Below are 41,942 nucleotides of genomic sequence, written 5' to 3'. Positions count from 1 at the left end.
AGCTTGTCGAGACCTGTCAGGGGGTCTCGACAAGCTCGACCACCGGAGGACTACGTCGCCAGGCGTTGGCGGCGGGTCTCGTAGAGGATCACCGTCGCCGCGTTCGCCGCGTTGAGGGAGCTGGCCGAGCCCGTCATCGGGATGCTGAGGGTCACGTCGGCGGCGTCGCGCCAGGCCTGGGTGAGTCCAGCCGTCTCGCTGCCGACCAGGAGCAGGACCGGCTGGGTGAGGTCGAAGGCGGACACGTCGGCGTCGCCGTGCTCGTCCGTGGCCGCGACGACGATCGGCAGTCCCGCGGCGCGGCGCTCGTCGACCCACGCCATGACCTCCGCAGAGGACGGCGCCCGCACCACCGGCGTCGCGAAGAACGAGCCCGTGGTGGCCCGTACCGACTTGGGGTCGTAGGCGTCGGCGGCGTGCCCGGTGGTGATCACGCCGTCCGCCCCGAACGCGTCGGCCGACCGGATGATCGCGCCGATGTTGCCCGGCTGCGTGGGCCGGTCGAACACGACCCCGAGGAAGTCCGGGCCGGTCTCGATGCGGTCCAGGGTGTCCGGACGCATGCCGACGACGGCGAGCAGCTCGGCCTCGTCCTTCTCGGCGAGCTCGGCCAGCAGGTCAGGCGCCATCTTCACGTGCTCCACGTGCGGGTGGGCCGCGAGCACGCCCCGGGCCCACTGCGAGAGGTGGCGCTCGGCGTCGTACAGGAGGGAGTGGATCTCCCAGCCGTGCTCCACGGCCATGGTGATGGGCCGCACGCCCTGCACGATGAACTCGGCGGCCCGATGCCGCTTGTTGCGGTTGGTGAGCAGCGTCTGGAGCTGCTGGAAGCGTGCGTTGCGCGAGGAGATCCGGATGGCCACGCCCCCATCCAAACACCCCGGGCGGGCGGGCGCCGTCAGCGCTTCAGCACCTTTGCCATCGCGGCGTGCGCCGGCTCCGAGCCGAAGAGCTTGGCCGAGGTCGCGACGGCGTCGTCCACGTGGGCGTCGAAGCGGGCCAGCGCGTCCGCGTTGAGCAGCTCCTTGGTGGCCGCCAGCCCCTGCGGGTCGCCCGCGGCCAGTCCGGCGAGCACCGCCGTGACCTCCGCGTCGAGGTCGTCGAGCGGGACGGTGCGGGTCACCAGGCCCCAGGCCGCGGCGTCGGCGGCCGTGAACGGCGCGCCCGTGAGGAACGTGCGCGACGCTGCACGCGGCGTCATCCGCGGCAGCACCGCCAGCGAGATGACGGCGGGCGCGAGCGCGAGCCGGGCCTCGGTGAAGGCGTAGGTGATGCTGTCGGCGCTGATGGCGACGTCGCACGCGGCGACAAGGCCGATCCCGCCGGCCCGCACCGGCCCGTGCACGCGCGCCACGACGGGCTTGGGCAGGGCGAGGAGCGCCCGCAGCACCTCGGCGAGCCGCCGAGCAGACCGGGTCATGCCGTCGGCCAGGGCCTCGGTGAGGTCCGCCCCGGAGCAGAACGCCGGCCCGTCGGCGGCCAGGACGACGGCGCGGACGTCGTCGTCCGCGGCACGGTCCAGCGCGGCCTGGAGCTGGTCGAGCACGGCGTACGAGAGCGCGTTGCGGCGGTCCGGGTTGTCGAGCGTGATCCGGGCATACGGGGCGGACGGGGCGTCGGGCAGGTCGAGCTCTACGACGTCGTAGGCGACCTGACTCTGGCTGGGCATCGGAAGTCCTCCGGGTGGGGCCTGGCGCTGCGAGGTTAATGGTGGTTAACCTCAGTGACATGCCTAACATGCATACCTCACCAGAGAACCCGGGGCACACCAAGCTCCGGGACGCGGTACGGAACTTCGCCGACCGCGAGATCGCGCCCCACATCGCCCGATGGGACAGGGAGAGTCGCCTGCCCGTCGAGGTGGTGCACCAGATGGGGGAGCTGGGCCTGTTCGGCCTGACCGCCCCGGAGGAGTACGGAGGGTCCGACCTCGGGCTCACCGGCCTCAGCATCGCCGTCGAGGAGATCGGCCGCGTGGACCAGTCCGTCGGCATCACGCTCGGGGCCGGCGTCGGCCTCGGGGTCGGCGCCCTGCTCAGCTATGGGACCCAGGAGCAGAAGGACACCTGGCTGCGCGACCTCGTCGCGGGCCGCCGCCTCGGCGCGTTCGGCCTCACCGAACCCGGCGCGGGCAGCGACGCCAACGCCATGGAGACCACCGCTGAGGTCGTCGACGGCCAGTGGGTCATCAACGGCGCCAAGCAGTTCATCACCAACTCCGGGACGCCGATCACCAGCATCTGCACGGTCGCGGCCCGCACCGGCACCCTGCCCAACGGCCGCCCCGAGCTCAGCGCCATCATCGTGCCCACCGACACCCCGGGGTTCGTCGTCGAGCCCCTGCACGACAAGATGAGCTGGCGCTCCTGCGACACCCACGCCCTGCGGTTCGAGGACGTGCGCGTCCCCGAGGCGAACCTGCTGGGCGTGCGGGGCAACGGCTTCAAGCAGCTCATGATCTGCCTCAACACGGGCCGGGTCGCCGTCGCGGCGCTGGCCACCGGCTGCATCCAGGCCATGCTGGACCTCACGGTGGAGCACGCCGGCGTGCGCCCCACCTTCGGCGGCCCGATCGGCCGCAAGCAGGGCGTCGCGTTCCAGATCGCCGACGTCGAGGTGATGCTCCAGGCCAGCCGGGCGCTCACCTACCGGGCCGCCGCGCTGAAGGACGACGGCGCGCCGCTCGACGAGTTCCGGCGGGCGTCGTCCGTCGCCAAGCTGTACGCCACGGAGTCCGCCGTGACGGCTACGCGTATCGCGGCGCAGGTGTTCGGCGGGTACGGCGTCATGGAGGACGGCCCGATCGCCCGCTTCTACCGCGACGCCAAGGTCCTGGAGATAGGCGAGGGCACCTCAGAACTCCAGAGAATGCTGATCGCAAGGGGCTTGGGCCTCCCAGTCGAGTGAGCTGAGTGCTGGGTATCTGTTGGCTCGAACCGTTTCGAAGCCGCAAATACCCAGCACTCAACTGTCGGGGAGGAGAGAGGCGCGGGCCATGCTCGTCAGGAGAGTTCGCATTGCTTCGCGGCCTATGCGGGCGCTGTGCGGGGTCGAGTTGAGGAGGCCGAACGCGGCCTGCACCGCCGCGCGCGCCTGTTCCGCCGACAGGTCGGGGCGCAGCGGCCGCAGCGCGTCGCACCACACCTCGACGTAGGCGAGCTGGCGCTTGCGGACCTGAGCGCGGGTGTCGGCGCCGAGCGCGCCCCACTCCCGCTCCTGCACGACGATCAGCGCCGGGTTGTCGAGCGCGAAGTCGGCGTGCCGCGCGATCAGCGCCTCCAGCGCGGCCGCGGCCGCTTCGGCGGTGAGTGCGGCCGGGCCTGCTTCCGGTCGTCCGACGGCGGCGCGCGCACCGCCGTCGGACAGCAGCTCCCGGGCGCCCGCGAGGAGCTGGTCGGAGGCGTGCAGCAGACACTGCCCGAGGATGTCCTCCTTGCCCGCGAAGTGCTTGTACAGGGCGGGGCCGGAGACGCCGACGGCGGCGCCGATGTCTCCCATGGAGACGCCGTGGAAGCCACGGTCGGCGAACAGGTCGGCGGCCGTGCTCAGGATCTGCTGCCTGCGCGGGGTCACGGGGAGCAGTCTAGGAGCGGCGGCAACCGGCCTACTTGATCCCCGTGCTCGCGATCCCCTGGACGAACGTCCGCTGGAAGACGAGGAACACCACGAGCAGCGGCACCGCGTGCGCTCAGCGCGCCAGGGCCGCCGGCACCGGTGCTGCCGGTACCAAGGCCGCCGGCAGCAGCGCCGCGTGCGCGGCGAGCAGCTCGTCGGTCATTTCGCGGATCTGCTCCAGGGTGCAGTGCGCGGAGGTGAGCGGGTCCATCGCGACGGCGTGGTGCACGTGCTCGACGTCGCCGGTCAGCGCCGCGCGGACGGCGAGCGTCTGCACGTTGGTGTTCGTGCGGTTGATCGCCGCGAGCTGCGGCGGCAGGTCGCCGAACGACGTCGGCTGCACGCCGTTGGCGTCGACCAGGCAAGCCACCTCGACGCAGGCGTCGTCAGGCAGGTTGGTGATGACCCGCCCTGCGTTGGGCACGTTGCCGTACACGACCGCCGGCACGCCTGTGACCACGGCGTTCACGATGGAGGCCCCGTACTCGACGGACGGGCTCAGGTTCGCCTTGAGCCGCTCGAGCTGCTCGTCGACGTCGCCCTGCTCGTCGTGCGCGGCGCAGATCTCGTAGTAGTCCCAGCGCTCCGGGATGTACTCGAGGACGGTCGCGGCGTCCTTGCGGAAGTACGGCACGTACTCCGACGCGTGGTGGCTGGACTCCGTCTCGAAGTAGCCGAAGTGGTTCATCAGCGAGGTGCGTACCTGCTCGTTGCCGCCCTCGTAGTTGCTGGCCGCGAGGGCCGCCTCGGAGTGGTCGCCGTCGTCGGACAGCAGGTCGGACGCCGCGCGGGCGCGCAGGTGGCGCTCCTTCATCACCTCGCGCAGGCGCGGGTAGAGGTCTTCGGTGCCGTGCCGGAAGTCGACGATCCACGCCTGGTGGTTGATCCCGGCGCAGCGGAAGGACACCTCGTCGTACGGCACGCCCAGCGTGCGCGCGAGCATCCAGGTGGTGCCCTGCACGCTGTGGCACAGGCCCACGGTGCGTAGTCCCAGTGCGTTGAGGTACGCGGTGGCCATGGCCATCGGGTTGGCGTAGTTGATGAACTGGGCGTCCGGGCACACCTCGAGGGCATCGGCGGCGATGGCCTGGTAGGCGGGCACGGAACGCAGGAACCGGAAGACGCCGCCCGGGCCGACGGTATCCCCGACCGGCTGGTCGACGCCGTAGCGCCGCGGGATCTCGACGTCGTGCCGGTAGGACTCCACGCCGCCCACCTGGAACGTGATGATCACGAAGTCGGCGTCGCGCAGGGCTTCGCGCCGGTCGGTGGTCTGCTCGACGACCGTGGGCAGGCCGTGGTGGGCCACGAGCTCCCGGGTGGCCGTCGCCACCCGGTCGAGGCGGCCGGCGTCGAGGTCCATGAGGCTGAGGGTTGCGCCGCGCAGCGCCGGGAAGCTGAGCAGGTCGCCGATGAGGCGGAACGGGAAGACGAAGCCGCCAGCTCCGATGATGGTGATCTTCGGGGAATGAGCCATGCTGCGACGCTAGGTCAGAGGATGGCGGTCATACCTCCGGCTGCGTGCCCCGACTCTCCGGAATCCTCCGGCCTGCGCTCCGGCCGTGCTGGGCCCTATGCTCCCGCTCATGGCTCTCGCGGACGACGAGGTGGAGCTGAACGAACCCGCCCTGTGGGTGCAGCGGGGTACGCCGCCGGTGATGATGCGGCCGCACCGGCACGACGACCTGGAGCTCAACCTGGTGCACGGTGGCCGGCTCGAGTACCTCTTCGGCGGCTCGTTCCTGCGGGTGGAGGCGGGCGAGGTGGCGCTGTTCTGGGGCGGGACCCCGCACCAGCTCGTGGAGCCCGGCGCAACGCCCACCGACGTGTCGTGGGTGCACATCCCGCTCACCGAGGTGCTGAGCTGGGCGCTGCCCACCGAGCAGATGGCGGTCCTGCTGCGGGCGCGGCCCGTCGTCGTGCCGACGGCGGCCCTGGTGCGGGACGTCGCCGCCCTCTTCGAGAGCTGGCACCACGACGTCCTGGACAGCGGGTACGGCACCGTCGTCATGCTCGAGGCCCAGGCGTTCGTGCGGCGGGTCCTGGCCCGGGCGGCGCAGGACGAACCGGAGGGCCCGAGGCCGCCGTACGAGCCGGACCCGCAGGCCGGGGCGGCCGGGCGCGCCGCGGCGATGGCCCAGTTCGTGGCCGAGCACTACCGTTCGCCGATCACCGCTGCCGACGTGGCCCGCGCCGTCCACCTGAGCCCCAGCCATGCGATGACGCTCTTCAAGCGGGTCGTCGGCACGACGGTGGGCACGTACATCGCGCGGTGCCGCGTCGCGGAGGCGCAGCGGCTGCTCATCACCTCGAACCGCACCACCGCCGAGATCGCGCATGCGTCCGGGTTCACCGCGCAGAGCAGCTTCTACGACACCTTCCGTGAGGTGTGCGGCACCGCTCCGGGCGCCTACCGCCGCACCTTCCGCTAAGTCTGCGAGGCTGGAGATTCACGACCGGACGAAGGAGCCCGAGATGTCCTACGACCTTCCCGCCGTCTCCCCGCGGCCCCAGGCGGCGCCGCAGACGGCCTACCTCGTCGCCAGCGGCGACCTGCGCGAGTCGGCGAACCAGGCGGGCTGGCCCACCCAGGCCGCCATGGAGGCCGACGTCACCGCGGCGTTCGCCGAGCTCGGCTGGACGGTCGTGCGCGCGAACGACGTCGACCCCGCCACGGGGCACGGGTTCATCAGCTCGCAGCGGATGGGGCTCGAGGTCTTCCGCTCGGTCCCGCCCACCGCGCCGCTCATCGTGGCCGAGGCGGTCTGGCAGTACAGCCACCACGTGCTCGCGGGGCTGCGCACCCACGAGGGCCCGATCCTCACTGTCGCGAACTTCGTGGGGGACTGGCCCGGCCTGGTGGGGCTGCTCGGCCTCAACGCCGGCCTGACCAAGATGGGCAAGCCCTACTCGACGATCTGGAGCGTGGACTTCACCGACGCGTGGTTCCGCGACGGCATCCGGCAGTGGCTGGAGACGGGCGCGATCGTGCACGACGCCTCGCACGTGACCGACTCGCCGGCGCTGCCCGCGGGCCCCGAGGCCGACCTCGGGCGCGCCCTGGCCGACCAGCTCCTGCGGGACAAGGCGATCATCGGCGTCTTCGACGAGGGCTGCATGGGCATGTACAACGCGATCATCGACGACGAGCTGCTGAACCCGATCGGCATCTACAAGGAGCGCCTGTCCCAGTCCGCGCTGTGGGCCGAGATGCAGCGCGTGCCGGACGCCGAGGCGGCCGCCGTCCAGGCCTGGCTGGAGGACGCCGGCATGACGTTCCGCCTGGGGCAGGACGAGGCCACCGAGCTCACCGCCGCGCAGCTGTGGTGGCAGCACAAGATGTACGTCGCGGCGCTGCGCATCGCCGACGACTTCGGGCTGGACGCCGTCGGCATCCAGTACCAGCAGGGGCTGAAGGACCTCAGCCCCGCCTCCGACCTGGCCGAGGGCCTGCTGAACAACGTGGACCGGCCCCCGGTCACCGCGCGCGACGGCGAGCGCGTGCTGTGGGACGGCAAGGCGCTGCCGCATTTCAACGAGGCCGACGAGGGCGTCGCCGTCGACGCGCTGACCACCAACCGCCTGTGGACCGCTATGGGCCTGGACCCGGCCACCACCCTGCACGACGTGCGCTGGGGCGAGGAGTACGACGGCGAGTTCGTGTGGGTGTTCGAGATCTCGGGCTCGGTGCCGCCGTCGCACCTGGAGGGCGGCTACGCGGGCGCACAGGGGTGGCGGCAGAACCCGGTGTACTTCCCGCTCGGCGGCTCCACGATCAAGGGCGTCTCCAAGGCGGGCGAGATCGTCTGGTCCCGGGTCTACATCGCCGGCGGCCGGCTGCACGTCGACCTGGGGCGCGCCTCCGCCGTCGCCCTGCCCCCGGAGGAGACGGAGCGCCGGTGGCAGGCGACCAACCCGGAGTGGCCGATCATGCACGCGGTGCTGCACGGGATCTCGCGCGACCAGTTCATGGCCCGGCACAGGGCCAACCACCTCAGCGTGGCCTACGCGCCCGACGCCGCGACCGCCGACGACGCGCTGATCGCCAAGGCCGCGTTCTTCGAGGCGCTAGGCGTCGAGGTGCACGTCTGCGGGGAGGTGGCGGCGCTCGCCGGGGGTTAACGATCATTAACCAGCGGGCTATGCTGCGGCACATGGCCACCGACACGGGCGTTGGAACGGATCTACGCACCCTCACCGCGCAGCTGCGCGACCGGCTGGCGCGCGTCCGCGAGGGCGGCTCGCCCGCCGCACGCGAGAAGCACACGGCGCGCGGCAAGCTCCTCGCGCGCGACCGGGTGGACCGCCTGCTCGACCCGGGGTCCGCGTTCCTGGAGATCGGGGCGCTGGCCGCCTACGACATGTACGGGGGGCAGTGGGCGGTGCCCAGCGCGGGCATCGTCACCGGCATCGGGCGGGTCGCGGGGCGCGAGTGCGTGATCGTCGCCAACGACGCCACCGTCAAGGGCGGCACCTACTACCCGATCACGGTGAAGAAGCACCTGCGCGCCCAGCAGGTCGCCGCCGAGAACCACCTGCCGTGCGTCTACCTCGTGGACTCCGGGGGCGCGTACCTGCCGATGCAGGACGAGGTGTTCCCCGACCGCGAGCACTTCGGGCGCATTTTCTACAACCAGGCGAACCTGTCCGCACGCGGCATCCCGCAGGTCGCCGCCGTCATGGGCTCCTGCACCGCGGGCGGCGCGTACGTGCCGGCGATGAGCGACGAGGCGGTCATCGTGCGCGACGAGGGCACGATCTTCCTCGGCGGGCCGCCCCTCGTGCAGGCCGCCACGGGCGAGATCGTGACGGCCGAGGAGCTCGGCGGCGGCCTGGTGCACACGACGACGTCGGGCGTCGCGGACCACCTGGCCGACGACGACGCGCACGCCCTGCGCATCGTCCGCGAGATCGTCGGCACCACCCGGGCCGCCGCGCCGAGCCTGGACCGAGCGGCGCCCGAGGAACCCGAGCTCGACCCCGACGGCCTCTACGACGTCCCCTCGGACCCCCGCACGCCCTACGACGTGCGCGACGTGATCCGGCGGATCGTCGACGGCTCCCAGCTCACGGAGTTCAAGGCCCGGTACGGCGAGACGCTGGTCTGCGCCTTCGCCAGGATCGACGGCTACCAGGTCGGCATCGTGGCGAACAACGGGATCCTGTTCTCGGAGTCGGCGCTCAAGGGCGCGCACTTCGTGCAGCTCTGCGACCAGCGGCGCATCCCGCTGGTGTTCCTGCAGAACATCGCCGGGTTCATGGTCGGCAAGGAGTACGAGCACCGCGGCATCGCCAAGGACGGCGCCAAGCTGGTCACCGCCGTGGCCTGCACCTCGGTGCCGCGGTTCACGGTGGTGCTCGGCGGCTCGTTCGGCGCCGGCAACTACGGCATGAGCGGCCGCGCCTACGACCCCCGGTTCCTCTGGATGTGGCCGGGCGCCCGCATCTCCGTCATGGGCGGGGAGCAGGCGGCGTCGGTCCTCGCGACCGTCCGCCGGGACCTCGCGCCCGAAGACGTCGAGGCGTTCAAGGACCCCATCCGCGCCCAGTACGAGGCCCAGGGCAACCCCTACTACGCCACGGCCCGCCTCTGGGACGACGGCGTGATCGACCCCGCCGACACCCGCCGCGTCCTCGCCCTCGGCCTGGCCGCCGCGGCGAACGCCCCGATCGCCGAGCCGTCCTACGGCATCTTCCGGATGTGATCACGATGCCCACGATCCACACCCTCCTGATCGCCAACCGCGGCGAGATCGCCCTGCGGATCATCCGCACCGCCCGCCGCCTCGGCCTGCGCACCGTCGCCGTCTACTCGGACGCCGACGCCGGTGCACCCCACACCCGAGCCGCCGACGTCGCCGTCCGCATCGGCCCGACGCCGGCCGCCGACTCCTACCTCTCGATCCCCGCGCTGCTCGCGGCCGCGAAGGAGACCGGCGCCGACGCCGTCCACCCCGGCTACGGGTTCTTGTCCGAGCAGGCCGAGTTCGCCCGCGCCGTCATCGGCGCAGGGCTGACCTGGGTGGGGCCGCCGCCCGACGCGATGGACGCCATGGGCCGCAAGGACACGGCGCGCAAGATCGCCGAGACGGCGGGCGTGCCGGTGCTCTCGCAGGTTGAGCTTGTCGAAACCTCACCGGTGGTTGAGCCTGTCGAAACCGGGGTCTCGACAAGCTCGACCAGCGAGGGAGGCTCGACCAGCGGGGCGGGCTCGACGAGCGGAAGGTTTCCCCTCCTCGTCAAGGCCGCCGCGGGGGGCGGCGGCAAGGGCATGCGGATCGTGCGCGAGCAGGCCGAGCTCGGCCCAGCGTTGGCCGCCGCGCGCCGCGAGGCCGCCGCCGCGTTCGGCGACGACACGGTGCTGCTGGAGCGCTACGTCGAGCGCGGCCGGCACGTCGAGGTGCAGATCCTCGCCGACGAGCACGGCAACGTGCTGCACCTGCACGAGCGCGACTGCTCCGCCCAGCGCCGCCACCAGAAGGTCCTGGAAGAGGCCCCGGCGCCCGAACTCGACCCTGCGCTGCGCGAGCACCTGCACGCCTGGGCGGTGAGCCTCGCCCGCGAGGTCGGCTACACCGGCGTCGGGACGGCGGAGTTCTTGGTCGAAGTCCGTTCGGGGGTTGAGGACGCCCCGCGGGCTGGGTCTGCCGAAACCGAGGTCTCGACAGGCTCGACCAACGAAGGGAGCGGCCCGACCAGCGTCGGCGCCTGGTTCCTCGAGATGAACACCCGCCTCCAGGTCGAGCACCCCGTCACCGAGGAGGTCGTCCGGGTGCGCGGCGAGCGGATCGACCTCGTCGAGCAGCAGCTCCTCGTCGCGGCCGGCCACGAGCTGACCTTCGCACAGGACGACGTCGCCGTCGTCGGCCACGCGATCGAGGCGCGAATCTACGCCGAGGACGCGTTCGGCGGGTTCCTGCCGCAGGCCGGGACCGCGACGAGGGTTCGCTGGCCCGGCCCGGGGGTCTCGACAGGCTCGACCAGCGAAGGCCCGGGGGTCTCTGCAGGCTCGACCAGCGTGGTCCGGGTCGAGGCCGGCATCGAGGACGGGACCGTCGTCCCCGCCGCCTACGACCCCATGATCGGCAAGGTCATCGCCCACGGCGCCGACCGCGAGGCCGCCCGGCGCGCGCTCGTCGACGCGCTCGACGCGACGGCGATCGGCGGCCTGGTCACCAACACCGGGTTCGTGCGGGCGCTCGCGGACTCGGACGCGTTCCGGGACGGCGAGGTGCACACCGCGTGGCTGGACACCCACGAGCTGCCGCAGCCGGACCCCGGCCCCGCGCTCGTCGCGGCCGCCTGGTCGATCGCGGCCACAGCGGCGCACGACGGCGGCGACGGCTGGCGCCTCGGCGGCCCGCCCGCCGACACCTGGGTCGAGCTGGACGACACGGTGCTCCGGGTGAGCACCGCCCGGGGCGAGGTGCGCCGCGAAGGCGAGCCGCCGACGTCGTGCCGCGCGGTGGGCGAACCGGCGGGCGACCCAGCGGGCGTCGTGCTCCTCGCGCTGGACGGCGTGACCGCGTGGTTCGCCGTCGAGGTGCGGCCGCGGTCCGTGGAGGTGAGCACCCGCGGGCACACGTTCCGGTTCGTCCGCCCGAGCGCGTCGAGCGTCGCGGCGGCCGAGCTGTCCGACGGCGTCGTGCTCGCCGTGATGCCCGGGTCCCTGGCCCGGGTCGAGGTGCGGGACGGCGACGTGGTGACCGCCGGGCAGTCGCTCGGCGTGCTGGAGGCGATGAAGATGGAGGTGGCGCTCGTGGCGCCGTCGGACGGTGTGGTGCGGGTGCGCGCGGCGGCAGGGGAACAGGTGACTGCGCGGCAGGTGCTCTTCGAGATCGAGCAGACCCCCGACGAGCAGGAGGCGACGCATGGCTGAGCAGCTCCGCCACCCTCAGGTGGTGCCCGACCCGGGCCTGCCCGGCCGCGTCACCATCTACGAGGTGGGCCCGCGCGACGGGCTGCAGAACGAGGATGCGATAGTCCCGACCGCGGTCAAGGTCGACCTGGTCGAGCGCCTGCTCGACGCCGGCCTGCCGTACGTGGAGGCCACGAGCCTCGTGCACCCGCGCTGGGTGCCGCAGCTCGCCGACGCCGAGGAGGTGCTGGCCGCCCTGGTGCGACGCCTCGGCGACCGGGCCCGCGACCTGCCGGTGCTCGTGCCGAACGAGCGCGGCCTGGAGCGCGCCTACGACCTGGGGCTGCGGCACATCGCCGTCTTCGCCAGCGCCACCGACTCCTTCGCGCGCCGCAACCTGAACCGGTCCCTGGACGAGCAGTACGCGATGTTCGAGCCGGTCATGACCCGGGCACGCGCGGCCGGGATGCGGGTGCGGGCATACGTGTCGATGTGCTTCGGCGACCCGTGGGAGGGCGACGTCCCGCTGGACCAGGTGGTCGCGGCGGGCAAGCGGCTCATGGACCTTGGGGCGGAGCAGCTCTCGCTCGGGGACACGACAGGCGTCGGGACGCCGGGGCACGTCGTCGCGCTCCTGGACGCCCTGAACGACGCCGGCCTACCCGACGACGTGCTCGCCCTGCACGCCCACGACACCTACGGGCAGGCCCTCGGCAACGTGGCCGCCGCACTACGGCACGGGGTGACGACGTTCGACACGTCGGCGGGCGGGCTCGGCGGGTGCCCGTACGCGGAGTCGGCCACAGGGAACCTCGCCACGGAGGACCTGCTCTGGATGCTCGACGGGCTCGGGATCACGACCGGCGTCTCCATGCCACGCCTCGTGGAGACCGGGACCTGGCTGGAGGGGCACCTGGGGCGCCCGTCGCCGAGCCGGGTGCTGCAGGCGCTGCGGCCCTAGACCTGTTCCTGGGTGGGCGCGTCCGCCGTCAGCCGGTGCAGCAGGGCCAGCGCCGCCTCGACCGGGCGCGTGGTGCGGGGCCGGGTGACGGACTGGAGCGAGAAGCCCAGCGGGGTGTCCAGGGGGCGGGTCACGGCGCCCCGCGTGGGGCGCAGCACGAAGGTGGGGGCTACGGCGACGCCCAGCCCGGCGGCGACGAACCGCGAGACGAGCCCCATGTCCGGGCTCTCGACGACGACGGTCCGGCGCAGCCCGCGCGCGGCCAGCACCCGCTCGATGACCACCCGGTGGCCGAACCCAGGCGGGCCGTCGATGAACGGCTCGGCGACCAGCTCGTCGAGCGAGAGCATGTCGCGTCGCGCCAGCTCGTGGGTCTCGGGGACCACCGCCACGAACTCGTCCACCAGGATCTCGCGCGTGCGCAGGCCCTTGAGGTCGGCGAGCGGGAGCCCGGTGATCGCGAGGTCGAGGCGGCCGGCGCGGACGTCGTCGGCCAGGCCGGTGGAGCCGGTGGGGGAGGCCACCACGCTCAGGGCGACGCCCGGATAGAGCTCGTGGAACCGCCCGGCGAACGCGGGGGCGTCGACCACGTCGGAGTTGGCGAAGACGCCGAGGCGCAGCCGGCCCCGCAGGCCGCGCTCGGCCGCGGTCACGACGTCGAAGACGCGGTCAACGGACTCGATGGCGGCGCGCGCCTCGGGCAGGAGGGCGCGCCCGGCGTCGGACAGCTCGACGCGGCGGGTCGAGCGCACGAAGAGCGTGGCGCGTACCTCGCGCTCCAGCGTCCGCACGCCCGCCGACACCGCCGACTGGACGGTCTGCAGCCGGTGGGCGGCGCGCGTGAAGCTGCCCTCCTCCGCGACGGCGATGAAGTACTCGAGGTGCCGGGTGTCCACGGGGACATTGTCGCAGATCTATCGCGATCAGAGATGAATCGGATCACAATGATTCGCTTGTCCTGGTCAATCCGCCGGCGCAGACTGCTGGGGTGACGAATACGCACACCAGCTCCGCCGTTGCTCCCGCCGTCCCAGGTACCCGCACGCCGGCCGGACCGCGCCGCCACGGCGCCGGGTTCTGGGTCACCGGACTGACGTTCCTGCTGCTCATGGCCTTCTCGACGGTGCCGACCCCGCTCTACACGCTCTACGTGGCCCGCGACGGGTACGGCCCGTTCACGGTCACGGTGATCTTCGCGGCGTACGCGGTGGGCGTCGTCGCCAGCCTGTTCTTCGTCGGGCACCTGAGCGACCGGGTCGGCCGCCGTCCGCTGATCCTGCTCGCGGCGGCGCTGGAGATCCTGGCCGCCGTCGGCTTCCTGGTCCGGGACGACCTGGCCGGCCTGCTCGTGGCCCGCCTGGTCTCGGGCGTCGGGATCGGCGCGCTGACCGCCACGGCCACCGCCTACCTCGCGGAGCTGGACGGCGGCCGGTCCCGTCCGGCGCCGGGGCGAGCCGCCGTCGTCGCGACGGTGGCGAACCTGGGCGGGCTCGGCCTCGGGCCGGTTCTGTCCGGGCTGCTCGCGGCGCCGTCCGCCCACCCGCTGGTGCTGCCGTACGCGGTGTTCGGCGTGGTGCTGGTGGTGCTGCTGGCCGCCACGCTGTTCGTGCCCGAGACCGTGCTGCACCGCCCGGGCCTGCTGCCCTACCGGCCGCAGCGGGTGGCGATCGGCAGCGAGCTGCGCGGCCGGTTCGCGGCCAGTGCCGTCGGCGCGTTCACCGCGTTCGCCGTGTTCGGCCTGTTCAGCTCGGTGGCGGCGTCGTTCGTCCGCGAGGAGCTGGGGCAGCCGTCCCTGATCGTGGCGGGCGCCGTCGCGGCGACGCCGTTCCTGGCGGGCGCGCTCGGCCAGTCCCTCGTGGCCTCGATCGCGCAGCGGGTCCAGCTCGGGGCGGCGGCGGTCCTGATCGTCGCCGGGCCGGCCGCGCTGTTCGGCGGCGTCGTGCTGGCCTCGACCTGGCTCTTCGTGGCCGGCGGCCTGCTGGCCGGCGGTGGCGCGGGGCTGCTGTTCAAGGCGGCCCTGGGCCGGACGGCGGCCATGGTGCCGCCGGGGGAGCGCGCGGAGGCGCTGGCGCTCGTCTTCCTCGTCGCCTACGCGGGCCTGGTGGTCCCGGTGCTCGCGGTCGGCGTCGGCCTCGTGTACCTGCCGGCCCCGGCGGTGCTCGGCGTCTTCGTGGTGCTGGTGGCGCTCGCCGGCGGGTGGGCGGCGTCGGCGATGCGGCGCGCCTGATCGGGTACGTGACCAGGCCGGATGTGACGTGCGCGACGCGGGGGTTCGCACGCGCACGATCGAGCGTAGGGTCTTGGGCGTGACTCTGAAGATCGGTTACAAGGCGTCCGCCGAGCAGTTCGGGCCGCGCGAGCTGGTTGAGCTCGCAGTACGCGCCGAGGAGGTGGGACTGGACAGCGCCATGGTCTCCGACCACTTCCTGCCGTGGCGGCACGAGGGGGGCCACGCGCCGTCGGCCCTCGCCTGGCTCGCCGCCGCGGGGGAGCGCACCTCCCGGATCCAGCTCGGCACGAGCGTGCTGACCCCCACCTTCCGCTACAACCCCGCGGTCATCGCGCAGACCTTCGCGAGCCTCGCGCTGCTGACTTCAGGCCGCGTGATCCTCGGCGTCGGGACGGGCGAGGCCCTGAACGAGATCGCGGTCTCCGGCCGCGAGTGGCCCGAGTTCAAGGAGCGGTTCGCGCGCCTGCGCGAGGCCGTGGACCTCATGCGGGCCCTCTGGACCGAGGACTCCGTGGACTTCAAGGGCGACTACTTCCAGCTGGTGGGCGCCCAGATCTACGACCGGCCGGAGAACCCGGTGCCGGTCTACATCGCGGCGGGCGGCCCGCTCGTGGCGCGGTACGCCGGGCGCGCGGGCGACGGCTTCATCTGCACGTCCGGCAAGGGCATGGACCTGTACACGGAGAAGCTGATCCCGGCCGTCGCCGAGGGCGCCGCCAAGGCCGAGCGGGACGTCGCGGCGGTCGACAAGATGATCGAGATCAAGATCTCGTATGACCGCGACGCCGCCACCGCGCTGGAGAACACCCGGTTCTGGGCGCCCCTGTCGCTCACGCCCGAGCAGAAGCACAGCGTCACCTCGGCCACCGAGATGGAGCAGCTGGCCGACGAGCTGCCGATCGAGCAGGTCGCCAAGCGCTGGATCGTCGCGTCCGACCCGGAGCAGGCGGTCGAGCTGATCAAGCCCTATGTCGACGCCGGCCTGAACCACCTGGTGGTGCACGGCCCCGGCCACGACCAGGAGCGGTTCCTCACCCAGTTCAGCGAGGACGTGCTGCCGCGGCTCAAGGCACTGTGACCCCTCACGGCCGCACGAGCCCCGTCTCGTAGGCCAGGATCACCAGCGCCGCCCGGTCCCGCGCGCCGAGCTTGGCCAGCAGCCGGCTCACGTAGGTGCGTGCGGTGGCCGGGCTGAGGTAGAGCTCGCGGGCGATCTCGTCGTTCGTCAGCCCACGGCCGAGCTGCTGCAGCACCTCGCGCTCGCGCTCGGTGAGCCCGGCCAGCCGGTCGTCGCCGGACCGGGGCGCCGGGCCTGCCGCGACCGCCCGCAGCACGGTGGCCGTCACCCCCGGGTCGAGCAGCGCCTCGCCCGCCGCGACCACGCGGACGGCGCGGCGCAGCTCGGCCGGGGCGACGTCCTTGAGCAGGTAGCCGGAGGCCCCGGACCGGATGGCCTCGAAGACGTGCTCGTCCTCGTCGAACGTGGTCAGGATCAGCACCCTGGTACCCGCCAGCGCGGGGTCGGCGACGATCTCCCGGGTGGCGGCCAGCCCGTCCAGGCGCGGCATCCGGACGTCCATGAGCACGACGTCGGGCCGCAGCTCCCGCACCCGGGACACCCCCGACCGGCCGTCGGCCGCCTCGCCGACGACGGCGATGTCCCCCTCGCTCTCCGCCAGCGCGCGCAGCCCCGCGCGCACGAGCTCCTGGTCGTCCACCAGCACGATGCGGATCATGGGCGTCAGCCGTCCAGCCGCAGGGGCAGGTCGGCGACCACGCGGAACCCGCCGCCGGGCGCGGCGCCCGCGGTGAGGGCGCCGCCGAGCAGGGCCACGCGCTCGCGCATCCCCGAGATCCCGGAGCCGGGGACGAGGTCCGGGCCGGCGCCCCGGCCGTCGTCGGACACCCTCAGGACGAGGCGGCCGTCGGTGACCCGCACGGAGACGGCGACGCGCGTGGCGGCGGCGTGCCGCAGCACGTTGGTCAGCGACTCCTGCACTATCCGGTAGGCGGCGGCGTCGATGGCGCCGTCGAGCAGCCCGGGCGGTACGTCGAGGTCGACGTCGACGGCGAGCCCCGCCGCGCGCGCCGGGTTCGCCAGGGCGTCGACGCCCGCCAGGCCCGTCGGCGCGGGGCCGTCCACCGGGCCGCGCAGCACCCGGACCGTCGAGCGCAGCTCGTGCAGCGTGCCCGACGTCGCCTCGCGCACGTGCTCCAGCGCGCCCCGGGCCGCGTCGTCGTCCCTGCCGACCGCCTCGGCGGCCACGCCGGAGTGCAGGGCGATCACCGACAGGTTGTGCCCGATGACGTCGTGCAGGTCCCGGGCGATGCGCAGGCGCTCGGCCTGCAGCCGCTGCTCGGCGGCGTGGGCCTCGTGCACCCGCGCCTCTCTCGACAGGCGTACCGCCACGCCGAGCGCGACGGCCGCAGCGACCAGGGCCACGTTCGTGACCAGGTCGTACGGCGTCAGGTGCTCCTCGGGGGTGTTGCCCACCGTCCGGTAGTACGTCGAGACCGCGACCAGCACGGCGCCCCCGCCGATGGCCCACCCGGTGTGCCGCAGCTCCGCCGCCGAGTAGATCGCCGCGACCGCGGGCAGCGCCATGCCGATGGGCGCGAACTGGAAGGTGTAGTAGACGAACACGCCCAGCACCGTGACCACGAGCACGGTCCGAGGCGCCCGGCGCCGCATAAGGACCAGCGCCCCGAAGCCCGCCGCGAACAGGTACGCCCCCGGGCCGGCGTGCCGCACGGCCTCGGGGTCCGCGGCGATGACGACGGCGACCACCAGCGCCATGACGAGCGCCAGGACGACGTCGGTGACGCGCGGGTCGACGGTGCGCGGGACGGCGCTGGGCTCGGACACATCGCAACCCTACGGATGGTGCGGCCCTGCGGCATCAGCCCCGAGCCGTCCGGGCGCAAAGTCAGGGTTCGTGTCGCCCGCAGGCGACACCAGGAGACGATCCAGGGCCGATGTGGGACGGCGGCCCCGGCGGGCACCGTCGAGGCATGACCTCACCACAGCTCCCGGCCCAGCCGTCGCCGCCCGCGCCCACCGCGCCCCTCGTCCCGTGGGGGGTCGTCGCCGGCCTGGCCGCGCTGGCCCTGCTCTGGCCCCTGACCGGCCTCACCGGCGTGCTCGGCGACGGCGCGCCCCGGGCGTTCGCCGTCCTCGGCATCACCGCCGCCGTGTGGATCGGGGTGGTCGGCCTCGGCCGCGTGCCCCGGCCCGTGCTCACCCTCACGCTCACCGGCGTCGCCTACGGGCTCGTCACGGCCGCGCTCGGGCTGCTGGTCCCCGCGCTCGGCGGCTTCGGGCCCGGGGCGGGCGGACCGGCGTGGGCGGTCATCCCGGTGCTGCTCACCGACGCGTTCTGGGGCGCGCTCGCGGGCCTGGCCGCGGCCGGCGTGCAGCGGCTGCGCGGGGACGCGCGATGAGGCGGGGCAGCGTCCGGGGCTCGCGGCCCGCCGTCGCCGGCGCCCTCGTCGCAGGCCTGGCCGCCCTCGCCCTCGCCGGCTGCGCTCTCGTCCCCGGCTCGGTCACCCCGGTGGACGAGGCGGAGTTCACGAACGAGCTCGCCATCCCGCCGCTGGCGCCGTCGCGCGTCGTGGACGGCACCCGCGTCTTCTCGCTGACCGCGCAGGAGGGCGTCACCGAGTTTCGGCCCGGCGTCGAGACCAAGACGTGGGGCTACAACGGCTCCTACCTCGGGCCCACGCTGCGCGCCGAGCGCGGCGAGCGGGTGGCCGTCGAGGTCACCAACGACCTGGACGAGCCGACCAGCGTGCACTGGCACGGCATGCACCTGCCCGCCGCGATGGACGGCGGCCCGCACCAGGAGGTCGCCCCCGGCGCCACGTGGCGCCCCACCTGGCAGATCGACCAGCCCGCCGCCACCCTCTGGTACCACCCGCACCCGCACGGCGCCACGGAGAAGCACGTCTACCGCGGCCTGGCCGGTATGTTCCTCCTGGACGACGACGCCTCCCGCACCGCCGACCTGCCGCACGACTACGGCGTCGACGACGTCCCGGTGATCGTGCAGGACAAGATCTTCGAGGACGACGGCCAGCTTGAGCTCAAGGACAACGGCAGCGAGCCCGGCACGCTCGGCTCGACCGTCCTGACCAACGGCACCGTGGGCGCGTACCAGGAGGTCACGACCGAGCGCGTGCGGCTGCGGCTGCTCAACGGCTCGACCGCGCGGACCTACCAGCTCGGGTTCGAGGACCGGGACATGGAGCTCGTCGCGACCGACGGGGGCCTGCTCGACGCGCCGGTGACGCTCGAGCAGGTGCGCCTCGCGCCCGGCGAGCGCGCCGAGGTCGTCGTCGAGGTCGAGCCGGGCGAGACCACGCGCCTGCGCTCGTTCGAGGCCGACCTGGGGGGCATCGTCGTCCCGTTCGCGATGGGCGGCAACGACGCGTTCGACGTGCTGGAGCTGCGGGCCGCGGACGAGCTCGCGCCGTCGCCCGACCCGGCCTGGGCGCCGTCGGCCCACGCCGCGCAGGACGCGCTGCACGAGGACGACGCGGCCGTGACCCGCACGTTCGAGCTCGACGACCGCCGGATCAACGGCAAGAGCATGGACATGGGGCGCATCGACGAGGTCGTCACCGAGGGCGCGACCGAGATCTGGGAGGTGCACAGCATCGTGCCGATGCCGCACAGCTTCCACGTGCACGACGTGCAGTTCCGCATCCTGTCGGTCGACGGCGACGCGCCGCCGCCCGAGCTGGCCGGGTCCAAGGACACCGTGTACCTCGAGCCGAACCGCACCTATCGGCTGCTCATGCGGTTCGACGACTACGCGAACCCCGACGTGCCCTACATGTTCCACTGCCACATGCTGCTGCACGAGGACGAGGGGATGATGGGGCAGTTCGTGGTCGTCGAGCCGGGGCAGCAGGCGGGAACCGTACCCGGAACCGCGCCGGGGGGCGGGGCGGACGACGCGCACGAGGGGATGGACGCGGACGGCCACGCAGGCCACCACTGAACCTGTGGCACGCTCACGGGGTGACCCTCTCGCTTCCCCACCGCATCACGCACGTCCTGCTCGACCTCGACGGCACCCTCACCGACTCCGCGCCCGGCATCATCGGGTCGCTGCGCACCGGATTCGCAGACGCCGGGTTCGCGGTCCCGTCCGACGAGGTCCTGCGGACCTTCGTCGGCCCGCCCCTCGGGACGAGCCTGGCCGGGATCGGCCAGTCCGCCGCCGACGCCGCCGCCACCATCGCCGCCTACCGTCGGGACTTCGAGGTGCGCGGCATGTTCGACAACTCGGTGTTCGACGGCGTCCCGGAGGCGCTCGCCGAGCTGCGCGCGGCGGGGCTGACGCTCCTGGTCGCCACCGCCAAGCCCGAGCTCTACGCGCGGAAGATCGTCGAGCACTTCGGGCTCGACGGCTACCTCGCCGGCGGGCTCGACGGCGTCCACGGCGCGGGCGACTACGAGGCCGGCGAGTCCGAGGGCAAGGAGGTGGTGGTGGAGCGCGCGCTGGCGCACGCCGTCGCGCTCGGCGCCGACCCCGGCCAGGTCGTCATGGTGGGCGACCGCGAGCACGACGTGCACGCCGCCGCCCACCACGGCATCCCGACCGTTGGCGTGACCTGGGGCTACGCCGCGCCCGGCGAGCTGGAGGCCGCCGGCGCCGTCGCGACGGCGACGACGCCGGCGGAGCTGCGCAAGCTGCTCACGAGCTGACGGCGGCGAGCAGAGAGCGATAGTGATGACGCACGACGCATGGACCGTCGCCCCTGAGCCGTTCGACTCGCCCGACGCCGTCGCGCTCTGGCGCGAGTGCTACACCAACATGAGCGACAGCTGGTACCTGCTCAAGGAGAACCGCCGCACCGACCCCGACGAGCTGGAGCGCGAGATCGCCGCGGACCGAGGCACGGACTTCGTGCCGCCCGAAGGCGCGCTCGTGATTGCCCGCCACGAGGGCGCGGCGGCGGGAATGGCCGGCGTCCGCCTGCTCGATGACTCGCGAGCCGAGCTGAAGCGGGTATTCCTGCGCCCGGAGTTTCGTGGCCGGGGCGGCGCAGAGCTCATCGTCCGCGCGGCCGAGGACGAAGCCCGGCGGCTCGGGGCGCGCCGCATGGTCCTGGAGACCCGGTCCGACTTCGTCGCGGCCCGCGCACTGTACGAACGCCTCGGCTACGACGAGATCGAGCCGTACACGTTCACGCCTTACTCGGAGCACTGGTACGGCAAGGAGCTCTAAGACGCCGCTCGGCTACGCGCGCCGGGTTGCCCGTCACACCGTCTGGAGCTCGGCGTCGAACATGTCCCGGAGACGCTGGTCGAGAACCATGAACCGGACGTCCTTCGGGCTGGCGTCCGGGTGCGCGGCGAGCCAGGCGCGGCAGGAGGCGACGGCGATACGGGCGACGTCGGCCATCGGCCAGCCGTAGGCGCCCGCGCTCACCGCCGGGAAAGCGACGGACCACACGTCGAGCTCGGCGGCGACGTCGAGCGACCGGCCGAAGCAGGAGGCGAGGAGTGCGGGATCGTCCTGGCCGCGGTGCAGGTTCGGCCCGACCGTGTGGATCACCCAGGAGGCCGGCAGGTCGAACGCCGGTGTGGCGACTGCGTCGCCGACCGCCAGGCCGTCGCGGTGGGTGGTGTTGCGCAGGCGCCGGCACGCCTCGAGCAGGCGCGGTCCGGCGGCGGCGTGGATGGCGCCGTCGACCCCGCCGCCACCCAGGAGGGTGGAGTTCGCGGCGTTGACGACGGCGTCGACCTCGACGTGGGTGAGGTCGCCGATCTCGACGGACACGCTCATGCGTCTGCTCCCCGTGTGGCTCCGGTGCGTTCCATCCATTTGAACCCGTCGTCGACCGGACGCCAGCCGAACTGCTCGTAGAGGCCGTGGGCGTCGGCCGTGGCGAGGAGCGTGCGGCGCAGGCCCAGCGGCTCGATGTCGGCGACCACGCCCGCGACGAGCAGCTTGCCGATGCCCTGCCCGCGCAGGTCCGGGTCGACGACGACGTCGGCGAGCCAGGCGAACGTCACGCCGTCGGTCACGACGCGCGCGAACGCTACCTGAGCGCCCGTGTCGCGGCGGTAGACGCCGTAGGGCCGGGAGCCCGCGATGGCGGCGTCCATCACCTGCCGCGGGCGGTCCTTGGCCCAGTAGGTGTGCCGGGTGATGAGCTCGTGCACGCGGTCGCCGTCGATGCGGGTGGGGTCGGTGGAGAACTCGTAGGGCGCGTCGTTCATGGTCCGGAGTCAATCACTGGTCACTGACACCGGCCGAGGAAAAAAAGGGCGGGAATAGGATCGCGAGATGTTTCCCCAGGTCGAGCCATATGGATCCGGCACCCTTGAGACAGCCGGCGCGTCGTTGTACTGGGAGCAGTCCGGGAACCCAGCAGGCAGGGCCGCGCTCTACCTGCACGGTGGGCCAGGCAGCGGCCTGGGTGGTTGGTGGTACCGGTCTTTGTTCGATCCGTCCGTCTATCGGGTCGTGGGCCTGGACCAACGAGGGTGCGGTCGCAGCCGTCCGCTTGCTGTCGACTCGCTGGACTCGCTCGACGGGAACACGACGCAGCGGCTGATCCTCGACATCGAGGCGCTGCGCGAGCATCTCGGGATCGAGCGGTGGCTCGTGACCGGTGTGTCGTGGGGCTCGACCCTGGGCCTGGCTTACGCGGAGGCGCACCCGGAGCGGGTCGATGGTCTCGTGCTGCTCGCGGTGACCAGTACGAGCCGGGAGGAGATCGACTGGGTCACCGACGGCGTCGGGCGGCTGTTCCCGGAGGTGTGGACGCGGCTGGTCGCCACCGCACGACCGCTGCCTGACGAGCGGTTCGTGGAGGCTGTAGCCCGCCGGCTGCGGAGCGAGGATCCCGCGACCCGGGAGCTTGCTGCGGCCGTCTGGGAGGAGTGGGAGTCGACGCACGTCTCCCTCGGCCCGGGGTACGAGCCGGGTCCGTTGGTGGTCGATCGGAACAAGGCAACACTGGTGACGCACTACTGGGCGAACGACGCGTTTCTCGGCCCGACCGGGATCCTCGATGGCATCGGGGCGCTGCGGGAGGTGCCCTCGGTGCTCATCCACGGTCGCCGCGATGTGAGCGCTCCGGTCGTGACGCCGTGGCGGCTGCACCAGGCGATGCCCGCGAGTCGCCTGCACGTCGTCGAGGACGAGGGGCACGTCGGAGGACGGATGTGGGAGCTTATGACGGAAGCGATCACGGAGTTCGGGCTGCGCTGAGCTTTGATGGCGCGCGAGCACCCGCGGGTGGCGGCGCTCGCATCTTCTTCTGCGGACAGCAGATGATCGGCCGGGTGTCAGCGGCGGCGGCTAGAGTCGAACAAACGTCCGCAGTAATGGGGGCGTATCGATAGGTTGTGGGTGTGGAGGAGGTGATGGGCATGGACGCTGGGCAGGACGATGCGGGCATGGACCGCGGGACGCGCGAGGGTCTGGCCGTCGATGACTCGGCCGTGGACGACCTGGCGGTGGACGACCTGGCCATGGGCCAAGCGGTGGGTGAGCGGGTGCGAGGTCGGGTGGTGGTGCGGGACGGGATGCTGGTGCATCTGGTGCCGGACGACGTGATGCCTCCGGGCGCACCGTTCGAGGGCGAGCCGTTCGACGACGCCTGGTACCGGGGTACGGTCCGGGGCTGGGAGACGGACGACTCGGCAGGGCCGGGGCACGGGCCGGAGCACGGCTCAGACACGGGCGTGGCGTCAGGCCCGGCCTCTGCACCGGACACCGCGGCGGACTGGCTGCCGGACGTCCCGCCGGACTGGCCGCCGGACGCTGTGCCGGTGTTCCTGTGGCCGCAGGAGATCCTGCGACAGGCGTTGCGGGATGTCCCCGGTCCGCGGCTGGCACGGGTGGTGGCCGAGGCGATCGACCTGGCCGGCGACCTCGACCCCGACCCCGACCACGGCGTCGTCGCGGGTTCGGGTGTGTCGGGTTCGGGTGTGCTGGCTGACCTGTCGGACGACACGCTGGGGGACGTGATGGTCGCGTGCGGCCGGTTGCAGTCCTGGGCGGCGGGTGTGCAGGCGAGGGTGGTGGCCGAGCGTGCCGGGCGGGAGAGTCACCCGTTGGCGCACAACTCGCTGGTCGGGCAGGTCACCGGTGAGCTCGTGGTGACCGAGCCCGAGGCGAGCGAGGTCGTGGTCCGGGCCGAGTCGGGCACCCTGCACCCCACCGTCATCCAGGCCCTGCTCGCGGGCCGGATCGACGTGCGTAAGGCACACACGCTGCTGCGCTCCGCCACGCAGCTGACGGTGGCCGAACGCGCCGAAGCGATCCAGAAGTTCCTGCCCCGGGCACCGCGACACACGTGGAAGTGGCTGCAGAACAAGATGCTCGCGTTCGCGAAGAACCGGCACGGCGCCGCCGCCACCGCCAAGGCCGAGACGGCCCGGCGCAGCGTGCAGGTCGACCGGGCGCACAACGACATGGGCTGGCTCTCGGCGTACCTGCCCGCGACCGACGCCGCGGCGGTCTGGGGCGTGGTCGACGACATGGCCCACCAGCTGCGCCACGTCACCGGCGAGGACCGCACCCTCGGGCAGCTGCGCGCCGACTCCCTGACCGGCATCATCACCGGCCGCCTCCTACCCGCCGACCGCTTCACCGACCCCGAACCCGACACGGACCCCGCAGCGGAGCCGGCGGACACCGAGCCGGCTGGTGCCGAGTCGGCTGGTGCCGAGCAGTCCAGCGGCGCGGAAGCGTCTGAGGCCGCGGAGGCCGCGGAGGCCTCTGAGGGCGCGGACGTGCCGGTGTGCACGTGTGGCGGCCGGGCACCTGTCCAGCAGGTTGTGGTGCAGAAAGTGGTGCAGGAGGTCGTGCGGCCGGTCCGGATCACGCCGACCCGCCCCGTCATCCGGGTCACGATCCCCGCCACCGCGCTCCTCGGCCTGGACGACGCCCCCGGACACCTGGACGGGTACGGCCCCATCCCCGCCGACACCGCCACGGCCATCGCCCAGGACGCGACCTGGCAACGACTCCTGACCGACCCCGTCACCGGGATCCTGACCGACTACTCCACCACCACCTACCAACCCGGCAAGACCCTGCGCGCCGCCGTCGAGGCCCGCGACGAGCACTGCATGTTCGGATGGTGCGACATCCCGGCCAGCCGATGCGACCTCGACCACATCCACCCCTTCGACCACGACAAGACCAACCACGACAAGACCAACCACGACAACGCGAGCACGGACGGGACCCGGGACGGTCAACGTGGGCAGACCAACGCCCGCAACCTCCACGCGCTGTGCCGCAAGCATCACTTGCTCAAAACCCACGCTGGCTGGGGCGTCATCCGCGACCCCGACACCGGGGTGACGACGTGGACCGCTCCCACAGGCAGGACGCACGTCCGGCCGCCGACCGCGCTGGACACCCACGTCGAGATCGACGAGATCGATCCCGACACCAGCAACGACCTCACCCTCCACGCCCTCACCGGCCGACACCTGCCCCGCCCCTACCAGACCACCGAACCCGGAGCCATGCCCAGCACCCCCGACGAACCCACCGACCAGCCCACCGACACGAACGACCCCGACGCCCCACCCTTCTGACAGGGCCGATCTGACAGGGCCGATCCGACAGGGCCGGCATCCGTGTCAGCGCGTCCGCGTCGCATCGGCAACCGGCACAACGCAGACCCGCTGACGCGCCCGAAGAGTCGGTTGACGTCGACCGCCTGGGCATTTGCCTGGAGCATCCACGGCCACGGCCAAACGTCGATGCCGTCGTCGTCGAGACCGACGCGGTGCCCCGCCCGCCTGCCTGGTGCTCGCGGGACGCTCGTCGAGCCCGGGCTTGGACCGGTGTTCCATCGGCCACCGACCGCCGACTGCCGACCAGCCGATCAACTTGACCCTGGCGCTGGTCACGTCCACCAAGCGGAGGGATCACGCCGAGGCGCTGGGCCGCCGCGATCGACCAGGCGTCGTGCGCCTACCCGGCGTACCGGCGGCAGAACTCCCGCAGCGGACCGGCCGGGATCACGTCCAGCAGCTCGCGGTAGCGTCCGGCGGCGTCGTCGGTCCGGCCGGTGCGCCGGGCGAGGTCGGCCAGGACGAGGCTCGCGTCGCGGGCGGCGTACGGCGGACCGTCCGCGACCAGGTCTTCGAGCTCGTGCTCGATGACGCTGAGGTCGTCGCCGTCGCGCATCGCGAGCCGGCCGAGCACGACGAGGCGTGCCACGCGCGTCGCCGGGGACGGCCAGACCCGCAGCAGCGCGTCGTAGAGCTGGGCCAGGCGGGACCAGTCCGTGCCGGCCGCGTCGCGGGCCGAGGCGTGGACGCCGGAGATCGCCGCCTCCAGCGCGAAGCGGCCTGGCCCGCCAGACGCGCCCGGCCCGCCGCGCGTCTCCCCGCGCGCGATCGCCGCCGTGGCGTCGTCCAGGCCGGCGGACAGCAGTCGCTGGTCCCAGGCCGAGCGGTCCACCTCGTCGAGGGGCAGCGCCACGCCGTCGCGCACCCGGCCGGGGCGCCGGGCCAGGCCGAGGCGGCACACGGCGCGCAGGCCGATCACCTCGGGATCGTCCGGGTACTGGGCGACCAGCGCCTCGGCGAGCGTCAGCGCGTCGCGGGCGGGGTCCTCCGTGGCGTCGGCGGGCTCCAGGCCGTCCCGCTGGCCCACGGTGAACAGGCCGGCCACGCACGCGAGCACGACGGGCAGCCGTGCTCCGCGGGCCGCGGCGTCCGGCACGGCGAACTCGCCGCGCGCCCTGGCCAGCGCGGACTTCGCCCGGGTGAGCCGCGCGGCCGCTGTCGCCTCAGCGACGCCGAGGTGCCCCGCGATCTGGCGGATCGTGAGACCGCAGACCACCCGCATCGCGAGGACCAGCTGCGCGCCGGGCGCTATGGCGTCGTCGCAGGCGACGAAGAGCAGGGCGAGGCGGTCGTCGAGGTCGTCGCCCGGCTCGGTCGGCACGTCCACGGCGGCCACCTCCGGACGCGCGAGCTGGGGCTGGATCCGGGCGAACACCGCCTGATGCCGCACAGTGTCGAGCCAGGTCCGGCGCCCGACCTGGACGCACCAGCCGACCAGGTCGTCGATCACGCCGTCCGGCTGCGCCGCGGCGCGCGCGAACGCCTCCGCGGCGTACTCCTCACCGCTGTCCAGGCTGCGCGTGGTCACGGCGAGCGACCGCACCACCTGGGGCCAGGCGGTGCGGAACGCCGCGGGGTCGATCGGCATTCAGGAGTCGAAGCTGATGACCTTGCGCCACTCGATCGCGTTGCCGCTGGGCACGAGCGCCGCGAGCTTGCGCGCTGTGGCCTCGTCGCACTCGACCTGGTAGAACCCGGTGATCACTTCGTTGGTGTCGGTGAACGGCGCGTCGGTGTAGACCGGCTCGGCGCTGTCGTCGCCGACCGCGACCCACCCGCCGTACTTGGCGTTCTGCAGGGCGGCGGCACCGGTGAGCTTGGCGCCCAGGTCGGTGACGGCCTCCTGGAAGCGCCCGTGGGCGGCCAAGCTCATGTCCTCGGTGCGGTCCTGCCCCTTCAGGTTCTCCGGAAGGTAGGCGTCCGAGTCCCAGTCGTTCTCGCGGATCAGGAATACCCAGGTGTCAGCCATGTCGAGCTCCTCTTTCGGGAATGTTGACACGCCTTGGACGGGCGAGCGCCTCCAGAATCGACAGCTTCCACCACACTACTTTTCGCGAGTGCTCGCGCGTCAGCCGATCACCGCTACCGGCGCCGCGATCGGGGTGCCCGACCCGTCCCGGCGCTCGTCCACCTCGGGCAGGTCGACCGGCTGGCCGCCGGCGCCCAGCGCACGCGGGGGCGTGGCGCCGACCCAGGCCAGGATGAGGCCGTCCTCACCCTTCAGGAGCCGCTGCGACCGCACGCCGCCGGTCGCGCGGCCCTTGCCCGGGTACAGCGCGAACGGGGTCACCTTGCCCGCGCCCGGCTCGATCCCCGGGAGCGCGTCACCCGCACCGGCGATGGTCACCACCGTGGCGTCGGCCCCGGCCGGTACCGCACCGAAGAACACCACCTTCCGGTCCGCGCCGAGCTTGATGCCCGCCATGCCGCCGGCCGCCCGGCCCTGCGGTCGGACGGCGGAGGCGGGGAAGTGCAGCAGCGACGAGTCGTCGGCCACGAAGACCAGCTCGTCGTCGTCCGACACGACGGCGGCGCCCACCACGGCGTCGCCGTCCTTCAGCGCGATGACCGGCCACTCGTCGCCCTTGGCCGGGGCGTCGGACGGCGCCACGCGCTTGACGATGCCCTGTGCCGTGCCGACGGCGACGGTCGGAGCGTCGGCACCGAGCCCCGTGACCGTCTGCACGGTCTCGCCGTGCTCCAGCTCCACGAGCTCGCTGACCGGGATGCCGCCGGACAGCGACGGCGCGCCGTCGGTCGGCGGCAGCGAGGGCAGGTCCAGCACGGAGACGCGCAGCATGCGGCCGGCCGACGTCACCAGGCCCACCTGGCCGCGGGTCGTCGCGACGGCGTCGCCGCGCAGGGCGTCGTGCGCGGCGCGGTTGCCGTCGCGCGCCACGGGGGCGTCGTCCGGGAGGCGCGCCAGCAGGCCGGTCGCGGACAGCACCACCCGGGTGGGCAGGTCCTTGATCTGCAGGTCGATCGGCTCGACGCCCTTCTTGCGCCCGTTCGACGGCGCGACGGCGACCGAGCCGACGGACCCGCCGGCGGCGTCGAGCAGGACGGTGCGACGGGGCGTGCCGTACGTCCTGGCGACCTCGCCCATCTCGGTGCTGACGAGGCGGCGCAGCAGCTTCTCGTCGCCCAGGATCTGCTCCAGCTCGGCGATCTCGCGGCGCAGCTCCTCGGCCTCCTTCTCCAGCTCGATGCGGGAGAACTTGGTCAGGCGGCGCAGCTGCAGGTCCAGGATGTAGGACGCCTGCGGCTCGGACAGGTCGAAGACCTCGCGCAGGCGGTCGCGGGCGATGCCGGCGTCGTCGGACGAGCGGATGACCTGGATCACCTCGTCGATGTCGACGATCGCGATGAGCAGGCCGTCGACCAGGTGCAGGCGCTCGAGGCGCTTGTCCAGGCGGTGCTGCGACCGGCGCCGCACCACGAGGATGCGGTGCTCCACCCACACGCGCAGCATCTCGACCAGGCCGAGGGTGCGCGGCTGGCCGTCGACCAGCGCCACGTTGTTGACGCCGAACGAGTCCTCCAGCGGCGTCACGCGGTACAGCTGCTCCAGGACGGCGTCCGGGTCGAAGCCCGTCTTGACCTCGATGACCAGGCGCAGCCCGTGCGTGCGGTCGGTGAGGTCCTGCACGTTGGTGACGCCCTGGATGCGCTTGGCCTTGACGCCGTCGGCGATCTTCTCGATCACCTTCTCCGGGCCGACGAGGTACGGCAGCTCGGTGACGACTATGCCCTTGCGGCGCGGGGTCACGTTCTCGATCCGCGCGGTCGCCCGGGTGCGGAAGCTGCCGCGGCCGGTGCGGTACGCGTCGCGCACGCCCTCCAGCCCCACGATCTTGCCGCCCGTGGGCAGGTCCGGCCCCGGGACGAACCGCTGCAGGTCCTCCAGCGTGGCCTCGGGGTTCTTGATCAGGTGCTGCGCCGCGGAGACGACCTCGACGAGGTTGTGCGGCGCCATGTTCGTGGCCATGCCGACCGCGATGCCGGACGCGCCGTTGACCAGCAGGTTCGGGATCGCCGAGGGCAGCACCTCGGGCTGGGTCAGCTTGTTGTCGTAGTTCGGGACGAAGTCCACGACGTTCTCGTCGAGACCCGTCGTCATCGCCATCGACGACGCCGCGAGGCGGGCCTCGGTGTACCGGGGGGCGGCGGGGCCGTCGTCGAGCGAGCCGAAGTTGCCGTGGCCGTCCACGAGCGGCAGCCGCAGCGAGAAGTCCTGCGCCAGGCGCACCAGCGCGTCGTAGATGGGGGCGTCACCGTGCGGGTGCAGCTTTCCCATGACCTCGCCCACCACGCGCGACGACTTCACGTGCGCGCGGTCGGGGCGCAGCCCCATGTCCGACATCATGTAGAGGATCCGGCGCTGCACCGGCTTGAGGCCGTCGCGCGCGTCCGGGAGGGCCCGCGAGTAGATGACGGAGTACGCGTACTCGAGGAACGAGGCCTCCATCTCCGAGGCGACGTCGATGTCCACGACCTTCTCGTGGATCTCGCTCTCGTCGAGCGGCTGCGACGGCTTGCGCGCCATGGTTCGTGGAGCTCCTGGATTCTGGGGCGGATCGGACAGGCAAACCGTACCCCGCGCCACCCACACTCCGGTGGCACCCCGCTGGCGTCGCACCCGGACGTCGCGCGAGGCCACCGGGTGAGCGCCGGGTGAGAGCATGTGCACTTTTCGCGGCTCACCTGGCACTATTCGGGTATGCCCGAAATGCCATTGCTCAGCAGGTCAACCACCCTGCCGGGATGGCTGGTCCGCGTCGGGCTCGCTTACGGCGTCGTCGGGCTCAGCGTGGTGCCCGTGCTGGTGCTCGGCGCGCTGGTGACCTGGTGGATGCAGTCCTGGCAGTGCGCCCAGCAGGAGTGGGGCTGCCTCGAGGAGGGCATCACCATGTGGGCCGGCCTGGCGATACTCGCCGCCGTCCTGCACGTGGTCGTCGCGATGCGGGTCGGGCTCGGCGTGGTGCACGGCCTGGTGGTCGTCGCCGTCGCCGCGGTGTCCGCGAACGTGGCGCCCGCGCTGGGCGGGTGGCTCCTGCTCGCGGCGGGGCCGGCGGTGGCGGCCATCCTCACGGCGTCCGGCCCGAACCGCCGTCAGCGGCTGGTGCTGGTGGGCTTCGCGGTGATGCTGCTCGTCGGCATGGTCCTGATCCGCTGAGTGCTGGTCCGCTGACCCCCGGACGGGACCTTGTCGTTAGCCTTGGTCCCGTGGACCAGCCAGAACGGGCCGACCGACCGGTAGGCACGGTGCGCCTGCCCAGCTCGACCGAGTACCCGGTCGAGTGGGAGGCCGACGTGGTGCTGCGCGACGGGTCCACCACCCACGTGCGCCCCATCCGGCCCGAGGACGCCGACGCGCTCCAGCGCTTTCAGATGGCCCAGTCGGAGCGCTCCACCTACCTGCGGTTCTTCGCGGCGCTGCAGCGCATCCCGGACCGCCTGCTCACCCAGTTCGTCACCGTGGACCACGTGCGGCGGGCGGCGCTGGTCGCGGTCCGGCCGGGCCCGGGCGGCGAGGACGGCGGCGAGGACATCGTAGGCGTCGCGCGCTACGACGTGATCGACGACCGGCCCGGCCGCCGCACCGCCGAGGTCGCGTTCAACATCGCCGACGCGCTGCAGGGCCAGGGCCTCGGGTCCGTCCTGCTGGAGCACATCGCCGCCGCCGCGCGCGAGCGGGGCGTGCACCGGTTCATCGCCGAGGTGCTGCCCCAGAACCGGGCGATGCTCGGCGTGTTCCGGGAGGCGGGCTACGCCGTCGAGCAGCACCTGGACGACGGCGTCGTCACCGTCTCCGTCGACCTCGACCCGACCGACCGGTCCCGCGAGGTGATGGCCGACCGCGAGCACCGCACCGAGGCCCGTTCCATGCAGGGGCTGCTCTCGGCGAGGCGGGTGCTCCTGGTCGGCCCGGAGCAGGGCGGCACGGTCGACGAGCTGCTGGCCGCCCGCGTCCGCGAGGCCCACGCGGCGGACCCCGGCGACACTGAGCTGGTCGTGCTGGGCACAGACGTGACCTGGGCCGACGTCGGCAGGGGTGGAGTGGGCGGGGAAGGGACAGCCGGGGAGGGGACAGCCGGGGACAGGACAGCCGGGGTGGACCTGGCCGTCGTCGCCGCCCCGCCCGACGACGTGATCGACACGGTCCGACGCCTGCGCGGCACGGGCGCGCGCGGCGTCGTCGTGCTGTCGGCTGGGTGGGCCGAGGCAGGGCCCGACGGCGTCGCCCGCCGCCGCGAGCTGCTGCGCACCGCGCACGCCGAGGGCATGCGGGTGGTCGGCCCGGCGAGCTACGGCCTGCTCACCAACGTCCCGGGCGCGAGCCTGCGCGCGAGCCTCGCGCTGACGGCTCCCAAGCCCGGCCGGGTCGGCTTGTTCAGCCAGAGCTCGCCGGTCGCGGTCACGGCCGCCGAGACGGTCAAGCGCCGCGGGCTCGGCCTGTCGACGCTCGTGTCGGCGGGACACCGGGCGGACGTCTCGGGCAACGACGTCATGCAGTACTGGCAGGACGACCCGCACACCGACGTCGCCTGCCTGTACCTGGAGACGCTCGGCAACCCCCGCAAGTTCTCGCGCATCGCCCGCCGCCTGGCGCAGGTCAAGCCCGTGGTCGTGGTCGTGGCGGGCCGCCACGGGAGCGTGGTGCCGCCCGGGCACGCGGTCCGCGCCACGCGCGCGCCGCGGCGGATGCTCGACGAGGTGCTGCGGCAGTCCGGCGTCATCCGCGCGGAGAACACGCACCAGCTCATGGACGTCGCGCAGGTGCTGGCGCACCAGCCGCTCCCGACCGGCGGCCGCGTGGGCATCCTCGCGAGCTCGCCGTCGCTCGCGGTGCTCGTGGCCGACGCCGTCGCCGCGGCGGGCCTGACAGTCGTCGGGCCGCCGGAGCCGCTGTCCGCGGACGCGCCCGACGACGAGATCGCCGCCGCCGTCGACGCCCTCTACGCGCCCGGCGCCTGCGACGCCGTGGTGGTGGTCTCCGTGCCCGTCGTGCTGCCGCGCACCGACGCGATAGCCCGGGCCGTGACCGAGGCCGCCGCCCGGACCGGCCGCACCACCGTCGTCAGCGCACTCGGCCTGCACGGCATGCCCGACGAGCTGGCGTCCGGCGGCGTCCGCATCCCCGCCTTCTCCACGCCGGAGGACGCCGTGTGGGCCCTCGGCGAGGTGGTGCGCTACGCGCAGTGGCGCACCCAGGACCACGGCACGCCGGTCCGACCGATACTCCGGCGGGGGTTCTCCGACGGCGCCGCGCGGGCCCAGGCCCGCACGCTCGTCGAGTCGCTGCTCGGCTCGCTGCCCAGCGACGCCCCCGACGGCCTGGTCCTGGACCAGGCGGCCGCCACCGAGCTCCTGGCCTGCTACGGCCTGACCCTGTGGGGGTCGCGGACCGTGCGCTCGGCGGCCGAGGCGGTGGCCGCCGCCGAGGAGCTGGGCTGGCCGGTGGCGCTCAAGATCGCCGCGCCCGCCCTGCGCCACCGGGCCGACCTGGGCGGCGTGCGCCTCGACATCGCCGACGCCGAGGACCTGACCGAGGACGCCGAGCGGATGCTCACCTCGGCGTCGGCCCTGCTGCCGGCGCCCGACCCCGTGCTGGAGGTGCAGGCCATGGCGCCGACCGGGGTGGCGTGCGTGGTGCGGTCGGTGGAGGACGAGCTGTTCGGGCCCGTGGTGTCGTTCGGGCTCGCGGGCGACGCCGTCGACCTGCTCGACGACGTGACCCACGGCGTCCCGCCGCTGACCGACGTCGACGTGGCGCGCATGGTGCGCGGCGTGCGCGCGGCGCCGCGGCTGTTCGGGTACCAGGGCGCGCCCGCCGCCGACGTCGCCGCGCTGGAGGACGTGCTGGCGCGCGTGTCGGTCATGGCGGAGGACCTGCCGGAGCTCGCGTCCCTGGAGCTGTACCCGGTCGCGGTCGCGGAGCACGGCGCCTCCGTGCTGCACGCGGCGATCCGGCTGCGGCCCGCCGAGCGCCGGACGGACGCCCCGCGCCGGGCACTGCCGGGCTAACGGCGAAGGGCCCTCTCGTGGGATGATTCCCTCCGTGCCCCATGCCCCTACCGATGCCCGTGATGACCTGACCGCCCACCTGCACCGGGCCGGCTACTACCCGGAGCTCGTCGCGGACGTGCTCGATGTGGCGCTGGCCGACGAGGAGGTGGTGGCCCACCTCGTGCAGGCGGAGACCACCTTCGACTCGGAGGTGCGCCGGCACCTCACCGTCCTGGTGCTGACGCCGACCCGCCTGGTCACCGCCCACGTGGACGACCACTCGGGCGAGGACCCGGCCCGCCCCGGCTCGGCGGCCGCCACCACCGAGGTGGTGCCCGTGCGCGAGATCCGCTCCGTGGCGCTCACCCACGTGATCGCGGACCCGGAGCGGTACCCGCGCACCGGCGCGACCCGCGAGGTCACGCTCGCGGTGGGCTGGGGCGCGGTGTCCCGCGTCGACCTGGAGCCCGCCACCTGCGTCGACCCGGGCTGCACGGCGGACCACGGCCTGACCGGCCAGCTCACGCCCGACGACGTGGTGGTCCGCGTCTCCGGCGAGGCAGAGGGGAACGACGCCGTCCGCGCCGCCGTCGACTTCGCCCGCGCCCTGTCCCGGGCCACGTCCGCGCCGAAGTGACGGCGGCGAACCTCCCCGACCCACTGGTCGCGCCGTCCTACGACACGACGAGCCTGGCCGCGGTCATGCCCGCCGCGGCGGGCGCCCTGGGCCACGACCTCACCACCGCCACGGGCCTCACCGCGGCGGGCTGCCGCGCCGCCCTGGACCTGCCCGACGCCGACCGCGTGGTCGTCGTCCTGGTGGACGGGCTCGGCATCCGCAACCTCGCCGAGCGCGGGGGCCACGCGCCGTTCCTGCGCGGGCTGCTGCGCGAGCGGGACGAGCGGGCCGCGACCCTCACCTCCAGCTTTCCGTCCACGACGGCCGCGGGCCTGAGCATCTTCGGCACGGGCACCACCCCGGGCCGCACGGGGATGCTCGGCTACACCCAGCGCAACCCGGAGACGGGCCGGCTGGCGTCCCTGGTGCAGTGGAAGGAGCTCGGCGACCCCGCAGACCTGCAGCGCGAGCCGACGGTCTTCGAGGCGCTGGTGGCAGCCGGCATCCAGGTCACGGCCCCCGGCCCGCGGAAGTTCGCCGGGTCCGGCATGACCCAGGCGGCCCTGCGCGGCCCCACCTACGTCGCCGCCGAGACGTTCGAGCAGCGCGTGGACGCCACGGTCGCCGCGCTGCGCCGGCCGGGCGCGCCGCAGCGCCTCGTCTACCTGTACCAGGGCGAGGTCGACAAGACCGGGCACGGCTTCGGCTGGGACTCCTGGCAGTGGGGCGACGCCCTGGAGTCGACCGACCGCGAGCTGCGCCGCCTGCTGCGCGGCGTCCCGCGCGGCACGCTCGTGGTCGTCACGGCGGACCACGGCCAGATCAAGGCCGACCTGACCACCCAGTGGGACGTCGCCACCGACCCCGAGCTGAAGCCCGGCGTCGCGATGGTCGGCGGCGAGCCGCGCGCCGTGCACGTCTACGTGGCCGACGGCGTCGACCCGGACGACGTCGCCCGGCGGTGGGCCGGACGCCTGGGCGACCACGCCCTTGTCCTGAGCCGGGAGCAGGCGGTCGCGGACGGGTGGTTCGGGCCGGTCGCCGAGCACGTGCTGCCCGCGATCGGCGACGTGGTGGTCGCCATGACCGGCGCCGCCACCGTCGTCGACTCGCGGGTGCACTCCGCGGACGCCCGGGCGCTGCCCGGCGTGCACGGCTCCCTGACCCCCCACGAGATGCTCGTGCCCCTGCTGACCGCCGTCGCCTGAGCCCCTGAGGAAAGAACCATGGCCGAGCTCGTCTTCTTCTCCGGGACCATGGACTCCGGAAAGTCCACCCTCGCGCTCCAGACCGACCACAACTACCGCGCCCGCGGGCGCGAGGGGCTCATCTTCAGCCGGGGCGACCGGGCGGGCCAGTCCCGGGTCTCCAGCCGCCTGGGGCTCGAGGTGGCGGCCCACGAGGTCACCGACACCACCGACTTCTGGGCCGAGATCAGCGGCCGGCGCGCCACCGGCGAAGCCGTGGACTACCTCGTGTGCGACGAGGCGCAGTTCTACTCGCCCGAGCAGGTGGAGCAGCTCGCGCGGCTCGTCGACGAGATGGAGATCGACATCTTCGCGTTCGGCATCACCACCGACTTCCGCACCCGGCTGTTCCCCGGCTCGGCCCGCCTCATCGAGCTCGCCGACCGCATCGAGGTGCTCCAGGTGCAGTCCCTGTGCTGGTGCGGGGCGCGCGCCACGCTCAACGCGCGCACCGTCGACGGCGTCATGGTCACCGAGGGCGAGCAGGTGGTGATCGGCGACGTCGGCGAGCGTGAGACGCCGGCCGAGGTCGCCTACGAGGTGCTGTGCCGCCGGCACCACATGCGGCGCATGACAGCGCTGACCGCGCGGCGGCGGTCCGCCCACGAGTCGCTCTGGGCCTGACGGCGTCGCGCTCTCCGGTTGACCAGGGCCACCCGGCGGCGGAGTGTGAGTAGGGACGGCAGCGCCGTCCGGATGCTGCCTCGAAGACAGGGAGTCCGTCATGTACGTACGCACCAGTGAAGTCAGAGGAGATCCCGCCAAGATCGACGACGGGCTGAGGCTCGTTCGCGAGGAGGTCTTCCCGGCCGTCACCACGATGGACGGCTGTGCCGGCATGTCGTTGCTCGTCGACCGGGAGACCGGCCGTTGCATCGCCACGACGTCGTGGCAGACCGAGGACGCGATGCGGATGAGCGCCGACACCGTGCGACCGCTGCGCGACCGCGCAGAGATGGCTCTGGGCAGCACCAGCGGCAGCGAGGTCCACCAGTGGGAGGTCGCCGTCGTCCACCGCGACCACGCCGCGCCCGACGGCGCCCACGCCCGCCTCACCTGGCTGAGCGGCGACCAGGCCATCGTCGATCGCGGCATCGACCTCTACCGGATGGTCATCCTGCCGCAGATCCAGGCGATGGACGGATTCTGCAGCGCCAGCCTGATGGTCGACCGTGCGGCCGGCCGGATCGTCGGCACGGCTGCCTTCGACACCCGCGAGTCCCTCGAGGCGAGCCGTGGCGCCGCAGCCAACATCCGCACCGGCATCGTCCGTGAGCTCGGCGCCACGATCGACGACGTCGAGGAGCTGGAGATCGCGTTCGCGCACCTCCACGTGCCCGAGATGGCCTGACGCGGTCACGGCCAGGCGCCGATACCGGGCGACTACCCGGTATCGGCGCTAGATCTCCGGGCGCGAGCCGAACACGATCTCGTCCCAGCTCGGTACCTGCGCGCGCGACTTGCGGCCGCGCTTGGCCGCCGGGCGTTTCGCGGGCTCGGCCGGCGGTTTCTCCGGCTCGGGTCTCGGCGCGGGGTTGTCGGTGGGCTTGGCCGTCGCCGGCTGCACGGCGGCGGGCTCGGCCTCCGCCTCCGGCTTCTGCTCCGCGTCGGCCTGGCGCCCCGCGTCCGCCGTCGGGCCCGGGATCTCCCACTGGCTCGGTCCCTCCCACTCCAGGTCGGCGGGGGAGTCCGGCACCAAGACCTGCGGCATCTTCGGGCGCGACCCGCCCCGCCGCGCGCCGATGTCGACGACGGCGGCGGACGGCTCCGCAGCGGGCTCCGGCGCGGGCTCCGGGGGTCCGTCGCGGCCGTCCAGGTCGTCGAGCTCCAGCAGGTCCGGCGGCTCGGCGTCCGGGGTGGGGCGCCGGGCGGGCCGCTGGCCGCGCCGTTCCGACAGGTTGTCGAGCAGCAGGTCCGTGTCGTCCGGCTCGTGCGGCCGCGGACGTGACGGGTGCTGGTTGCCGCGGTGTGGCGGCAGGGTCGACACCCCGGCCAGCGCCGGGCCGCCGTCGTCCTCCGGGAGGCCGAGCCAGCGGGCCTCGTCGTCGAGCGCCGTCACGAAGCCGCCGCGCGGCTCCAGGGACCAGCGGGCGGCGCGCGGCTTCTCGGCGGCGGTGAACTCAACCTGCACGATCCACGGGTGGGCGCCCTCCCGGGTGGCTGTCCACCGGGCGTCGTCGGGCCGGACGCCGCGCGAGCGCAGCCGCTCGTCGGCGATCTCGCCCAGCGTGGTGGAGCCGTCGTCGTCCGTCAGGACGGCCTTGGCCCGGACCCGGGAGATCGCGTGCTCGCGCTCGGAGATGACCGGGTACTCGAAGCGCCGCACGTGCTCGATCGGCAGGCCCGAGGCCTCGGCGAGCGCCTCGCACGTCTCGCCGGCCCGCAGGCGCTCCTGGATCTCGCGGGGGCGCAGCGCCGAGGCTTCCTGGGCCCGGATCGACTCCACGCGGGGCCGGTCTCCACGGATGGCGGCACGCAGGGCATCGGTGATGGGCAGGGTGCTCTGGGCGCCGTCGCGCGCGACAAGGACGAGTCGTTCACCGTCCTCGTGCAGCCTCACCAGCTCCAGCTCGTCCATGCCAGTCCTCCCGGGGTAGTCCTGTGGGGCGAGCCTGCCACCGCGGGGCGGTCACGCGGCGCAGGCGCGTCGGTGTGCCGCGGGATAGTGGCCGGCGGGCGCTTGCGGCAGGATGGGTGCGTGATCTCACCCGCTCTGCCCGAGCTGCCCGACGGCGTCACCGTCACCGCCCTCCGCGACCTCGCCGTCCGTCTCGCGACGGCAGCCGGTGCTCTGGTACGCGAGGGCAGACCGGAGCGCGTGGTGGTCGCGGCCACCAAGTCGAGCGACGTGGACCCGGTCACGGTCATGGACCGCGCCTCGGAGGACCTGCTGCGCGAGATGATCGCCGCCGAGCGGCCCGACGACGCGATCCTGGGCGAGGAGGGCGACGACGTCGCCGGCACCAGCGGCCTCACCTGGGTCCTGGACCCGATCGACGGCACGGTGAACTACCTGTACGGGGTGGCGTCGTGGGCCGTGTCGGTGGCCGTGGTGGCCGGCCCGCCCGAGCCCGCCTCGTGGACCGTGCTGGCCGGCTGCGTGCACAGCGTCGCGGACGGGCGCACGTGGTCGGCCGGGCTCGGCGAGGGCGCCACGCGCGACGGCGCGCCGGTCCGGCTGGGCGCCGCGGCGTCGCTGGGCACCTCGCTGGTCGGCACGGGCTTCGGGTACGACGCCGGACGCCGGGCCCACCAGGCCCAGGTGCTCACCCAGGTGCTGCCGAAGATCCGGGACATCCGGCGGCTCGGGTCCGCTGCGATCGACCTGTGCCTGCTCGCGGACGGCTCGATCGACCTGTACTACGAGCGCGGCCTGAACCCGTGGGACATGGCGGCGGGTGCGGTGGTGGCCACCGAGGCGGGCGCCGTGGTGACCGGCCTGCGGGGCGGTCCGGCGGGCGCCGACATGACGGTGGCGGGCCCGGACGGGCTCGTCGCGCAGCTCGTCGAGATCCTCGAGGCCGCGGACGCGGACGGCGCGGGAACCGACGAGATCGGGTGATCTTTTTTCTGACAACGCGCTGGGAGAGCTCTCCCGCCCGATAGGGGTCCAAAGGCAATTGACGGGGCGTTGATGCAGGTCAAAGCCTACGTGACCGGGGTTACACCTGCAGATGTAGCGCGCCTGACAGAAATGGTGCACAATCCGTGGGCCGACTCGGGAACAAAACCGGGGTCGTGTGCATTATCTGCGCGTACACCCGTAACGGACGCCGTTCGACGGCGCGTGCGGTGACCCGGCCGGGGCGGCGTCGAACCCCTGGACGACCCGAAACCTTCCGGCGCGACCACCTACCGACGGAGAACACCACATGGCAACTGACTACGACGCCCCACGCAAGACCGATGAGGATGTCGAGCAGGATTCGATTCAGGAGCTGCAGGCACGTCGTTCTGACAAGTCCTCGGGCGTTGTGGACGAGGACGAGACCGAAGCGGCCGAGGGCTTCGAGCTCCCGGGCGCGGACCTGTCCGGCGAGGAGCTCGCAGTACGCGTGCTGCCGCGTCAGGCGGACGAGTTCACGTGCTCGAGCTGCTTCCTGGTGCACCACCGCAGCCAGCTGGCCTACGAGAAGGCCGGCCAGATGATCTGCACGGAGTGCGCCGCCTGATCCACCAGGCCTTCGGCACTGACGACACGACCGGGCTGTCATGCGAGTGCGTGGCAGCCTTCGTCGTGTCCGGGGTCAGGCCGTCAGCTCAGTTCCGCAGAGCCTGCACCAGCAGCTCCGGGCGGCGCGTGGAGACGAGCCAGTAGGGGGTGGGGTCGGCCGGGTCGTCGAGCGCGACCCGGACCCCGGTCCGTGCCCACGCGCGCAGGCACACGTAGGCCCGCGCGTCGAGCCCCGGGCCCAGCTCGTGCCGCATGGCGGCGACGTCGAGCGCCTCGGCGGAGCCGAGCAGCGTGACCGGCACGCGGGCGCTCCCGGCCCGCAGGACGCCGTCGGACACCTCCACGACGGGGGAGGTCGCCGCCAGGGCGACCGCCGACCCCACGCACACCAGCAGGCCGGTGGCGACCGCAGCCGCCGCGTGCACCGGCCACAGCGCTATCGCCGCGATGGCGCCCAGACCGACCGTGCCGAGCCAGCCACCGGGACCGGGCAGAAGACGCTCGTGGAAGGTGAGGGTGGTCGCCGTCATGGGGACATCATCCCAGCCGTGAGCACTGCCCCGACGCGCACTCCGGCGCTCTTGCGGCGTGGCGCGCCGAGGTGGCGTACTCTTCCGGCGTGCCCACCCCTGTGCCCACCGACGACGGCAGCACGGTCGACGTGCTCGTCAGGCTCCTCGACGACGTCCCCGCCCCCTCCTACGCGCACCCCGGCGACGCCGGCGCCGACCTGGTGACCCGGGTCGACGTCGAGATCCCGCCCCAGGGCAGGGTGGTAGTGCCCACCGGGGTCTCGATAGCGCTGCCGGACGGCTACGCGGCGTTCGTGCACCCGCGGTCGGGCCTGGCGGCGAAGCACGGCGTGACGATAGTGAACGCGCCGGGCACGGTGGACGCGGGCTACCGCGGCGAGATCAAGGTGATCCTGCTCAACACCGACGCCGCCGAGGCAGTGAAGCTGGTACGTGGCGACCGGGTGGCGCAGCTCGTGATCCAGAAGGTCGAGCGGGCCCGGTTCCTGGCCGCCGAGACCCTGCCGGGCTCGCACCGCGGCGACGGCGGCTTCGGCTCCAGCGGCGGTTTCGCGGGGCGCTGAACGTTTGGTGCGGGCTCCGCGCCGGACGGGTCTAGGCTGTAAGTAACGAGTGGATAACGCTGCCGCGCTGCGCCATCGCGCACGCGCGGACCGAGGAACTACGAAGGAGCGTGGCTGTGGGTCTGTTCAGCCGACGAGGCACGGCGAATGAGCCCGCCCCGGTGGAGTGGGCGTCGGTGGAGGCCGAGCAGCGGAAGCGGCCGCACGGGCCCTTCGACCGGTCGCAGGTGGGCGAGATGGGCCCGCGCGTCGACCTCGGCGCCATCTGGCTGCCGGTGATGCCGGGCCTCGAGCTCCGCATGGAGATCGAGAAGAAGACGCAGAAGGTGACCGGGGTGACGGCCGCGCTCGAGGGGTCGAACCTCCAGATCCAGGCCTTCGCCGCACCGCGCACCGACGGCATCTGGGACGAGATCCGGCACGAGATCGCGCAGTCCGTGAGCGGGCAGGGCGGGATCGTGGACGACGTGCCCGGCGTGTTCGGGCGCGAGCTGCTGGTTCGCATGCCGGTGAAGGGCCCGGACGGGCAGTCCGGTCAGCGGCCGGCCCGGTTCATCGGGGTGGACGGCCCGCGCTGGTTCATCCGCGGCGTGCTCGCGGGCAAGGCGGCGCTCGACGCCGAGGCGGCCAAGGCGCTGGAGTCCGTGTTCGCGAACATCGTCGTGGTCCGCGACCAGAGCCCGCGCCCGCCGCGCGACCTGCTGCCCCTGGCGCTGCCGAAGTCGGCACGCAAGGATGGTGCTCAGGCCCCGGCAGCCGCCGTCGGCCCCGAGGACGCCGTCCCGCAGGTTCCGGACCTGGGCCCGCTGCGCCGCGGCCCCGAGATCACCCAGATCGGCTGACGAGGTGAACCGCTGATGTCGCTGCGTTCGGTGCTCGCGTCCCGCATAGCGCACACGCTGGCGTCCAACGAACAGGTCGAGGACATCGAGGAGCGCGCCGACGCCTCCCGGAACGCGGGCTGCGCGGCCGTCGCGTCGGTGCCGATCCGCAGCCGCGGCAAGATCGCCGGCGTGCTGCGCTCGGTGGTGCTGCGGCCCCGCGAGGGCGTGCCCACGCTGGAGGCGGAGCTGTTCGACGGCTCCGGCGCCCTGGACCTCGTGTGGCTCGGGCGGCGGACCATCGACGGCATCGAGCCCGGCCGCCGCATCCGCGTCGAGGGCATGGTGTGCGACGCCGACGGGCGTCGCACCATGTTCAACCCGCGCTACGAGCTGCGGCCGCGGCCGGGTGAGTGAGCGGGTGGATCAGCACCCCGGCGAGCACGGCACAATGAGCCTATGAGCGAACCAGCACGTCCCGACGTGCCCCCGCAGTCCGAGCAGCAGTCCGACCAGGCCCCCGCGCGCGGCATGCGCGCCCTCACCGGCGAGGAGTTCTCCGCGGCCGCGGCCGTCGGAGGTGTGCGCGGCCTGGTGGAGGCGGTGCTGCCCGGCCTGGTGTTCGTGGTCGCGTTCGTGATCTTCACCGACCTGACGGTCCCGCTGATCGCGTCGGTGGTCGCCGCCCTGGTG

At 73.3% G+C, this 41,942-nt stretch carries 39 protein-coding genes and 1 pseudogene; 26 read left to right on the top strand and 14 right to left on the bottom strand.

Annotation, left to right across the window (positions count from 1 at the left end; genetic code table 11):
* Positions 1–50: 50 nt before the first annotated feature.
* Both ACFT2C_RS22565 and ACFT2C_RS22560 read right to left on the bottom strand, forming a co-directional pair.
* The gene (locus tag ACFT2C_RS22565; protein ID WP_377209321.1) at positions 51–863 is read right to left on the bottom strand and encodes a TrmH family RNA methyltransferase; all 813 of its coding nucleotides are present in this window, start codon (positions 861–863) and stop codon (positions 51–53) included.
* A 35-nt stretch (positions 864–898) separates the two neighbouring features.
* Positions 899–1,669, bottom strand: a complete 771-nt coding sequence (locus ACFT2C_RS22560; protein WP_377209320.1) for an enoyl-CoA hydratase-related protein — start codon at positions 1,667–1,669, stop codon at positions 899–901.
* Positions 1,670–1,728: 59 nt separating this feature from the next.
* On the opposite strand from ACFT2C_RS22560, the gene ACFT2C_RS22555 reads away from it, so the two are divergent.
* Entirely contained in the window at positions 1,729–2,907 is a 1,179-nt protein-coding gene (locus ACFT2C_RS22555; RefSeq protein WP_377209319.1) for an acyl-CoA dehydrogenase family protein, read from the top strand.
* A 57-nt stretch (positions 2,908–2,964) separates the two neighbouring features.
* On the opposite strand, the gene ACFT2C_RS22550 is transcribed toward ACFT2C_RS22555, so the two are convergent.
* Together ACFT2C_RS22550 and melA are read right to left on the bottom strand one after the other, a co-directional pair.
* A complete protein-coding gene (locus ACFT2C_RS22550; protein WP_377209318.1) occupies positions 2,965–3,573 on the bottom strand; it encodes a TetR/AcrR family transcriptional regulator in 609 nt (202 codons plus the stop codon).
* Between the two features lie 115 nt (positions 3,574–3,688).
* Positions 3,689–5,092: an alpha-galactosidase gene (melA, locus tag ACFT2C_RS22545; protein ID WP_377209317.1), complete on the bottom strand. Its 1,404-nt coding sequence runs from the start codon at positions 5,090–5,092 to the stop codon at positions 3,689–3,691.
* A gap of 109 nt (positions 5,093–5,201) precedes the next feature.
* On the opposite strand from melA, the gene ACFT2C_RS22540 reads away from it, so the two are divergent.
* From ACFT2C_RS22540 to ACFT2C_RS22520, 5 genes are read left to right on the top strand one after another with little or no spacing between them, the layout of a single operon-like run.
* Positions 5,202–6,047 (top strand): helix-turn-helix domain-containing protein, encoded by an 846-nt coding sequence (locus ACFT2C_RS22540; RefSeq protein WP_377209316.1) that lies wholly within the window; start codon positions 5,202–5,204, stop codon positions 6,045–6,047.
* Between the two features lie 43 nt (positions 6,048–6,090).
* Entirely contained in the window at positions 6,091–7,737 is a 1,647-nt protein-coding gene (locus tag ACFT2C_RS22535; RefSeq protein WP_377209315.1) for a fucose isomerase, read from the top strand.
* Between the two features lie 32 nt (positions 7,738–7,769).
* Positions 7,770–9,320 (top strand): acyl-CoA carboxylase subunit beta, encoded by a 1,551-nt coding sequence (locus ACFT2C_RS22530; protein WP_377209314.1) that lies wholly within the window; start codon positions 7,770–7,772, stop codon positions 9,318–9,320.
* A gap of 5 nt (positions 9,321–9,325) precedes the next feature.
* Positions 9,326–11,494 carry a biotin carboxylase N-terminal domain-containing protein gene (locus tag ACFT2C_RS22525; RefSeq protein WP_377209313.1) on the top strand — a complete coding sequence of 723 codons (2,169 nt, stop codon included), beginning with the start codon at positions 9,326–9,328 and terminating at the stop codon, positions 11,492–11,494.
* The gene (locus tag ACFT2C_RS22520) at positions 11,487–12,434 is read left to right on the top strand and encodes a hydroxymethylglutaryl-CoA lyase (RefSeq protein WP_377209312.1); all 948 of its coding nucleotides are present in this window, start codon (positions 11,487–11,489) and stop codon (positions 12,432–12,434) included. The genes ACFT2C_RS22525 and ACFT2C_RS22520 overlap by 8 nt, the downstream gene beginning before the upstream one ends.
* Here ACFT2C_RS22520 and ACFT2C_RS22515 read toward each other — a convergent pair.
* Positions 12,431–13,330 carry a LysR family transcriptional regulator gene (locus ACFT2C_RS22515; RefSeq protein ID WP_377209311.1) on the bottom strand — a complete coding sequence of 300 codons (900 nt, stop codon included), beginning with the start codon at positions 13,328–13,330 and terminating at the stop codon, positions 12,431–12,433. The two genes, ACFT2C_RS22520 and ACFT2C_RS22515, sit on opposite strands and share 4 nt — an antisense overlap.
* A gap of 92 nt (positions 13,331–13,422) precedes the next feature.
* On the opposite strand from ACFT2C_RS22515, the gene ACFT2C_RS22510 reads away from it, so the two are divergent.
* Both ACFT2C_RS22510 and fgd read left to right on the top strand, forming a co-directional pair.
* On the top strand, positions 13,423–14,661 hold the full coding sequence (locus tag ACFT2C_RS22510) for an MFS transporter (protein ID WP_377209310.1): 1,239 nt from the start codon (positions 13,423–13,425) through the stop codon (positions 14,659–14,661).
* A 79-nt stretch (positions 14,662–14,740) separates the two neighbouring features.
* Positions 14,741–15,742, top strand: a complete 1,002-nt coding sequence (fgd, locus tag ACFT2C_RS22505) for a glucose-6-phosphate dehydrogenase (coenzyme-F420) (RefSeq protein WP_377209309.1) — start codon at positions 14,741–14,743, stop codon at positions 15,740–15,742.
* 4 nt (positions 15,743–15,746) lie between these two features.
* Here fgd and ACFT2C_RS22500 read toward each other — a convergent pair whose 3' ends face one another.
* Both ACFT2C_RS22500 and ACFT2C_RS22495 read right to left on the bottom strand, forming a co-directional pair.
* The gene (locus tag ACFT2C_RS22500; RefSeq protein ID WP_377209308.1) at positions 15,747–16,400 is read right to left on the bottom strand and encodes a response regulator; all 654 of its coding nucleotides are present in this window, start codon (positions 16,398–16,400) and stop codon (positions 15,747–15,749) included.
* 5 nt (positions 16,401–16,405) lie between these two features.
* On the bottom strand, positions 16,406–17,530 hold the full coding sequence (locus tag ACFT2C_RS22495) for a sensor histidine kinase (protein ID WP_377209307.1): 1,125 nt from the start codon (positions 17,528–17,530) through the stop codon (positions 16,406–16,408).
* A 146-nt stretch (positions 17,531–17,676) separates the two neighbouring features.
* On the opposite strand from ACFT2C_RS22495, the gene ACFT2C_RS22490 reads away from it, so the two are divergent.
* From ACFT2C_RS22490 to ACFT2C_RS22475, 4 genes are read left to right on the top strand one after another with little or no spacing between them, the layout of a single operon-like run.
* A complete protein-coding gene (locus ACFT2C_RS22490) occupies positions 17,677–18,105 on the top strand; it encodes a hypothetical protein (protein WP_377209306.1) in 429 nt (142 codons plus the stop codon).
* Complete coding sequence (locus ACFT2C_RS22485) at positions 18,102–19,667, top strand: multicopper oxidase family protein (protein WP_377209305.1); 1,566 nt, start codon at positions 18,102–18,104, stop codon at positions 19,665–19,667. The genes ACFT2C_RS22490 and ACFT2C_RS22485 overlap by 4 nt, the downstream gene beginning before the upstream one ends.
* A gap of 20 nt (positions 19,668–19,687) precedes the next feature.
* Positions 19,688–20,377, top strand: coding sequence for an HAD hydrolase-like protein (locus ACFT2C_RS22480; protein WP_377209304.1), 690 nt, complete (start codon positions 19,688–19,690; stop codon positions 20,375–20,377).
* Between the two features lie 25 nt (positions 20,378–20,402).
* Positions 20,403–20,900 (top strand): GNAT family N-acetyltransferase, encoded by a 498-nt coding sequence (locus ACFT2C_RS22475; protein ID WP_377209303.1) that lies wholly within the window; start codon positions 20,403–20,405, stop codon positions 20,898–20,900.
* 33 nt (positions 20,901–20,933) lie between these two features.
* Here ACFT2C_RS22475 and ACFT2C_RS22470 read toward each other — a convergent pair whose 3' ends face one another.
* Together ACFT2C_RS22470 and ACFT2C_RS22465 are read right to left on the bottom strand one after the other, a co-directional pair.
* Positions 20,934–21,461 carry an O-acetyl-ADP-ribose deacetylase gene (locus ACFT2C_RS22470; protein ID WP_377209302.1) on the bottom strand — a complete coding sequence of 176 codons (528 nt, stop codon included), beginning with the start codon at positions 21,459–21,461 and terminating at the stop codon, positions 20,934–20,936.
* The gene (locus tag ACFT2C_RS22465) at positions 21,458–21,898 is read right to left on the bottom strand and encodes a GNAT family N-acetyltransferase (protein ID WP_377209301.1); all 441 of its coding nucleotides are present in this window, start codon (positions 21,896–21,898) and stop codon (positions 21,458–21,460) included. Before ACFT2C_RS22465 ends, ACFT2C_RS22470 begins: the two co-directional genes overlap by 4 nt.
* A gap of 67 nt (positions 21,899–21,965) precedes the next feature.
* Between ACFT2C_RS22465 and ACFT2C_RS22460 the strand changes: the two genes are divergently transcribed.
* Together ACFT2C_RS22460 and ACFT2C_RS22455 are read left to right on the top strand one after the other, a co-directional pair.
* On the top strand, positions 21,966–22,895 hold the full coding sequence (locus ACFT2C_RS22460; protein ID WP_377209300.1) for an alpha/beta fold hydrolase: 930 nt from the start codon (positions 21,966–21,968) through the stop codon (positions 22,893–22,895).
* A 161-nt stretch (positions 22,896–23,056) separates the two neighbouring features.
* Positions 23,057–25,240: an HNH endonuclease gene (locus tag ACFT2C_RS22455; RefSeq protein ID WP_377209299.1), complete on the top strand. Its 2,184-nt coding sequence runs from the start codon at positions 23,057–23,059 to the stop codon at positions 25,238–25,240.
* 382 nt (positions 25,241–25,622) lie between these two features.
* Here the strand turns inward: ACFT2C_RS22455 and ACFT2C_RS22450 are convergent, their stop codons facing one another.
* From ACFT2C_RS22450 to ACFT2C_RS22440, 3 genes are all read right to left on the bottom strand, one after another.
* Entirely contained in the window at positions 25,623–26,870 is a 1,248-nt protein-coding gene (locus ACFT2C_RS22450) for a DUF6596 domain-containing protein (protein WP_377209298.1), read from the bottom strand.
* Positions 26,871–27,251: a YciI family protein gene (locus ACFT2C_RS22445; protein WP_377209297.1), complete on the bottom strand. Its 381-nt coding sequence runs from the start codon at positions 27,249–27,251 to the stop codon at positions 26,871–26,873.
* A gap of 99 nt (positions 27,252–27,350) precedes the next feature.
* Positions 27,351–29,828, bottom strand: a complete 2,478-nt coding sequence (locus tag ACFT2C_RS22440) for a DNA topoisomerase (ATP-hydrolyzing) subunit A (protein ID WP_377209296.1) — start codon at positions 29,826–29,828, stop codon at positions 27,351–27,353.
* A gap of 174 nt (positions 29,829–30,002) precedes the next feature.
* On the opposite strand from ACFT2C_RS22440, the gene ACFT2C_RS22435 reads away from it, so the two are divergent.
* The 6 genes from ACFT2C_RS22435 (at position 30,003) to ACFT2C_RS22410 (ending at position 36,509) form a co-directional block, all read left to right on the top strand.
* Positions 30,003–30,458 (top strand): hypothetical protein, encoded by a 456-nt coding sequence (locus tag ACFT2C_RS22435; protein WP_377209295.1) that lies wholly within the window; start codon positions 30,003–30,005, stop codon positions 30,456–30,458.
* 50 nt (positions 30,459–30,508) lie between these two features.
* Complete coding sequence (locus ACFT2C_RS22430) at positions 30,509–33,310, top strand: GNAT family N-acetyltransferase (RefSeq protein ID WP_377209294.1); 2,802 nt, start codon at positions 30,509–30,511, stop codon at positions 33,308–33,310.
* A gap of 34 nt (positions 33,311–33,344) precedes the next feature.
* A complete protein-coding gene (locus tag ACFT2C_RS22425) occupies positions 33,345–33,929 on the top strand; it encodes a DUF5998 family protein (protein ID WP_377209293.1) in 585 nt (194 codons plus the stop codon).
* Positions 33,926–35,119: an alkaline phosphatase family protein gene (locus ACFT2C_RS22420; RefSeq protein ID WP_377209292.1), complete on the top strand. Its 1,194-nt coding sequence runs from the start codon at positions 33,926–33,928 to the stop codon at positions 35,117–35,119. The genes ACFT2C_RS22425 and ACFT2C_RS22420 overlap by 4 nt, the downstream gene beginning before the upstream one ends.
* 18 nt (positions 35,120–35,137) lie before the next feature.
* The gene (locus tag ACFT2C_RS22415; protein ID WP_377209291.1) at positions 35,138–35,782 is read left to right on the top strand and encodes a thymidine kinase; all 645 of its coding nucleotides are present in this window, start codon (positions 35,138–35,140) and stop codon (positions 35,780–35,782) included.
* Positions 35,783–35,882: 100 nt separating this feature from the next.
* Positions 35,883–36,509 carry a hypothetical protein gene (locus ACFT2C_RS22410; RefSeq protein ID WP_377209290.1) on the top strand — a complete coding sequence of 209 codons (627 nt, stop codon included), beginning with the start codon at positions 35,883–35,885 and terminating at the stop codon, positions 36,507–36,509.
* A gap of 48 nt (positions 36,510–36,557) precedes the next feature.
* Here the strand turns inward: ACFT2C_RS22410 and sepH are convergent, their stop codons facing one another.
* Positions 36,558–37,736, bottom strand: coding sequence for a septation protein SepH (gene sepH / locus ACFT2C_RS22405; RefSeq protein WP_377209289.1), 1,179 nt, complete (start codon positions 37,734–37,736; stop codon positions 36,558–36,560).
* Positions 37,737–37,856: 120 nt separating this feature from the next.
* Here sepH and ACFT2C_RS22400 point away from each other — a divergent pair, with 120 nt between their 5' ends.
* Together ACFT2C_RS22400 and ACFT2C_RS22395 are read left to right on the top strand one after the other, a co-directional pair.
* Positions 37,857–38,720, top strand: a complete 864-nt coding sequence (locus ACFT2C_RS22400) for an inositol monophosphatase family protein (RefSeq protein WP_377209288.1) — start codon at positions 37,857–37,859, stop codon at positions 38,718–38,720.
* 310 nt (positions 38,721–39,030) lie between these two features.
* Positions 39,031–39,330 carry a DUF4193 domain-containing protein gene (locus tag ACFT2C_RS22395; RefSeq protein ID WP_116675819.1) on the top strand — a complete coding sequence of 100 codons (300 nt, stop codon included), beginning with the start codon at positions 39,031–39,033 and terminating at the stop codon, positions 39,328–39,330.
* Positions 39,331–39,418: 88 nt separating this feature from the next.
* On the opposite strand, the gene ACFT2C_RS22390 is transcribed toward ACFT2C_RS22395, so the two are convergent.
* Entirely contained in the window at positions 39,419–39,862 is a 444-nt protein-coding gene (locus ACFT2C_RS22390) for a DUF3093 domain-containing protein (RefSeq protein WP_377209287.1), read from the bottom strand.
* Between the two features lie 89 nt (positions 39,863–39,951).
* On the opposite strand from ACFT2C_RS22390, the gene dut reads away from it, so the two are divergent.
* The 4 genes and pseudogenes from dut to ACFT2C_RS22370 all read left to right on the top strand — a co-directional run.
* Positions 39,952–40,428, top strand: a complete 477-nt coding sequence (gene dut, locus ACFT2C_RS22385; RefSeq protein WP_377209286.1) for a dUTP diphosphatase — start codon at positions 39,952–39,954, stop codon at positions 40,426–40,428.
* A 116-nt stretch (positions 40,429–40,544) separates the two neighbouring features.
* Entirely contained in the window at positions 40,545–41,270 is a 726-nt protein-coding gene (locus ACFT2C_RS22380) for a DUF3710 domain-containing protein (protein ID WP_377209285.1), read from the top strand.
* A gap of 15 nt (positions 41,271–41,285) precedes the next feature.
* The gene (locus tag ACFT2C_RS22375) at positions 41,286–41,666 is read left to right on the top strand and encodes an OB-fold nucleic acid binding domain-containing protein (protein WP_377209284.1); all 381 of its coding nucleotides are present in this window, start codon (positions 41,286–41,288) and stop codon (positions 41,664–41,666) included.
* A 42-nt stretch (positions 41,667–41,708) separates the two neighbouring features.
* A pseudogene (locus ACFT2C_RS22370) lies at positions 41,709–41,942 on the top strand (DUF3159 domain-containing protein); the annotation flags it as partial.

Origin of the sequence: Promicromonospora sp. NPDC057138 (assembly GCF_042670845.1) — a bacterium.
GTDB lineage: Bacteria > Actinomycetota > Actinomycetes > Actinomycetales > Cellulomonadaceae > Promicromonospora.
The sequence above is the reverse complement of the archived record's forward strand: the minus strand, read 5'-3'. Positions and strand labels throughout refer to the sequence as shown.

Excerpts from the sequence above, each read along its gene's own strand:
- ACFT2C_RS22560 (WP_377209320.1), bottom strand. The coding sequence starts at position 1,669 with ATGCCCAGCCAGAGTCAGGTCGCCTACGACGTCGTAGAGCTCGACCTG.
- ACFT2C_RS22555 (WP_377209319.1), top strand. The coding sequence starts at position 1,729 with ATGCCTAACATGCATACCTCACCAGAGAACCCGGGGCACACCAAGCTC.
- melA (WP_377209317.1), bottom strand. The coding sequence starts at position 5,092 with ATGGCTCATTCCCCGAAGATCACCATCATCGGAGCTGGCGGCTTCGTC.
- ACFT2C_RS22540 (WP_377209316.1), top strand. The coding sequence starts at position 5,202 with ATGGCTCTCGCGGACGACGAGGTGGAGCTGAACGAACCCGCCCTGTGG.
- ACFT2C_RS22535 (WP_377209315.1), top strand. The coding sequence starts at position 6,091 with ATGTCCTACGACCTTCCCGCCGTCTCCCCGCGGCCCCAGGCGGCGCCG.
- ACFT2C_RS22530 (WP_377209314.1), top strand. The coding sequence starts at position 7,770 with ATGGCCACCGACACGGGCGTTGGAACGGATCTACGCACCCTCACCGCG.
- ACFT2C_RS22525 (WP_377209313.1), top strand. The coding sequence starts at position 9,326 with ATGCCCACGATCCACACCCTCCTGATCGCCAACCGCGGCGAGATCGCC.
- ACFT2C_RS22520 (WP_377209312.1), top strand. The coding sequence starts at position 11,487 with ATGGCTGAGCAGCTCCGCCACCCTCAGGTGGTGCCCGACCCGGGCCTG.
- ACFT2C_RS22500 (WP_377209308.1), bottom strand. The coding sequence starts at position 16,400 with ATGATCCGCATCGTGCTGGTGGACGACCAGGAGCTCGTGCGCGCGGGG.
- ACFT2C_RS22490 (WP_377209306.1), top strand. The coding sequence starts at position 17,677 with ATGACCTCACCACAGCTCCCGGCCCAGCCGTCGCCGCCCGCGCCCACC.
- ACFT2C_RS22485 (WP_377209305.1), top strand. The coding sequence starts at position 18,102 with ATGAGGCGGGGCAGCGTCCGGGGCTCGCGGCCCGCCGTCGCCGGCGCC.
- ACFT2C_RS22475 (WP_377209303.1), top strand. The coding sequence starts at position 20,403 with ATGACGCACGACGCATGGACCGTCGCCCCTGAGCCGTTCGACTCGCCC.
- ACFT2C_RS22470 (WP_377209302.1), bottom strand. The coding sequence starts at position 21,461 with ATGAGCGTGTCCGTCGAGATCGGCGACCTCACCCACGTCGAGGTCGAC.
- ACFT2C_RS22465 (WP_377209301.1), bottom strand. The coding sequence starts at position 21,898 with ATGAACGACGCGCCCTACGAGTTCTCCACCGACCCCACCCGCATCGAC.
- ACFT2C_RS22460 (WP_377209300.1), top strand. The coding sequence starts at position 21,966 with ATGTTTCCCCAGGTCGAGCCATATGGATCCGGCACCCTTGAGACAGCC.
- ACFT2C_RS22455 (WP_377209299.1), top strand. The coding sequence starts at position 23,057 with ATGGACGCTGGGCAGGACGATGCGGGCATGGACCGCGGGACGCGCGAG.
- ACFT2C_RS22450 (WP_377209298.1), bottom strand. The coding sequence starts at position 26,870 with ATGCCGATCGACCCCGCGGCGTTCCGCACCGCCTGGCCCCAGGTGGTG.
- ACFT2C_RS22445 (WP_377209297.1), bottom strand. The coding sequence starts at position 27,251 with ATGGCTGACACCTGGGTATTCCTGATCCGCGAGAACGACTGGGACTCG.
- ACFT2C_RS22440 (WP_377209296.1), bottom strand. The coding sequence starts at position 29,828 with ATGGCGCGCAAGCCGTCGCAGCCGCTCGACGAGAGCGAGATCCACGAG.
- ACFT2C_RS22435 (WP_377209295.1), top strand. The coding sequence starts at position 30,003 with ATGCCCGAAATGCCATTGCTCAGCAGGTCAACCACCCTGCCGGGATGG.
- ACFT2C_RS22415 (WP_377209291.1), top strand. The coding sequence starts at position 35,138 with ATGGCCGAGCTCGTCTTCTTCTCCGGGACCATGGACTCCGGAAAGTCC.
- ACFT2C_RS22410 (WP_377209290.1), top strand. The coding sequence starts at position 35,883 with ATGTACGTACGCACCAGTGAAGTCAGAGGAGATCCCGCCAAGATCGAC.
- sepH (WP_377209289.1), bottom strand. The coding sequence starts at position 37,736 with ATGGACGAGCTGGAGCTGGTGAGGCTGCACGAGGACGGTGAACGACTC.
- ACFT2C_RS22395 (WP_116675819.1), top strand. The coding sequence starts at position 39,031 with ATGGCAACTGACTACGACGCCCCACGCAAGACCGATGAGGATGTCGAG.
- ACFT2C_RS22390 (WP_377209287.1), bottom strand. The coding sequence starts at position 39,862 with ATGACGGCGACCACCCTCACCTTCCACGAGCGTCTTCTGCCCGGTCCC.
- ACFT2C_RS22375 (WP_377209284.1), top strand. The coding sequence starts at position 41,286 with ATGTCGCTGCGTTCGGTGCTCGCGTCCCGCATAGCGCACACGCTGGCG.